The organism is Cellulomonas denverensis (assembly GCF_012396125.1).
Lineage (GTDB): Bacteria > Actinomycetota > Actinomycetes > Actinomycetales > Cellulomonadaceae > Cellulomonas > Cellulomonas denverensis.
On record NZ_JAAXOX010000003.1, the window covers coordinates 169,068 to 225,020 of the forward strand.

General features: G+C 74.3%; 50 protein-coding genes (2 of these 50 running past the window's edge). 28 read left to right on the forward strand and 22 right to left on the reverse strand.

Features of this window, described 5'->3' with window-relative positions; translation table 11 throughout:
- The 3 genes in view from HGA03_RS07575 to HGA03_RS07585 are tightly spaced (each overlapping or abutting the next) and all read right to left on the reverse strand, a layout consistent with a single transcriptional unit that may run on beyond the window.
- Positions 1-688, reverse strand: the 5' portion of a protein-coding gene (locus HGA03_RS07575) for a glycosyltransferase (RefSeq protein WP_168629652.1). It extends 71 nt beyond the left edge of the window; 688 of the gene's 759 nt are visible here — the first part of the coding sequence; it begins with the start codon at positions 686-688; its stop codon lies beyond the left edge, outside the window.
- A complete protein-coding gene (locus HGA03_RS07580) occupies positions 685-1,956 on the reverse strand; it encodes a polysaccharide biosynthesis protein (protein WP_168629653.1) in 1,272 nt (423 codons plus the stop codon). The genes HGA03_RS07575 and HGA03_RS07580 overlap by 4 nt, the downstream gene beginning before the upstream one ends.
- Positions 1,956-2,573 (reverse strand): dTDP-4-dehydrorhamnose 3,5-epimerase family protein, encoded by a 618-nt coding sequence (locus HGA03_RS07585; protein ID WP_168629654.1) that lies wholly within the window; start codon positions 2,571-2,573, stop codon positions 1,956-1,958. The genes HGA03_RS07580 and HGA03_RS07585 overlap by 1 nt, the downstream gene beginning before the upstream one ends.
- Before the next feature lie 99 nt (positions 2,574-2,672).
- Here HGA03_RS07585 and rfbD point away from each other — a divergent pair, with 99 nt between their 5' ends.
- Entirely contained in the window at positions 2,673-3,521 is an 849-nt protein-coding gene (rfbD, locus tag HGA03_RS07590) for a dTDP-4-dehydrorhamnose reductase (RefSeq protein ID WP_168629655.1), read from the forward strand.
- A gap of 54 nt (positions 3,522-3,575) precedes the next feature.
- On the opposite strand, the gene HGA03_RS07595 is transcribed toward rfbD, so the two are convergent.
- The gene (locus HGA03_RS07595) at positions 3,576-4,559 is read right to left on the reverse strand and encodes a lysylphosphatidylglycerol synthase transmembrane domain-containing protein (protein ID WP_168629656.1); all 984 of its coding nucleotides are present in this window, start codon (positions 4,557-4,559) and stop codon (positions 3,576-3,578) included.
- A 56-nt stretch (positions 4,560-4,615) separates the two neighbouring features.
- Here HGA03_RS07595 and HGA03_RS07600 point away from each other — a divergent pair, with 56 nt between their 5' ends.
- From HGA03_RS07600 to HGA03_RS07615, 4 genes are all read left to right on the forward strand, one after another.
- A complete protein-coding gene (locus HGA03_RS07600; RefSeq protein WP_168629657.1) occupies positions 4,616-5,695 on the forward strand; it encodes a glycosyltransferase family 4 protein in 1,080 nt (359 codons plus the stop codon).
- A gap of 93 nt (positions 5,696-5,788) precedes the next feature.
- Positions 5,789-6,991 (forward strand): mannose-6-phosphate isomerase, class I, encoded by a 1,203-nt coding sequence (gene manA / locus HGA03_RS07605; protein ID WP_168629658.1) that lies wholly within the window; start codon positions 5,789-5,791, stop codon positions 6,989-6,991.
- A gap of 41 nt (positions 6,992-7,032) precedes the next feature.
- Positions 7,033-7,905 (forward strand): class I SAM-dependent methyltransferase, encoded by an 873-nt coding sequence (locus HGA03_RS07610; RefSeq protein WP_168629659.1) that lies wholly within the window; start codon positions 7,033-7,035, stop codon positions 7,903-7,905.
- A 50-nt stretch (positions 7,906-7,955) separates the two neighbouring features.
- Positions 7,956-9,995 (forward strand): hypothetical protein, encoded by a 2,040-nt coding sequence (locus HGA03_RS07615; protein WP_168629660.1) that lies wholly within the window; start codon positions 7,956-7,958, stop codon positions 9,993-9,995.
- Here HGA03_RS07615 and HGA03_RS07620 read toward each other — a convergent pair.
- On the reverse strand, positions 9,979-10,689 hold the full coding sequence (locus HGA03_RS07620; RefSeq protein ID WP_168629661.1) for a TIGR03089 family protein: 711 nt from the start codon (positions 10,687-10,689) through the stop codon (positions 9,979-9,981). The genes HGA03_RS07615 and HGA03_RS07620 overlap by 17 nt on opposite strands.
- 289 nt (positions 10,690-10,978) lie before the next feature.
- Here HGA03_RS07620 and HGA03_RS07625 point away from each other — a divergent pair, with 289 nt between their 5' ends.
- Genes HGA03_RS07625 through HGA03_RS07635 form a run of 3 tightly spaced genes read left to right on the forward strand, consistent with a single transcriptional unit; the run spans position 10,979 to position 16,763 of the window.
- Positions 10,979-11,308: a WhiB family transcriptional regulator gene (locus HGA03_RS07625; RefSeq protein ID WP_275407577.1), complete on the forward strand. Its 330-nt coding sequence runs from the start codon at positions 10,979-10,981 to the stop codon at positions 11,306-11,308.
- 36 nt (positions 11,309-11,344) lie between these two features.
- Entirely contained in the window at positions 11,345-15,142 is a 3,798-nt protein-coding gene (locus HGA03_RS07630; protein ID WP_239073503.1) for a glycosyltransferase, read from the forward strand.
- A gap of 1 nt (position 15,143) precedes the next feature.
- Positions 15,144-16,763, forward strand: coding sequence for a DUF5719 family protein (locus HGA03_RS07635; protein ID WP_168629662.1), 1,620 nt, complete (start codon positions 15,144-15,146; stop codon positions 16,761-16,763).
- Positions 16,764-16,790: 27 nt separating this feature from the next.
- Here HGA03_RS07635 and HGA03_RS07640 read toward each other — a convergent pair whose 3' ends face one another.
- Both HGA03_RS07640 and HGA03_RS07645 read right to left on the reverse strand, forming a co-directional pair.
- Entirely contained in the window at positions 16,791-17,657 is an 867-nt protein-coding gene (locus HGA03_RS07640) for a glycosyltransferase family 2 protein (RefSeq protein WP_168629663.1), read from the reverse strand.
- Positions 17,658-17,669: 12 nt separating this feature from the next.
- Positions 17,670-18,134 carry a metallopeptidase family protein gene (locus HGA03_RS07645; RefSeq protein WP_168629664.1) on the reverse strand — a complete coding sequence of 155 codons (465 nt, stop codon included), beginning with the start codon at positions 18,132-18,134 and terminating at the stop codon, positions 17,670-17,672.
- Positions 18,135-18,222: 88 nt separating this feature from the next.
- Between HGA03_RS07645 and HGA03_RS07650 the strand changes: the two genes are divergently transcribed.
- From HGA03_RS07650 to HGA03_RS07670, 5 genes are all read left to right on the forward strand, one after another.
- A complete protein-coding gene (locus HGA03_RS07650) occupies positions 18,223-18,594 on the forward strand; it encodes a DUF3499 domain-containing protein (RefSeq protein ID WP_168629665.1) in 372 nt (123 codons plus the stop codon).
- Positions 18,595-18,598: 4 nt separating this feature from the next.
- The gene (locus HGA03_RS07655) at positions 18,599-18,877 is read left to right on the forward strand and encodes a hypothetical protein (protein WP_168629666.1); all 279 of its coding nucleotides are present in this window, start codon (positions 18,599-18,601) and stop codon (positions 18,875-18,877) included.
- A 20-nt stretch (positions 18,878-18,897) separates the two neighbouring features.
- Positions 18,898-20,361, forward strand: a complete 1,464-nt coding sequence (locus HGA03_RS07660) for a phosphomannomutase/phosphoglucomutase (RefSeq protein ID WP_168629667.1) — start codon at positions 18,898-18,900, stop codon at positions 20,359-20,361.
- Position 20,362: 1 nt separating this feature from the next.
- Entirely contained in the window at positions 20,363-20,563 is a 201-nt protein-coding gene (locus tag HGA03_RS07665) for a Trm112 family protein (RefSeq protein ID WP_168629668.1), read from the forward strand.
- Positions 20,564-20,662: 99 nt separating this feature from the next.
- Positions 20,663-21,592: a cation diffusion facilitator family transporter gene (locus tag HGA03_RS07670; protein ID WP_168629669.1), complete on the forward strand. Its 930-nt coding sequence runs from the start codon at positions 20,663-20,665 to the stop codon at positions 21,590-21,592.
- Positions 21,593-21,647: 55 nt separating this feature from the next.
- On the opposite strand, the gene HGA03_RS07675 is transcribed toward HGA03_RS07670, so the two are convergent.
- From HGA03_RS07675 to HGA03_RS07685, 3 genes are read right to left on the reverse strand one after another with little or no spacing between them, the layout of a single operon-like run.
- Entirely contained in the window at positions 21,648-22,583 is a 936-nt protein-coding gene (locus HGA03_RS07675) for a glycine betaine ABC transporter substrate-binding protein (protein WP_247601968.1), read from the reverse strand.
- A 43-nt stretch (positions 22,584-22,626) separates the two neighbouring features.
- Complete coding sequence (locus HGA03_RS07680; protein WP_168629670.1) at positions 22,627-23,514, reverse strand: ABC transporter permease; 888 nt, start codon at positions 23,512-23,514, stop codon at positions 22,627-22,629.
- On the reverse strand, positions 23,511-24,764 hold the full coding sequence (locus HGA03_RS07685) for a quaternary amine ABC transporter ATP-binding protein (RefSeq protein ID WP_168629671.1): 1,254 nt from the start codon (positions 24,762-24,764) through the stop codon (positions 23,511-23,513). The genes HGA03_RS07680 and HGA03_RS07685 overlap by 4 nt, the downstream gene beginning before the upstream one ends.
- A gap of 571 nt (positions 24,765-25,335) precedes the next feature.
- Between HGA03_RS07685 and HGA03_RS07690 the strand changes: the two genes are divergently transcribed.
- From HGA03_RS07690 to HGA03_RS07705, 4 genes are all read left to right on the forward strand, one after another.
- A complete protein-coding gene (locus HGA03_RS07690) occupies positions 25,336-26,742 on the forward strand; it encodes a sensor histidine kinase (RefSeq protein WP_168629672.1) in 1,407 nt (468 codons plus the stop codon).
- 14 nt (positions 26,743-26,756) lie between these two features.
- The gene (locus HGA03_RS07695) at positions 26,757-27,413 is read left to right on the forward strand and encodes a response regulator transcription factor (RefSeq protein WP_168629961.1); all 657 of its coding nucleotides are present in this window, start codon (positions 26,757-26,759) and stop codon (positions 27,411-27,413) included.
- Positions 27,414-27,563: 150 nt separating this feature from the next.
- Entirely contained in the window at positions 27,564-28,727 is a 1,164-nt protein-coding gene (locus HGA03_RS07700; protein ID WP_168629673.1) for an acyltransferase family protein, read from the forward strand.
- A 52-nt stretch (positions 28,728-28,779) separates the two neighbouring features.
- A complete protein-coding gene (locus HGA03_RS07705) occupies positions 28,780-29,514 on the forward strand; it encodes a hypothetical protein (protein WP_168629674.1) in 735 nt (244 codons plus the stop codon).
- Here HGA03_RS07705 and HGA03_RS07710 read toward each other — a convergent pair.
- A complete protein-coding gene (locus HGA03_RS07710; RefSeq protein ID WP_168629675.1) occupies positions 29,490-30,479 on the reverse strand; it encodes a stage II sporulation protein M in 990 nt (329 codons plus the stop codon). The genes HGA03_RS07705 and HGA03_RS07710 overlap by 25 nt on opposite strands.
- A 43-nt stretch (positions 30,480-30,522) precedes the next feature.
- Between HGA03_RS07710 and HGA03_RS07715 the strand changes: the two genes are divergently transcribed.
- Positions 30,523-31,353, forward strand: coding sequence for an RDD family protein (locus HGA03_RS07715; RefSeq protein WP_168629676.1), 831 nt, complete (start codon positions 30,523-30,525; stop codon positions 31,351-31,353).
- Between the two features lie 2 nt (positions 31,354-31,355).
- On the opposite strand, the gene HGA03_RS07720 is transcribed toward HGA03_RS07715, so the two are convergent.
- Positions 31,356-31,793 carry a MarR family winged helix-turn-helix transcriptional regulator gene (locus HGA03_RS07720; protein WP_168629677.1) on the reverse strand — a complete coding sequence of 146 codons (438 nt, stop codon included), beginning with the start codon at positions 31,791-31,793 and terminating at the stop codon, positions 31,356-31,358.
- Positions 31,794-31,886: 93 nt separating this feature from the next.
- On the opposite strand from HGA03_RS07720, the gene HGA03_RS07725 reads away from it, so the two are divergent.
- Positions 31,887-33,782 carry an ABC transporter ATP-binding protein gene (locus HGA03_RS07725; RefSeq protein WP_168629678.1) on the forward strand — a complete coding sequence of 632 codons (1,896 nt, stop codon included), beginning with the start codon at positions 31,887-31,889 and terminating at the stop codon, positions 33,780-33,782.
- A 198-nt stretch (positions 33,783-33,980) separates the two neighbouring features.
- On the opposite strand, the gene HGA03_RS07730 is transcribed toward HGA03_RS07725, so the two are convergent.
- From HGA03_RS07730 to HGA03_RS07750, 5 genes are read right to left on the reverse strand one after another with little or no spacing between them, the layout of a single operon-like run.
- Positions 33,981-35,267: a DUF58 domain-containing protein gene (locus tag HGA03_RS07730; protein WP_168629679.1), complete on the reverse strand. Its 1,287-nt coding sequence runs from the start codon at positions 35,265-35,267 to the stop codon at positions 33,981-33,983.
- A 1-nt stretch (position 35,268) separates the two neighbouring features.
- Entirely contained in the window at positions 35,269-36,240 is a 972-nt protein-coding gene (locus HGA03_RS07735) for an AAA family ATPase (protein ID WP_168629680.1), read from the reverse strand.
- A complete protein-coding gene (locus tag HGA03_RS07740; RefSeq protein ID WP_168629681.1) occupies positions 36,237-37,421 on the reverse strand; it encodes a DUF4350 domain-containing protein in 1,185 nt (394 codons plus the stop codon). Before HGA03_RS07740 ends, HGA03_RS07735 begins: the two co-directional genes overlap by 4 nt.
- A complete protein-coding gene (locus HGA03_RS07745) occupies positions 37,418-38,035 on the reverse strand; it encodes a DUF4129 domain-containing protein (RefSeq protein ID WP_168629682.1) in 618 nt (205 codons plus the stop codon). Before HGA03_RS07745 ends, HGA03_RS07740 begins: the two co-directional genes overlap by 4 nt.
- Positions 38,036-38,038: 3 nt before the next feature.
- Positions 38,039-39,232, reverse strand: a complete 1,194-nt coding sequence (locus tag HGA03_RS07750; protein ID WP_168629683.1) for a proline-rich domain-containing protein — start codon at positions 39,230-39,232, stop codon at positions 38,039-38,041.
- 120 nt (positions 39,233-39,352) lie between these two features.
- Between HGA03_RS07750 and mtrA the strand changes: the two genes are divergently transcribed.
- The 5 genes from mtrA (at position 39,353) to hpf (ending at position 45,343) form a co-directional block, all read left to right on the forward strand.
- On the forward strand, positions 39,353-40,039 hold the full coding sequence (mtrA, locus tag HGA03_RS07755) for an MtrAB system response regulator MtrA (protein ID WP_168629684.1): 687 nt from the start codon (positions 39,353-39,355) through the stop codon (positions 40,037-40,039).
- Positions 40,040-40,043: 4 nt separating this feature from the next.
- On the forward strand, positions 40,044-41,834 hold the full coding sequence (gene mtrB / locus HGA03_RS07760; RefSeq protein ID WP_168629685.1) for an MtrAB system histidine kinase MtrB: 1,791 nt from the start codon (positions 40,044-40,046) through the stop codon (positions 41,832-41,834).
- Positions 41,831-43,519 carry an LpqB family beta-propeller domain-containing protein gene (locus tag HGA03_RS07765; protein WP_168629686.1) on the forward strand — a complete coding sequence of 563 codons (1,689 nt, stop codon included), beginning with the start codon at positions 41,831-41,833 and terminating at the stop codon, positions 43,517-43,519. The genes mtrB and HGA03_RS07765 overlap by 4 nt, the downstream gene beginning before the upstream one ends.
- Before the next feature lie 89 nt (positions 43,520-43,608).
- Positions 43,609-44,526: a ComF family protein gene (locus tag HGA03_RS07770; protein ID WP_168629687.1), complete on the forward strand. Its 918-nt coding sequence runs from the start codon at positions 43,609-43,611 to the stop codon at positions 44,524-44,526.
- A 166-nt stretch (positions 44,527-44,692) separates the two neighbouring features.
- Entirely contained in the window at positions 44,693-45,343 is a 651-nt protein-coding gene (hpf, locus tag HGA03_RS07775; RefSeq protein ID WP_168629688.1) for a ribosome hibernation-promoting factor, HPF/YfiA family, read from the forward strand.
- Between the two features lie 551 nt (positions 45,344-45,894).
- Here the strand turns inward: hpf and HGA03_RS18830 are convergent.
- On the reverse strand, positions 45,895-46,035 hold the full coding sequence (locus tag HGA03_RS18830; RefSeq protein WP_239073502.1) for a hypothetical protein: 141 nt from the start codon (positions 46,033-46,035) through the stop codon (positions 45,895-45,897).
- A gap of 87 nt (positions 46,036-46,122) precedes the next feature.
- Between HGA03_RS18830 and HGA03_RS07780 the strand changes: the two genes are divergently transcribed.
- Positions 46,123-47,373, forward strand: a complete 1,251-nt coding sequence (locus HGA03_RS07780) for a winged helix-turn-helix domain-containing protein (protein ID WP_239073506.1) — start codon at positions 46,123-46,125, stop codon at positions 47,371-47,373.
- A gap of 135 nt (positions 47,374-47,508) precedes the next feature.
- Positions 47,509-50,319, forward strand: coding sequence for a preprotein translocase subunit SecA (secA, locus tag HGA03_RS07785; RefSeq protein ID WP_168629690.1), 2,811 nt, complete (start codon positions 47,509-47,511; stop codon positions 50,317-50,319).
- Positions 50,320-50,416: 97 nt separating this feature from the next.
- On the opposite strand, the gene HGA03_RS07790 is transcribed toward secA, so the two are convergent.
- Complete coding sequence (locus HGA03_RS07790) at positions 50,417-51,460, reverse strand: Rv3235 family protein (RefSeq protein ID WP_168629691.1); 1,044 nt, start codon at positions 51,458-51,460, stop codon at positions 50,417-50,419.
- Between the two features lie 415 nt (positions 51,461-51,875).
- On the opposite strand from HGA03_RS07790, the gene HGA03_RS07795 reads away from it, so the two are divergent.
- Both HGA03_RS07795 and hisN read left to right on the forward strand, forming a co-directional pair.
- Entirely contained in the window at positions 51,876-52,337 is a 462-nt protein-coding gene (locus HGA03_RS07795; RefSeq protein ID WP_168629692.1) for a DUF6912 family protein, read from the forward strand.
- 39 nt (positions 52,338-52,376) lie between these two features.
- On the forward strand, positions 52,377-53,183 hold the full coding sequence (gene hisN, locus HGA03_RS07800; RefSeq protein ID WP_168629693.1) for a histidinol-phosphatase: 807 nt from the start codon (positions 52,377-52,379) through the stop codon (positions 53,181-53,183).
- A gap of 4 nt (positions 53,184-53,187) precedes the next feature.
- Here hisN and rsgA read toward each other — a convergent pair whose 3' ends face one another.
- The 3 genes in view from rsgA to HGA03_RS07815 are tightly spaced (at most 44 nt apart) and all read right to left on the reverse strand, a layout consistent with a single transcriptional unit that may run on beyond the window.
- A complete protein-coding gene (gene rsgA / locus HGA03_RS07805; RefSeq protein ID WP_168629694.1) occupies positions 53,188-54,228 on the reverse strand; it encodes a ribosome small subunit-dependent GTPase A in 1,041 nt (346 codons plus the stop codon).
- A gap of 5 nt (positions 54,229-54,233) precedes the next feature.
- On the reverse strand, positions 54,234-55,559 hold the full coding sequence (gene aroA, locus HGA03_RS07810) for a 3-phosphoshikimate 1-carboxyvinyltransferase (protein ID WP_168629695.1): 1,326 nt from the start codon (positions 55,557-55,559) through the stop codon (positions 54,234-54,236).
- Positions 55,560-55,603: 44 nt separating this feature from the next.
- Positions 55,604-55,953, reverse strand: the 3' portion of a protein-coding gene (locus HGA03_RS07815; RefSeq protein ID WP_168629696.1) for a DoxX family membrane protein. 148 nt of this gene lie beyond the right edge of the window; only the last 350 of its 498 coding nucleotides appear in the window; its start codon lies beyond the right edge, outside the window; it ends in the stop codon at positions 55,604-55,606.

Here is a 55,953-nt window from a genome sequence, read left to right on the forward strand (position 1 = left end):
GCGACCGCAGCACCATCAGCGGGCCGCGCGGGCGGTCCGGGCTGGCGTTGTCGTCGTGGAACCGGCGGCGCACCGTGCGCATGCCGAGATGCCGCATCCGGCCGTCCAGGTTGCCGTACAACGCGATCCACAGGTCGTGCGACTCGGTCAGCAGCGCGGGGAACGGCAGCACGGTGTCCAGCGCGCTGCGGCGCAGGCCCATCGCGCAGCCGTAGTACGGCATGTTCCCGGCCAGCACGCCGAGCACGTTGCGCAGCCGGTGACCGGAGGACCCCGGGCGCAGGTGCCAGTCGGCCTGGCCGTAGGGGCCACGGATCCGGTCCGGGCCGTCCAGCGTCGCCAGGTTGCTCGCCACCACATCCGCACCGGCCAGCGCCGCGGTCATCGCATCCACTCGGCCGGGCACCCAGACGTCGTCCTGGTCGGCGAGCAGCAGCAGGTCGCCGCGCGCCTCGGTCAGCGCCTGCTCGAAGGTCCGGACGTAACCGAGATTGTGCTCCCGGGCGATCAGCCGGATCCGGGGATCGGCCAGCGCCCGGACCCGGTCGACGGTGTCGTCGGGGGAGGCGTCGTCGACCACCACCACTTCGTCCTGCGGGCCGAGCTGGTCCAGGATCGACCGCAGTTGCTCGGCGACCCACGGGGCGCCCTTGTAGGTGGCCAGGCAGACGCTGATCCGCGGGCTCATCGGACGGCTCCTTCGACGGAGGCGCCCGCACCGGGGCGCAGGGCGGACAGGTGCACGGCGATGCCGACCAGCGGGCCGACCAGGAGGGCAACGGCGGTGCGGGTCGCCAGGTCCCAGGGCAGCAGCAGCACCGCGATCGCCACCGCCACCGCGACCAGCCAGCCCGTGACGAACACCCCGTGCCGGCCGAGCGCCTGGCAGACCGCCCCGGTCAGCGTGACCATCGCCAACCCGGTGGCCGCCAGGGTGAGCAGTCCGAGGGTGAGACCGGCGACCCGGTAGTCGGGTCCCCAGATCGTCCGCATCAACCACGGCCCGACCAGCCACGCCGCTGCCGCGCCGAGCACACCGATCGGCACCACCAGCCGGGCGATCGGCCACAGCGCGGCCGCACCCCGGTCCCGGTTCTGCACGAAGTGACTGACCGCCACGCCCTGGAAGGCGTTCAGCGGGATCATCAGCGGCGCGCGGGTCAACGTCAGCGCCAGCAGCAGCGGATAGGCCGCCTCATAGACCTGGTGGGAGGTGGTCAGAGCCATCAGCACCGGGAACCCGATCACCAGCACCGCACTGGCCCCGGTGGAGACCGCCGCGGACAGCAGCCGGCGGACGAACGCGCCGGCGGGCACGTCCGCGCGCACCGCGACCGCGTCCCGGGCCGACGGCGCCGCCAGCCAGAAACCCACCGCGGTGAACGCGGCCAGCGCCGCACCGAGTTGCCAGCCACCCAGCGAGAACCCGGCCAGCACCGCGCCGAGCACCAGCACCAGCCGGACCGCGGACTCGCCGCCGACCAGCCGGGAGTACAGCGGCCACCGACCCGCCCCGGCCAGTGCCCCGGTCACCGCGGCGTGCACCGCGCAGCCGGCACAGCCCAGCGCCACCACCAGGGCCGGCGACACCCCGTGCTCCTTGAACACGGCCGGGCCCCACCACACGGCGGTGGCGGCCAGCAGGGCCGCGAAGCCCAGCCCGAAGCCCACCCCGGCGATCCCGACCCGCGGTCCGGTGCCGGGCACGCCGGAGGACCGGGTGGCGGTGACCGCGCGGGTGGTCTCGATCGACACCCCGGTCAGCACGCCGAAGCCGGCGAACAGCGCGGACCAGAAGGTCAGGAACGCGGTGGTGTCCGGACCGGACTGGCTCAGGCGCGGGACCGCCAGCACCACCAGGGTGGAGGACACCGCCGCCACCCCCGCGCCGATCGCCACCCGGCGGGCGTCGGCACGACCGATCGTGGCCCCGGGGGCCGGGTTGGTCTCGGTCATCAGCCGCGCAGCGACTCCAGGTAGGACCGCACCTCGTCGTAGCGGGGCAGCAGGCCCTGCTCGGCGGCCTCGGCCAGGGTCGGCGCCGCGGTGTCCTTCTCCGACAGCTGCGGGGTCACCGGGTTGCCGTGCCGGTCGGTGGTCGGCCACTCGATGCCGATCGTCGGGTCCAGCGGGTGGATGCCGTGCTCACGGCCCGGGCTGTAGCCGGTGGAGCACAGGTACATCACGGTGGAGCCGTCCTCCAGCGCGAAGAAGGCGTGGCCCAGGCCCTCGCTCAGGTAGATCGCCCGGCGGTCGACGTCATCCAGCAGCACGCTGTCCCACTGGCCGAAGGTCGGCGACCCGACCCGGATGTCCACCACGATGTCCAGCACCGCACCCTTGGGGCAGGTCACGTACTTGGCCTGGCCCGGGGGCACATCGGCGAAGTGGATCCCGCGCAGCACCCCGGCCGCCGACACCGACAGGTTGGCCTGCTGCAGGTCGAACCGGTGCCCGACGTTCTCCGCGAACGGGCCACCCTGGAACGCCTCGAGGAACACGCCACGGGGGTCGCCGTGCTGGACGGGGGTGATCTCCCAGGCGCCGGGCACGGAGAGCTCGCGGTAGGTCATGCGGGTGGTCCTCTCGGAAGGGGGTCGGATCGCCCCCAGGGTAGTGGCCGAGGTGGGCCAGGTAGGCTGCCGGGCGGTCCGACGACGACAGGAGTGGATGTGCGCTGGTTGGTGACGGGTGGGAACGGCATGCTCGGACAGGACCTGGTGGACCTGCTGCGCGAGCGCGGGCACGAGGTGACAGCGGTCGACCGCGACGAGCTCGACATCACCGACCCGCAGTCCACCGCGGGCGCCGCCGACGGCTACGACGTGGTGGCGAATGTGGCTGCCTTCACCGCGGTGGACGCCGCCGAGGAGCAGGAGCACGCCGCCTTCACCGTGAACGCCGTCGGCCCGCAGCTGCTGGCCCGCGCCGCCCGCGAGGCCGGCGCGCGGATGGTGCAGATCTCCACCGACTACGTCTTCGACGGGCACGCCACCAGCCCGTACGCCGAGGATGCCCCGATGGCCCCGCGCTCCGCCTACGGCCGGACCAAGGGTGCCGGGGAGTGGGCGGTCCGGGCCGAGAACCCCGACCACCTGATCGTGCGCACCGCCTGGCTGTACGGCGCCCGGGGCAAGTGCTTCCCGAAGACCATCGCCCGGATCGCGGCGGAGAAGGGCGGTCTGGACGTGATCGCCGACCAGGTCGGTCAGCCCACCTGGACCGTCGACCTGGCCGACCTGGTCGAGCGCCTGGTCGCCACCGGCGCCCCCTCCGGCACCTACCACGGCACCTCCGGCGGCCAGACCTCCTGGCACGGCTTCGCGCAGGCCGCCGTGGCCACCGCCGGGATGGACCCGCAGATCGTCCGGCCGACCACGTCGGAGGCCTTCGCCAGCGCCGCGCCGCGGCCGGCGTACTCGGTGCTCGGGCACGACGCGCTGACCGCCGCGGGGGTGCAGCCGATCGGGGACTGGGCCGAGCGGTGGGCGGTGGCCGGGGCGGACGTTCTGGCCGGCTGACCCACCTGGCGGCACGGCACCGGATCCCGGTGCCGTGCCGCCAGGCGTTTGTACTCAGACCTGGTCGGCAGTGTCCTGGTCGGCCGCGTCGGCCGCCAGCTCGGGGTGCCGCTTGAGCCGCTGGCGCTCGGCCAGCACCGCGACCCCCGCCCCCAGCGCGTCACCGGCGAGCATCAGTACCCGGCTCACCACGGCCAGCATCAGCGCGTTCTCCCGGGACAGAGCTGATCCGAGGGCGAGCACCAGGGCCGCCTCCCGGGCGCCGGCCCCCGCGGGCAGGATGATGATGACGAAGCCGACCACCCAGGCCAGCGCGTAGGCGCCGGTGGACAGCAGGAAGAGCTGGTGGTCGCCTGGGGCACTGACCCCGGTCGCCAGCAGCCACAGGTGGATGCCGAAGAACAGCCACATTCCCAGGCACCAGGCGGCGGCCTTGCCGATTGACGCGGCGGTCATCGGGTCGGCGGGGCTCCGGCGGGTCAGCTTCAAGGCGAGCGCCACCAGTCGGTTCAAGACGGGGGGCAGCAGGCCGATCACGCCGGCGACCGCGACCAGCAGCAGCCACCAGTAGGTCGCGAAGACGTCGGGAGAAGACACCGACAGGGTCACCCCAGCCACGCACACCCCGACCACCAGGCCGATCACGGTCTGGGTCAGGGCCCCGACCGCGGCCCGGGCCCGGGGCACGCGATAGGCCTTGGACAGTTCGGCCTGGGCGACGATCGGCCAGACCGAACCCGGCACGTACTTGCCGAGCTGACCGAGGAAGTACACCCGAGCCGACGCGCGCACCGGCAGTGGCGATCCCATTCCCTCCAGCACCGCCCTCCAGGAGAGCATCGCGCAGATCAGGCCGGCCATGATGGCGACGACGGCCCCTACCACCGCCCACGGGTTCAGTTCGGATAGGCCGGCCACGAAGCCGTCCCATTCCTGGACCAGGAACACGATCGCGAAGACCGCGACCACCAGCAGAGCGACCACCCGGAGGACGCGGCCGAGCATGGCCCGACCGGTCGGGCGTGGCATGGAGGGCATCGCGCCATCGTACTGGTGGCGGCAGTGGGACCCGCTCTCGCCTAGGGTTACGGGCCGTGAGCACTGCCACCCTGTTCATTACCCGCAAATTCCCGCCCGCCGTCGGCGGGATGGAGACGCTGGCCGCCGACGTCTGGGCGACCCTGGAGGCCGACGGCGGTGATCGGGGCGACCGGTTGATCGCCTATGGCGGAGCCAATCGCTGGATGCCGCTGTGGCTCCCCGGCGCGGTGATCCGGCTGTGGTGGCTGGTGGCCACCCGCCGGGTGCGGCACGTGCTGGTGGGCGACGTGCTGCTGTACCTGTTGCTGCGACCGGTCCTCGCCCTCACCCGGGTGCCGCACGCCGTGATGGCGATGGGCAAGGACGTGGTCTGGACCCCGGCGCCCTACCAGCGTTGGGTGCGGGCGGTGCTGCCAAAGGCGCCTCTGGTGCTGGCGATCAGCTCCGCCACGGCGGACACCGTCCGCTCGGCGGGCGCCAACCCGGAGCGCGTGCAGGTGGTACGTCTCGGGGTGCAGGTGCCTGAACTGCGTGACCGGGCACAGGCGCGGTCCGAACTGCGCGAGCGCTGGGACGTTCCTGCGGATGCGCTCACGTGCCTGACCCTGGGCCGGCTGGTGCGGCGCAAGGGCGTGCCCTGGTTCGTGGACCAGGTGCTGGGCGGCCTGCCGCAGGTGGTGTACCTGGTCGCCGGCTCGGGTCCGGAGGCTGAGGTGATCGCGGAGGCGGTGGCGCGGCACGGCCTGTCCGACCGGGTGCGACTGCTTGGTGCGGTGTCCGACGGCGACCGGGAACTCCTGATGGCAGGGGCCGACGTCTTCGTCCAGCCCAACATCTCGGTGCTGGGGGATATGGAGGGCTTCGGCCTGGTCGCGGTGGAGTCCGCGATGCGGGGCTCGCTGGTGGTCGCGTCCGAGCTGGAGGGCTTGCGCGACGCGGTGGTGGACGGAGAGACCGGGCTGCTGGTGCCCTCCGGTGACGCAGAGGCGTGGACACGGGTGATCGACGGGCTGCGCGCCGATCCGGAGGGGACCGAGCGCCGGGCGGCAGCCTTCGCGGAGCGCACCCGCGAGCTCTACTCCCGGGAGAAGATGGGGGCGGAGCTACGCAGAGTGCTCGGGCTGGGCGAGTGAGCGTCGTCCCGGCGCTGCGACCTGCGGCCCCGTAGCATCGGGAGTTCTGCCGGTCGCGGCCATCCGCGACATGCCGACCCACGAGGACCGTCCGTGTACCGATTGACGCACGCCGTTCAGCACTACGCCTGGGGCTCGCCCACGGCCATCCCGACGTTGCTCGGGATGGAGGTCACCGGCGAGCCGGTCGCCGAGGCCTGGTTCGGCGCCCATCCCAGCGCCCCATCGCACTGCGCGGACTCCGAGGGTGTCGAGGGAAAGAGCCTGCCCGAGGTGATCGCCGAGGGCGGCGCGGCGGTGCTCGGCGAGGACGTCGTGGCACGGTTCGGTGCGGCGTTGCCGTATCTGCTCAAAGTAATCGCGGCGGGGTCGCCGCTCTCGCTCCAGGTGCATCCGCAGTTGGGCGCCGCCCGGGCCGGATTCGACGACGAGGAGACGCGCGGCATTCCGCGCGACGCGCCCCACCGCAACTACCGGGACCGCAACCACAAGCCGGAACTGGTCTACGCCGTCACCACCTTCGAGGCGCTGTGCGGCTTCCGGGCACCGCGACGGGCGGCGGAACTGCTGGCCGGGCTGGACGCGCCGCTGGCCGAGCGGCTGCGCGCCATCCTTGCGGCCCAGCCCACTGCCGCCGGGATCGAGGAGGCCTTCACCTGCCTGCTGCGGCCGGAGACCCGCCCCGGACCCGAGGAGGTTGCCGAGGTGGCCGCCGCCTGTGAGGCCCGGCTGGCCGCCGGGTCACCCTCACCGCGGGCCGACCGGATCGTGCTTCGGTTGCAGCGCGCCTACCCCGGCGATCCGGGTGTGGTCACCTCCCTGCTGCTCAACCCGGTGAACCTGCAGCCCGGCGACGCGATGTTCGTGCCGGCGGGCGGGGTTCACGCGTACCTGGCCGGGACCGGGATCGAGATCATGGCCTCCTCCGACAACGTGCTGCGGGCTGGGCTGACCCCCAAGCACGTCGACGTCGACGAACTGCTGCGCAATGTGGACTACGTCGCCGCGCCGCCGATCCGGATCGCGCCGGAGCGGTTCCACGGCGCCACCCGGGTGTACTACGCGCCGGTGGACGACTTCGAGCTATCGGTCACCAGGGTCGACGGCCGTCGGTGGCATCCGCTGCCGGGCCGCGGACCGCGGATCCTGCTCTGCCTGGACGGCCGGGTCTCGCTGCGGAACGAGGCGGGCGACCGGCTCGATCTGGAGCGAGGACAGGCCGGGTTCGTCCCCGCAGGCGACGGCGGTCTCACCCTCTCTGGCACCGGGACCGCGATCCAGGCGGATGTGCCCTGAGGGGGGACAAATCGGGACCACCTGCCCGTAGTGTGTCCGCCATGGGTACACCTGGGGCGAGTGGCCTGTCCGATCACGACGGCAGCGACGGTGGCAAGGACGGCACCACCGAGCGGATCACGGTGGGTGAGTATCAGTCGTCGGAGGCCGACTACCTGATCTACGTGTTGCACGCGGCGACCTACGATTTCGCCCTGCCCTACGTGACGGGCAAGGAGGTCCTCGACTTCGGCTGCGGCACCGGCTACGGCACGGCGGCGCTCGCGGAGGGCGCCACCCGGGTCGTGGGCGTGGACATTGCCCGCGAGGCGGTCGACCACGCGAGCGCGCGCTATCGGCGCGACAACCTGAGCTTCCGGCGGATCGGGCCGGTGCAGACCGACGACCTGCCGTTCGACGAGGACGCTTTCGATGTCGTGGTGTCCTTCCAGGTGATCGAGCACGTCGACGACGTCGATCGGTACCTGTCGGAGATCCGCCGGGTGCTGCGTCCGGGCGGGGTATTCCTGTGCGTCACCCCGGACCGTGGGCTGCGCCTGTTCCCCGGACAGCGTCCCTGGAACGAGTTCCACGTCACCGAGTACAGCCCTGCGCAGTTGGAGGCCGTGCTGCGCCGGGCCTTCCCCCGGGTCGACCTGCTCGGCATGACCGCTGGACCCCGGGTGCTGGGTGCCGAGCTGCGGCGGTACCGGCGTTCGCGGCTGCTCACCTACCCGGTGACGTTCCCCGGGATCCCGGATCGGTGGAGACTGGCGGGCGTGCGGCTCATCAAGCGACTCCTCGGCGGCCGTGCGGCGGGTAGTTCCGCCTCCGCAGGCCTGGGCCCACGTGACTTCGGCTTCGGCCCGCAGGACATCGAGGTCTCGGCCGATGCGCGGCCGAGCGTGAACATCGTCGCCGTGGTCGGAGGCTGACCCACCTGGACCGACCCGCGCCCATCCCCGCCGCCGTCCTGGCCCGGCGGGTGCTGCTCGGTGTTCCCGAGCGCTCGGTCCTGATCCTGTTCGGTCTGGGCCTCGCCGGGGTGATTGCGGCCCTGGCCGGGGCCTTCCGCCCGGTGGTGGTCCTGCCGATCGCCGCACTGCTGATCGCCGTGTCCTGGCGCGCGGTGCCTCCGCTGCCGAGCGCCGGACGCCGACCTGCCGCCGCGGTGGCAGTGCTGCTCGGGTTGGTCGCGGTCTGGCTCTGGGCCGGGTCGCGCGCGGTCGCCGAGTACGTGGTGGTGAACCGCGATCCGGGCTTCCTGACCCTGCGGGCGCTGTGGATGTCCGGCCATCCCTCGGCGCTGATCCCGGTGGGGGCTGCAGAGGGGGCGGCGGTGTCCGGCGCCGCGGCGGGCACCGAGGCGTTCGCGTTGTCCGGCGGCCTGCTGCACGCCCAGGGCAACACCATGCTGCCGAGTGTGCTGGCGGTCGGCGGGTGGTGGGGCGGGGACCGGATGGTGCTCGGCGGCAACCTGGTGATCGGTGCGGTCGCCCTGCTGGGGTGTTACGCGCTGGCCCGCCGCCTGATCGGACCGTGGTGGGCGCTGCTGCCGGTGGTCGCCCTGGGTGTCAGCCTGCCGTTCCTCGCCTTCGCCCGGGCGGCGTACACCGAGCCGCTGACCCTGGCGCTGCTGACCGGCGGGCTGGCGATCGCGGTCGGCGGCTGGAGGCAGGGGCCCATCCCCGGTGTGCGGGGGATCGCCGCGCATCTGCTCGCCGGGGCGATGGTGGGTGGGGTGGCCGCAGCCCGGATCGACGGTGGCGTGTCTGTCTCCGGCTTCGTGCTCGGGGTGACCGGGGCGGCCTGGCTGGACGGCGCCTTCGATCCTGGGGCGCGCCGTCGCGCGTTCGCTGGGATCGCCGGTGCGGTAGTGGTGGGCGCGATCGGGGTGCTCGATGCCGCGGTACTCAGCCCGGCGTACCTGGCGACGCACCGGACCCAGCTCGGGCTGCTCGGGGTGGCGACGATGCTGGTGGTGGTGCTCTGCGCGGCCCTGCTGAAGGTTCCCCGGGACGCCGCACACCGCTTGCTCCGACATCGCCGCGCCCTGGCTGTGGTGCTCCCGGGCGCGGTGCTGGCGGTCGGGGTGCTGCTGGCCACCCGGCCCTGGTGGTACACCGCGCACCGGATCGACCCGTCGTCGGGGGCCGCGCTGGCCGTGCAAGGGCTCCAGATGGCGGCTGAGGTGCCGGTGGACGGGACGCGGTCCTATGACGAGCAGACCCTGACCTGGGTCGCCTGGTACCTCGGCGTCCCGGCGGTGGTGCTGGGCGTGCTGGGCTGGGCACTGCTGACCCGCTGGGCGGTCCGCCGTCGGGACGCCGGGGCGGCGGTGGGTGTGGTGACGCTGATGGTGGCGGCCGTCTTCCCGCTGGTGATGGTGAACATCACCCCGGATCAACTCTGGGCGGTGCGGCGTCTGGTGCCGGGGACCTTCCCCGCGGTGCTGATCGGTGCGGCCACGGCGCTGGCGGCGCTGGCCGGGCCGGTGCGGACCCCATGGCGGGGGAGGGTCGGCCGCTGGGCGGCAGAGCCCCGCCCACGGCGGGTGCTGGCCGGGTTGGGGGTGGCGTCGATGGTGGCCCTGCCGTTGTCGGTCTGGTCGCCGGCCGCGAATACTGTCGAGCTCTCCGGCCGCCTCACCCAGGCCGAGGCCGTCTGCGCCGCCCTGGACGACCTGGGGGCCGAACGGGTGATCTGGGTGCACTCCAGCCCGTTCCGCTACCTGGCCACCCTCCGGGTGATCTGCGACGTGGAGGTGGTCGAGTTCGTGCAGCCGCCGACCGCGGAGCAGCTGGCCGCGGTGCGGGAGGCGTGGGGCGGCGGGACGGTGGCGGCGGCGAGCTTCGACGCCGAGGACCTGCCGTGGCTGCAGCAACCGTCGGTGGCGGTGGGCCGGACCGAGAGCACCACGCTGGGCCGGGAGCTGATCCGGCCGCCGTACCGGGTGGACACCACGGTCAGCGAGGTGTGGCTGGGGACGGTGCAGCCGGACGGGCGGGTCACTCCGCTGGGCTGAGCCGGTGCCCGATCCGCTCGGTGGCCACGATCCGCTCGACCTGGCCGGGGTCGTGGTCGGCGGTCACCAGCACCAGCGAGCCGTCCCGGAGCAGCACGCCCAGGGCGGTGAGCAGGAAGCGGTGCGGGTCGGTGCCGGCGGTGACCGGCAGCAGCACCCGGGCGCCGGTGGGCACGTCGGCGGCGGCGTCGGCAGCGGTGGCCAGATCGCCGTGGGTCAGACCGGGCAGGGCGGGGTCGCCGGCGGCGGGGTCGGGGGCCCAGCCGATCTGGTCGCCGTAGGTCATCACGGCCTGGGCGGCGTCGATCACCCCGGCGGCCAGGGGCGGCCCGGGCCAGCGCAGTGCCAGGGCGGGTAGCGCGACGGCGACGAGATCGACGGCGGGGCCGGCCTGGTCGGGGCGGTCGGTGATCCGGACGTCGGGGATCGGGTCGTCGCTGACCGCGGCTCCACAGCGCCAGGCGGCCAGGGCCCAGACCACGGTGCGCCAGTGCGGCGGCAGGGCGATCGACACCACCGAGCCGGGGCCGGTGTCGAACTCCTCGACCATCAGGTTGACGGTCTTGGTGACCCAGTTGTCCAGGACGGCACCGGACAGCTCGATCCGCTCGCCCTGCGGTCCGTACCAGGTGAGCCGGGGCCGGCCCGGGTCGCGGTGCAGTCCGGCGAGCAGGGTGCTGACGGTGGTGGCCATGCTGGTCAGCCTAGGTGGCGCGGGCGGTGGCCGGTGATGGCGGGCAACCTCAGGCACTTGCGGAGACCGGGTGAAGGGAGCGTGGGCGGCCCGGGCGCGCCCAATCGGACAATCCACGCAGTCGACCGCAATAGCACGGCTCGGCTTGACGGATGGGAACGACACCCGTGTAATTTCAGTCAACACGCGGCGAGTCGCAGCTGTGCGTCCCCCCAGGGAACGGACGGCGCGCCATCGCCCAGGGGGCACCACCGATAGCACTTCACCACGATCGAGCGCGGAGGCACACATGTGGAATCTGCTCGACGACGACGGGGGCTTCCCGTCCGACGCGCTCACCTCTCCGTCGTCCGAGGGCGCAGCGGTCCTGCCGCTGTTCGGCAGCCCCGACGACGACGGACTGATGGGCTGGCAGGAGCGGGCGCTGTGCGCCCAGACCGACCCGGAGGCCTTCTTCCCGGAGAAGGGCGGGTCCACCCGGGAGGCCAAGAAGGTCTGCCAGAGCTGCGAGGTCAAGGCCGAGTGCCTGGAGTACGCACTGGAGAACGACGAGCGCTTCGGGATCTGGGGCGGGCTGTCCGAACGCGAGCGCCGCAAGCTCAAGCGGCGTGTGGTCTGACGACCCGGGGCCCTCGGGCCGCATGATGGCCTGAGGATGCCCGAACAGACTCCCTCCACCGGCTCGGTACCGGCCGCCACCCTCGAGGTGACCGCGGTCCTGGTCACCCGCGGCCGTACCCCCTTCCTCCCGGCCACGTTGCGTGCGCTGGCCGCCCAGACCCGTGCCCCCGGCCGGGTGGTGGTGGTCGAGGTCGACGACGAACCCGATCCCCGGCTGCCCGCCACCCTGGACGCCGCCGGGGTGCGCGCCACCCTGCTGCACGACCCGCGCGCCACCACCTTCGGCGCCGCGGTCCGCACCGCCGCGGGCTCCGGCACCGAGGGGTGGCTGTGGCTGCTGCACGACGACAGCGCCCCCGACCCGACCGCCCTGGCCGAGTTGGTCCGCGCGGTGGAGGCCGCCCCGTCGGTGACCATCGCCGGACCCAAGCAGCGCACCTGGACCCGTCCGGTACGGCTGCTGGAGGTCGGGGTGCGCACCTCCCGCTCCGGCCACCGGGCCCGCGACGTCGAACCCGGTGAGGTGGACCAGGGCCAGCACGACGGCCGGGACGACGTGCTGGCGGTGGGCACCGCCGGGATGCTGATCCGCCGGGATGTCTGGACCGAGTTGAACGGGCCGGACCCGGTGCTCGGGCCGTTCGGCGACGGGCTGGACCTGTGCCGGCGCGCCCGGCTGGCCGGTCACCGCGTGGTCGTGGTGCCCGGTGCGGTGGTGCGGCACGCCCAGGCCTCGCTGCACGGGCTGCGCGGCGCGGATGCCGGCCCGGACGCCTTCGTCGATCTGGATGCCGACGGGGAGCCGGACGGTGCCGACCCCCGCCGTTCCTACGCCGCCCGCCGGACCGCGCTGCTGCACCAGCGGCTGACCGGTGTCCCGCTGCTCGCGGTGCCGTTCGTGGCGCTGCTGGCCTGCCTGACAGCGGTGCTGCGGATGCTGGTCCGGATCGCCGGGAAGGAACCCGGTCTGGCCGCGGCCGAGATCACCGCCACGCTGCGTGCCCTCGGCCGCCCGGGCGCGGTGATCCGCGCCCGTCGCCAGGCCCGCCGTACCCGGCGGCTGCCCCGGGGCGCGATCCGGCCGCTGCAGGCCGACCTGCGCACGGTGTGGCGGCAGTGGCGCGACCGCCGTCTGACCCGCGCCGAGGCCCGCCGGGTCCGCCGGGCGCCGTCCGAACTGGAACTGCGCGAGCTGGCCGCACTGGCCCGCCGCCGACGGGTCACGCTGGCGGTGGGCGTGGTCGCGCTGCTCGCCGTGACCGGCCTCGCCCTCGGCCGCCAGCTGATCGCCGTGCTGGGCGGTGCCGGGCTGAACGGCGGCGACCTGATGCCGGCCGGTTCCGGACTGTCCGATCTGTGGCAGACCGTGTCGACCGGCTGGGTGCCCGCCGACCTCGGCGACCGCGGCCCGGCGGACGCCCTGCTGACCGCCCTGATGCCGTTGACCGCGCTGGCCGGCGGGAGCCTGGATACCGGGTTGGCCGTGCTGGTGCTGGGCTCGGTGCTGCTGGCCGGGCTGGGCGCCTGGTTCGCCGCCGGTGCCGCCACCCGCTCGGTCGGGGTCCGGCTGTGGGCGGCGATCGCCTGGGCCGCGCTGCCCAGCCTGCTGCTCGCCGCGGGGGAGGGCCGGGTCGGTGCGCTGCTGGTGCACCTGGCACTGCCCTGGTTCCTGCTCGGCCTGGCCCGGGCGGCCGGTGTGCAACAGGTGGACCGGGTGGCCTCCGGCCTGGACACCGTGGACCGCGATCCGGTGCAGGCCGGGCCCGACGTGGCCGCGGAGGACTGGCCGGACCCGGAGGCGTGGGCGCGGTCCGGGTTCCGGGAGATGCGCCGGGGTGGTCGGCGGCGCCGCAAGGGGACCGACGCTGTCGGGGACGCCAACGGCGAGGGGCACGCCACGTCCGAGGCTGCGGCCGCTGAGGGGAGCGCTGCCTCCGAGGGGCACGCCGCCGGGGATCGCAACCACGGCGGGGCCGCGGACGCCTCCGGTCCCTCCGCGACGCCCGGCGACGAAACCCCCGGCCACGAGCCCACCGACCCCGGCCACGAGCCCACCGACCCCGGCCACGAGCCCGCGACCCCCGCCGCCCCGCCCCGCCCCGCCGCGGCGCCGACCCCGGCCCTGGCCCCGGTGACCACCTCGATCACGCTGCCCGCCCTGGACCACCCGGGGGACCCCGATCTGCAGCCGGGCACCGCCCCGGCCGAGGACCCCACCCCCACCGGCTCGATCGCCGCCGCGGCGGGCGCCTCCCTGGCGCTGGCACTGGTGGTGGCCGGCGCCCCGGTGCTGCTGCTGCCCGCCCTGGTGCTGCTGGTGGTCGCCGCCTGCTGCGCGCCGAAGGGCCGCCGTCGCCGGCTGGTGCTGGCCGGGCTGCCCGCCGTGGTGCTGCTCGGCCCGACGCTGGCCGAGGCCGCCTCCCGTGGCGCGGAGGGCTGGCGGCTGCTGGTCGCCGACCCGGGGTCGCCGCAGGCCACCGCGCCGGTGGACGCGGTGCTCCAGCTCCTGGGCGTCCCGGCCGACGTGAGCGGGCTGGTGCCCGGTCCGGTGGCGGAACTGCTCGGCACCGATCTGGCCGCCTGGTGGCCCGCGCTGGGGGGCGCCGGGATCCTGCTGCCCGCCCTGGTGGCGCTGTGCCGCGGCCGCGAGGTGGCCCGCGGGGTCCGGCTCGGCTGGCTGATGGCGGCCCTGGGGTTGGCGGTGGCCGCGCTCTCCGGCCGGGTGGTGGTCGGCCAGCAGGGCGGGACGGCGGTGACCGGCTGGACCGGCACCGGGCTGTCCTTCGCCTATGCCGGGCTGCTCGCCGCCGCGGTGCTCGGCACCCGGGGCGTGCAGCGGGTGCTGGCCGGATCGAACTTCGGCTGGCGCCAGGTGACCGCCGGTGTGGTGACCCTGGTGGCGGTGCTGCTGCCGGTGGCCGGCTGGGCGGGGTGGGCCTGGCAGAGCCACCAGCAGGAGGTCGGGGCGCTGGACACCCTGGACCGGTCGGTGGTGCCCGCGATCGGGCGGCAGACCCAGCAGGGCCCGGACGCCCCGCGGGTGCTGGCCCTGACCGTGGACGCGGACGGCATCACCGGCTGGCAGCTGCTCCGCGGCGACGGACCGCGGCTGGTCGAGGAGTCGGCCGTGGTGCGCACCCGTGGCCTGACCGGCGAGCTGGCCGACCCCGGGACCGCCGAGGACGACCCGGCCACCGCCGAGCTGGTGGACCTGGTGGCCCGGCTGTCGGTGGGCTCGGGGGAGGACGTCTCCGCCGAGCTGGCCGCGCTGGCGGTGGCGGATGTGCTGGTGCCCACGGTGAGCGAGGACGACACCTCGGTGCGCGGCCAGCAGCGGACGGCCCTGATCGGCCGCCTGGACGCCACCCCCGGCCTGGAACGGATCACCGAGGTCTCCGCGGGCGTGATCTGGCGGGTGCAGCCGACCGCCGCCGGTGGTGACGTCGACCAGGTGGTGACCGCCTGGGCCCGGCTGCTGCCCGACGCCTCCGCCGCCTCCGACGCCCAGGGGCTGTCCGGCTCCGGCGCGGTGGCCGTGGCGGCCCAGGGCACCACGGTGGACACCACGATCCCGGCCGGTGACTCCGGTCGCCTGCTGGTGCTGGCCGAGCGCGCCGACTCCGGGTGGCGGGCCACCCTGGACGGACGCCCGCTGCGCAGCGTGACCGAGGGCTGGCGGCAGACCTTCGAGGTGGGCGCCGCGGGTGGCCACCTGGTGGTGAGCTACCAGCCGGCCGACCGCACGCCCTGGCTGATCGCCCAGGCGGTGGTCGGGGTGCTGGCCCTGCTGCTGGCGGTGCCGGTGCGCCGCCGCCGGGCCGGGAGGAGATGAGATGACCGAGCCGACCACGCCCGAGCCCCGTCGCGGGCGCGCCGCCCGGTGGCTGAGCGGGCTGCTGGTGCTGGCGCTGGCCGGTGGGGCCACCGCGCTGGGGGTCGTCCTGCCCCGCACCGACGTCGCCGCCTCCGGTGCCACCGAGGTGGACGTCCCGGCGGGCACCACCAGCCTGGTGTGCCCGGGGCCGCTGACCCTGCCCGAGGAGTCGGGCGCGGGCGGGTCGGACTTCCAGCGGGTCCCGGTGGACCCGGTGGTCCGGACCTCCCTGCTGGACACCGCGGGCGGCAGCTCGGTCACCGCCACCGTGCTGGACGGCGACACCACCTCGCTGTCCGGGGGGTCTGCGCTGGTGGACGACCCGGCGGCGCCGGTGCTGGTGACCGCTCCGGCCCAGGACGGTGAGCCGGCCCGGGTGGCGGGCAGCACCAGTGCGGTGGTCACCGACGGCGACCTGCGCGGACTCGCCGCGGGCAGCTGCACCACCGCCGCCTCGGACGTCTGGCTGGTGGGCGGCAGCACGGCCCTGGAGAGCACCGCCGATCTGGTGCTGGTCAACCCCGGCGTGACGGCGGCGCAGGTGACGCTGACCATGTGGGGCCCGGCCGGTCAGGTCGACCTGGCGAACTCCACCGACGTCCTGGTCGCCCCGCAGTCCAGCCGCACCGTGGTGCTGCCCGGCGTGGCGGCGGAGGAGCGCCGGATCGTGGTGCACGCCCAGGCCTCGGGCGGCCAGATCTCCGCGTACCTGCAGGACTCGCTGCTCGACGGGCTGACCCCGCGCGGCACCGATCTGGTCACCGCCGGCGCGGCCCCAGCGCAGCGGCAGGTGGTGCCGGGGCTCGAACTCGCCGAGACCGGCGCCGAGGACGCGGACACCGCCCAGCTCCGGCTGGTGGCGCCCGGGGACGAGGACGCGACCGTCTCGGTGACGATGGTCGGGCCGGACGGCGAGGTACCGCTCACCGGGGCCCAGGACCTGCAGCTGCCCGCCGGGGTGGTCACCGACGTGTCGCTGGGCGGTCTGCCGGCCGGGTCGTACACCGCGGTGGTCACCAGCGACGTGCCGGTGGTCGCCGGGGCGATGCAGGCCCGGGAGGGCAAGCCGGGCGAGCAGGACTCCGTGCCCAGGATGGACCGGAGCTGGGCCGCATCCACCGGTACCGGTGGCGGACTGGTCGCGGTGCCGGCCGGATCGCGGGGCCGGGTGCTGCTGTCCGTGCTGGACGCCGAGGGCGCGGCGGTGACCGATCCGGCCGACGAGCCCACCGCCACCCCGACCCAGGGGCAACGACCGGACGAGGACGCGGACACCCCCACCGGGCCGACCGTCGACCTGCCGATCCGGATCTACGGCGAGTCCGGCCTGCTGGACGAGCGGGAGGTCACCGTCGAGGTCGGCAGCACCACCCGGCTGGACCTGGCCGCTCTGGACCTGGACGAGGACGTCCTGGCGGTGGAGGTGGTGCAGCCGGACGGGGTCGAGCTGGCCTGGGCGCTGTTCGCCTACCGGCAGCAGAGCGACGGCACCCTGCTGTCGGTGGTCTCCCCGCTGCTGGACCGGGACACCGCCTCCACGGTGCTGATCCGCCCCGAGGACCGGGCCGGCCTGGACTGAGCCGGTCCGGCGGGCACGGCGACCGGCTCAGCGTGCGGCGCGCAGTTCCAGCTTCTCCCGCAGCCCGAGCCCGGCGCTGATCGCGACCCGGACCGGCCACTGGTACCAGCGGTGGTACCGGCGGTGCAGGTACTGCTTGGCGCTGGCGTGATGGGCGGAGATCATCCGGGACGGGCGCGCCTTCCAGGACACGCCACCGACGTGCACCACCTCGGCCTGCGGCACGTAGACATTCGCCCACCCGGCACGGCCGAGCCGTTCGCCCAGGTCCACGTCCTCGAAGAACATGAAGTAGTCGGCGTCGAACCCGCCGACCGCCTCGAAGGCCTCCCGGCGCAGCAGCAGGCAGGCGCCGGACAGCCAGCCCGCGGCGCGCTCGGTCCCGACCGACTCCTGGCGCCGGTGGTAGGCCCGGGTCCACGGGTTGCCCGGCCACACCTTGCCCAGCACCGCATGCCCGGCGCCCTGGGTGAGCGAAGGCAGCTCCCGGGCGGAGGGGTAGACCGTGCCGTCCTCGTTCAGCAGGGCGGGGCCGAGCGACCCGGCGCCCGGCAGCCGCCGGCCCGCGGCGAGCAGGGTGTCCAGGGCGCCGGCGTGCCAGATCACGTCCGGGTTCGCCACCACCAGCCAGTCCTGATCGGCGCCCGCGGCACCGGCATTCGCGCCGCCGCCGTAGCCGAGGTTCTGGCCGGTGCGGACCACCCGGGCACCGGCGCTGGCCGCGACCCGGTCGGTCACCTCCGGGTCGGTGCCGTTGTCCACGATCACCAGCTCCACCGGGCCGGTGGCGGCCGTGGCCAGGCTGTCGACGAAGGTCTCCAGCTCCTGCCCCGGGTTGAAGACGATGGTCACCACGCGCACGGCGGGGGGCGGGGCGGCAGGGGAGGAGGTCATGGCCGGGACAGATTACCGTCCGTCCCCGAGCTGGGGGTCGATCTCCTCCGGCGCGCGGCCGAGCAGGTGGGCGACCTGGTCCACCACCACCTCGTGCACCAGCTCGGCCAGGTCGTCGCTGCCCTCGGCCCGGGTCTCCACCGGCCGCCGGTAGACCACGATCCGGGGCGGCAGACCGGGCTCGCTCGGGAAGCACCGGCCCAGGGGCACCCCGCCGTGCTCCCAGGGCGCGGGATCGGCCGGCGGGACGTCCTCCACCGCGAACTCGACCCCGTCCAGCTGACGGCCCCAGCGCAGTTCCAGCCGTTCCACCGAGCCGAGCACCAGGTCGTCGAAGCGTTCGCCCCGGGTCCGGGCGGCGGGCAGCCCGGCCGGCAGCAACGGCCCGCGCAGACCCCGGCCCCGGCGGTCGCGGCGGCGCACCGGTCCGGCCTGGCGGGGCTGGGAGAAGTCGGGCAGGAAGCGGCGAGGGGCCATCCGGGCACTCTAGCTCCGGGGCCACGACCGGGTGACAGCAGGCGGGTCCTGCCACGGGCCGGGCGACCGGAGAGGTACGGTCTCCCTCGTGAGATCCGTCCGTCAGTGCTCCCGCACCGCGTGCGGTCGTCCGGCGGTGGCCACCCTCACCTATGTGTACGCCGACTCGACGGCCGTGCTCGGCCCGTTGGCGACCACGGCCGAGCCGCACTCCTACGACCTGTGCGCCGAGCACGCCTCCCGGCTGACCGCCCCGCGCGGGTGGGACGTGGTGCGCCTGGCCCCGGAGTTCATCGAGACCGGCCCGAGCCACGACGACCTGGTCGCGCTGGCCGAGGCGGTGCGCGAGGCCGGGCGCCCGGCGCGGGCCGCGGTGCCCGAGGGGCTGCCGCCCGCCGAGCACCTGACCGAGGAACGGCGCCGCGGCCACCTGCGCGTGCTCCGCGGCGACGAGGACTGAGCCGATGGCACAGGGGGCAGGAACCGGACGACGGCGGCAGGCGGCACCGGCCGAGCCACTGGGCTCGCTCACCCGCCCGGACCAGGAGATCACGCCGGGCACGGAGCACTGCGTGTCCTGCGGATCGGAGCAGCTCACCCGGCTGCGGCTGACCCTGGCGGACGGCACCGAGGTCACCTTCGTCTCCTGTCACGCCTGCGAGCACCGCGCCTGGATCCCGGTGGACGGCGACGGCACCCCGCTGACCCGCGATGAGGTCGTCCAGCGTTCGTCCCGCCGCTGACCGTCGCTAGAGTGGCGGGCGTGTCCCAGACCCATGCAGACCTGCCCGACCTGACCGGCCTGATCAAGGCCTACGACGTGCGTGGCACCGTGCCCGACCAGCTCAACTCCGGCGTCGCCTGCGCGATCGGCGCCGCCTTCGCCGAGGTGGTGGTGCTCCCCGAGGCAGCCGCCGGTGACCGGCCCCGGGTGGTGATCGGCAACGACATGCGTCCCTCCGGCCCGGAGCTGGTGGGCGCCTTCGCCGAGGGCCTGGCCGCCCGCGGGGTGGACGTGATCCGGATCGGCCTGTGCTCCACCGACGGGCTGTACTTCGCCTCCGGCTCGCTGGGCATCCCGGGCGCGATGTTCACCGCCTCGCACAACCCGGCCGAGTACAACGGCATCAAGCTGTGCCGCGCCGGAGCCCGCCCGGTCGGGCAGGACACCGGCCTGGCCGCCGTGCGCGACCTGGCCTCCCGCTACCTGGGTGAGGGCCTGCCCGCCCCGGTCGCCGAGCCCGGATCGATCACCGACCGGGAGATGCTCGCCGACTACGCGGCCTTCCTGCGCGGGCTGGTCGACCTGTCCGGCATCCGCCCGCTGAAGGTGGTCGTGGATGCCGGCAACGGGATGGGTGGCTACACCGCCCCGGCCGTGCTGGGCACCGGCGCCGGGCTGCCGGAGCTGCCGCTGGAGGTGGTGCCGCTGTACTTCGAGCTGGACGGCACCTTCCCCAACCACGAGGCGAACCCGCTGGAGCCGAAGAACCTGGTCGACCTGCAGCGGGCCGTGGTCGAGCACGGCGCCGACATCGGCCTGGCCTTCGACGGCGACGCGGACCGCTGCTTCGTGGTGGACGAGAACGGCGACCCGGTCTCGCCCTCGGCGATCACCGCCCTGGTCGGCCTGCGCGAGATCGCCAAGGAGCAGGCTGCCGGCCGCCCGCAGCCGGTGATCATTCACAACCTGATCACCTCCCAGGTGGTGCCGGACCTGGTCCGGGCCGCCGGCGCCACCCCGGTGCGCACCCGGGTCGGCCACTCGTTCATCAAGGCGCAGATGGCCGAGTCCCAGGCGGTGTTCGGCGGGGAGCACTCCGCGCACTACTACTTCCGGGACTTCTTCTTCGCCGACACCGGCATGCTCGCGGCGCTGCACGTGCTGGCCGCCCTCGGTGGGCAGCCGCACCCGCTGTCCGCGCTGGCCGAGCAGTACCAGCCCTACGTCGCCTCCGGTGAGATCAACTCCCGGGTCGAGGACGTGGCCGCCGCCCGCGACCGGGTGATCCGGGCCTACGTGACCGAGCAGGGCGCCGGCCCGGTGACCACCGACGAGCTGGACGGCCTGACCGTCTCGCACTGGGACGGCCACCCGCAGTGGTGGTTCAACCTGCGCGCGTCGAACACCGAGCCGCTGCTGCGCCTGAACGTCGAGGCCGCGGACCAGGACATCATGGAGAAGGTGCGCGACGACGTGCTCGCGCTGGTCCGGCAGGAGAGCTGACATGAGCACCGAGAACACCACCGGCACCGCCGCCTGGGTCCGTGACCTGCTGCGTTGCCCGGTCACCGGCGCCACCCTGGTCGACGGCGTCGGCCCCGGCGGACAGCCCGAGCTGGTCTCCACCGACCCGGAGCGCCCGCTGGCCTACCCGGTGCGGGACGGCATCCCGGTGCTGCTGGCCGCGGAGGCGCGCGCCCTCTGATCCAGCACCACCCAGACGTGGGGCCCCGGGCGGTTGCCCGGGGCCCCACGTCGTCTAGCATCGCCTCCGGTTCGAGCGGACGATGCGGGAGGACGCCTGATGGCACACGGTGGGGGCAACAAGGCGATCATCGCCGCACTGTCCGCCAATCTCGGGATCGCGGTGACCAAGTTCATCGCGTTCCTGCTGACCAGCTCCAGCTCGATGCTGGCCGAGTCGGTGCACTCGGTCGCCGACTCCGGCAACCAGGTGCTGCTGCTGGTCGGCGGCAAGCGGGCCCGGCGGGCGGCGGACGAGGAGCACCCGTTCGGCTACGGCCGGGCGCGGTACCTGTACGCCTTCGTGGTGTCGATCGTGCTGTTCAGCCTCGGTGGCCTGTTCGCGCTGTACGAGGCGTGGCACAAGTTCGCCGACCCGCACCCGATCGAGTCCTGGCACTGGGTGCCGCTGGTGGTGCTGGTGGCCGCGATCGCGATGGAGGGGTTCTCCTTCCGGACCGCGATCAAGGAGGCGAACCACACCCGCGGCGGGCAGTCCTGGTGGCAGTACATCCGCACCGCCAAGGCCCCGGAGCTACCGGTGGTGCTGCTGGAGGACTTCGGCGCGCTGCTCGGCCTGGTGTTCGCCCTGTTCGGGGTCGGGATGACCCTGGGCACCCACGACGGGCGCTGGGACGCGGTGGGCTCGGCGGCGATCGGCCTGCTGCTGGTCGCGATTGCGATCGTGCTGGCGATCGAGACCAAGTCGCTGCTGCTCGGCGAGTCCGCGAGCCGCCGGGACGTCGAGGCGATCAAGGCCGCGCTGGTCGGGGAGGGCGTGCCCTCGGTGATCCACCTGCGCACCCTGCACCTGGGCCCGGAGGAGTTGCTGGTCGCCGCCAAGATCGAGGTGACCGCGGACGAGTCCGCCGCCGAGGTGGCCCACGCCATCGATGCCGCGGAGCAGCGGGTGCGGGCGGCGGTGCCGATCGCCCGGGTGATCTACCTGGAGCCGGACCTGCGGCAGGCGGTCGACGCGGCGGGCTCCTGACCTGAACGGCCCCGGTGGATCGCTCCACCGGGGCCGTTCACGTACCGGCGCAGGGTCAGACCCCGGCCTTGTCCTTCAGCTCGGTGACGAACTCCGGGTTCGCGTCCAGCCAGGTGCGGGCCGACGCGGCCGGGTCGGAGCCGCCGTCCTCGTTGAACATCTGGTTCTCCAGCGAGAACAGCTGCTCGTCGGTGAGGGTGAAGCTCGCGATCATCGCGCTCAGCGTCGGGTAGTCCTCGGCGAAGCCGGTGCGGCCGACGGAGTGGATCTCCTCCGCCTCGCCCATCGCGCCCTCGGGGTCCTCGAGGTCCTTGATCGGGTACTCGTCGTAGGCCCAGTGCGGACGCCACAGGGTGACGGCGATGTTCTCACCGGCGGCAGTGGCACCCTTCAGCTCGGCGAGCATCGCCGGGGTGGAGGAGATGACGTACTCCAGGTCCTCCAGGCCGTAGGTGGGGATCGCCTCGTCCTGGGTGATCCGGGTCAGCCCGGCACCGGCCTCGATGCCGACCAGCCGGTTGTCGAACAGTTCGGCGTTGTCGGCCAGCTCGGCCAGCGAGTCGATCGGCGCGTCCTCGTTCACCGCGATGGTGAGCTTGGCGTCGTCGTACCAGGTGCCCAGGTCCTCCAGCTCGTCGCCGTACTGCTCCCAGTAGTCGGCGTGGGTGGTGGGCAGCCACATGTCGAAGTTCACGTCGAAGTCGCCGCCGGTGACCCCGGTGTAGACCACGCCCGGGTCGGCCTCCTCGGCGGTGACGTCGTAGCCCTCGTCCTCCAGCATGGCGGCGAACAGGTGCGAGACGGCGATGCCCTCGTCCCAGCCGGAGTGGATGCCGATCGCGACGCTGGGCAGGTCGCCGTTGTCCAGCCGGTCGGCGTCGGAGTCACCGGAGCCGGAGGAACAGGCGGTCAGGGCCAGCGTGGCGCTCAGGGCGGTGGCGGCGAACAGGGTGGTGCGGGTGCGCATGTCGTCCTTTCCGTGGGGCAGCATCGGGCCGCCCCGTGGTGGGGGAGGTCGGGAAGTAGTGGGGGCCTCAGCGCGAGGCGGAGGCGGCGGCGACCGCTTGGGCCACCTTGGACTTGGTGCCGAAGGCGCTGGTGACCCGGTCCAGGAACATCGCCAGGATCACCACGGCCAGGCCGGCCTCGAAGCCGAGCGAGATGTTCACCCGCTGCAGGGCGGAAACCACGTCGCCACCGAGTCCGGCGGCGCCGACCATGCCGGAGATGACCACCATCGACAGCGCGAGCATGATCACCTGGTTCACCCCGGCCATGATGGTCGGCAGGGCCAGCGGCAACTGGATCTGGCGCAGGATGCGGCCCTCCGAGGAGCCGAAGGCGTGTCCGGCCTCGACCACCTCGCGGTCGACCTGGCGCAGCCCGAGCTCGGTGAACCGGACGCCCGGGGCCATCGCGAAGATGACGGTGGCGACGATGCCCGGCACGACGCCGACCCGGAAGATCACCACGGTGGGGATCAGGTACACGAAGGCCGGCATGGTCTGCATGAAGTCCAGCACCGGTCGCAGGATGCGGGACACCCGGTCGTTGCGGGCGGCCCAGATCCCGAGCGGGATGGCGATCACCAGGGCGACCGCACTGGCCAGGATCACCAGGGCGAGCGAGTCCATCGCGTTCGTCCACTGGTTGACCATGGCGATCACCAGGAAGCCGACCAGGGTGCCGACCGCGAGCTTCCACCCCTTGGCGAACAGCGCGATCAGGGCCAGGGCGATCACGATCACCCAGAACGGCGGCGCGCTGAGCACGGTGTCCAGACCGTCGTAGGCACCGGTCAGGACGGTCCGGATCACCTTGAACAGCCCGGAGAAGGTGGTGGTGATCCAGTCGACGGCGGCATCGACCCACTCGCCCAGCGGCAGCCGGGGGAGCCAGTCGGCGATGGTGGCGGAGCTCATGCGCGCACCTCCTCGACCTCGGGGGCGGCCGGGGCGACGGCATCGACCACCGGGGTGCCCTCGGGCGGGGTGCCGTTCTCGGCCGGGACCATCGCCTCCAGCAGGGTCACCCGGGGGATGACGCCGACCAGACGGCCCTGGTCGTCGGTGACCGGCACCGGCAGCGGGGACTCGGCGGCGGGGGCAAAGACGTCGGCCAGCGGGGTGTCCGCGGAGACCGAGGACAGGCTGGTGTCCACCCGGCCGACCAGGGTCTCGGCGCCGGCCCGGGTGGCCTGCACCGCGTCCTCGTCCCGGATGATGCCCTGCAACCGGCGGGCCCGGTCCACCACGTAGGCGGCGGCGACCTGCTGCTCGCGCATGGTGCGCAGCGCGAGCCGCGGACCGGCGGTCAGGCTGGCGACCGCGGCGGGGCGGCGCATCACGGAGGCGGCGGTCAGCACCCGGGTCCGGTCCACGTCGGCGACGAACTGCGCCACGTAGTCGTCGGCCGGGTCGGACAGGATCTGCTCGCTGGTGCCGACCTGGACGATCCGGCCGTCGCGCATCACCGCGATCCGGTCGCCCAGGTACATCGCCTCGTTCAGGTCGTGGGTGATGAAGACGATCGTCTTGCCGAGCTTCTGCTGCAGCTCCAGCAGCTGGTCCTGCATCTCGCGGCGGATCAGCGGGTCCAGCGCGGAGAACGCCTCGTCCATCAGCAGGATGTCGGTGTCGGCGGCCAGCGCACGGGCCAGGCCGACCCGCTGGCGCATCCCGCCGGACAGCTCGTGCGGCAGGTGGTCGGCCCACTGGTTCAGCCCGACCATGCCGAGCGCCTCCCGGGCCCGGGCGTTGCGCTCGTCCTTGGCCATGCCCTGCAGCGCGAGCGGGTAGGCGGCGTTGTCGAGCACCGTGCGGTGCGGCAGCAGGGCGAAGTGCTGGAACACCATCGACACCTTGCGCTGGCGGATCTCGCGCAGCTGGGCCGCGCTGACCGCGCTCAGGTCGTCGTCCCCAAGCAGCACCCGGCCGGCGGTCGGCTTCCACAGGCCGTTCAGCATCCGGATCAGGGTCGACTTGCCCGAGCCGGACAGGCCCATCACCACGAAGGTCTCCCCGGAGGCGATCTCGAGGTTCGCGTCGATCACCGCCGCGGTGCCCCACTGCTTGACGTCCTCCCGCCCGGCACCCTCGCGCAGGCGGCGCACCGCCTGCTCCGGCCGCCGGCCGAAGACCTTGTACACGCCTTCGACGCGCAGTCCTGTCACTCATCCACCTCGTCACGTCAGTGACACGCGCACCGGGGGCCACGGTGCTCCGGGTGGAGCACGACGGACCCGCGCCGGCGATCGCGTGTCGGCGGTCGGCAACCCCCTGCGGGCGGCCCCGGGCGCTGGGCGCCGGACCGGCCCTCCGAACGCGGATCGGCCCTCGCATCGCTGCCCCGGACGGGGCGCCGCGAGGGCCGAGTGTTGGCGTTCCATGCCGACCATCTCGTTGATCTGGTCGCCGCCCACCCTTCACCACATTCGCGCAGACGGCGAATGCGAAACGGGCGATTCGATGCCGGGGGACCCCGACTTTACTCAGGTAAAGTCGTGATGACCTGCGACTTTACCTATTCTTGGATCGTTACCGTTTCGTGACACATCAGGGCGTGCCGACCCGGCCCGGCCCGCCCCACGGCGGTGGTGGGGGTCACAGGCGGCACGGCGCAGGCCCGGAAGGTCCACCCGAACGGGGGATAACCCCACCTTGCCGCACCGGGTGCCCGGGTGTCCTATCGAATGCCGGGCGCGGGACGATGGAGGCCGCGAACCAGTCAGCAAGGAGCCCGCCATGTCCAGCCAGCCCGTCACCCCGGAGCCCGGGACGAGCGCCGTCCCCGCGCACGCCGCCGAACCCGACCCTGCCGCCCCGGAGCCCGGTGTCGCGGCGCCCGTCGCCACCCCGGCGCAGCCGGCCTCCGACTGGACCCGGCTGCCCGGGCGCACCTGGCGCGAGCTCGGCTACCTGTGGGTGATGCTCCTGCTCAGCACGGTGGTCTTCGCGTACCTGATCACCGTGGTCTCGCTGACTGCCACGGTGGTGGTCACGGTGGTCGGCCTCTACGCACCGGCGGCGATGATCCTCGGCGCCCGCGGCTTCGGCGGGGCGTTCCGCGGGATGGCCCGCAGCATGCTCGGCATCGACGTGCCCGCGCCGCCGCCGATGCGTGAGGTGCACGGCTTCTGGCGCCGCCTGATCGCCTGGTGGACCGACCCGGCCGGCTGGCGGGCACTGCTGTTCGGGCTGGTGGCCTGGCCGGTGTCGATGGCGGGCGCGATCATGTCGTTCACGCTGCTGGCCATCGGGCTCGGCGGGATCACGCACTGGGCCTGGTACCGCTTCCTGCCGGCGCAGCTCGGCGCCGACGGCCAGATGCACCGCGGCGCGTCCTTCGGCGACAACTACTTCATCGACACCACCCCGCGGCAGTGGCTGCTGATCTCGGCCGGGGTGCTCGCCCTGGTGATCTGGTGGTACCTGACCCGCGCCTTCGGGCACCTGTTCCGGGCGCTGAGCCGGGGACTGCTCGGACCCACCGCCGGCAGCCTGCGGGTGGCGCACCTGGAGCGGACCCGGTCCGCCGCGGTCCAGGACGCCGACGCCCGGCTGCGGCGGATCGAGCGCGACCTGCACGACGGCACCCAGGCCCGGCTGGTCGCGGTGGCGATGCAGATCGGCGACGTGAAGGACCGCCTGGAGGACGGCCCGGACCCGGAGTCCGCCGCCCTGCTCGGTGCCGCGCACAGCGGGCTGAAGGACACCCTGGCCGAGCTGCGCGAGATCGCCCGCGGCATCCACCCGCCGGCGCTGGACGACGGCCTGGCGGTGGCGCTGACCACGCTGGCCGCCCGGTGCCCGATGAGCGTGGCGGTGCGCACCGACCTGCGCCGGGAACCCGACCCGGAGATCCAGACCATCGCCTACTACGCGGTGGCCGAGCTGCTCAGCAATGCGGTCAAGCACTCCGGCGCGGACCGGGCCTCGGTGGAGGTCGGCGGCGGGCGGCGCCGGCTGCTGATCCGGGTGACCGACAACGGGCACGGCGGCGCGGTCCCCGGCCTGCCGGGCGCCTCGGGTGGCACCGGGTTGTCCGGGATCGGCGACCGGGCGGCCGCGGTGGACGGCCGGGTGGAGATCGACAGCCCCGCCGGTGGGCCTACGGTGATCACCGTGGACCTGCCGGTGAGTGCCCGATGAGTTCGACGACCCCGCTGACGGTGGTGATCGCCGAGGACTCGGCGGTGCTGCGCGACGGACTGGTGTCCCTGCTGACCCGGCGGGGGCACCAGGTCCTGGCCGCCCGCCCGGACGCCGACGCCCTGCTGGCCGAGCTGCCCACCCTGCCGCAGCGCCCGGATGTCGCCGTGCTGGACGTGCGGATGCCGCCGACCTTCACCGACGAGGGCCTGCGGGCGGCGCTGGCGATCCGCCGGGACCACCCGGGGGTCGGCGTGCTGCTGTTCTCCCAGTACGTCGAGACCAGCTACGCCACCGAGCTGTTCGGCGCGGACGCCCGCGGCACCGGCTACCTGCTCAAGGACCGGGTGGCCGAGGTACGGGACTTCCTGGACGCCCTGGAGCGGATCGCCGCCGGCCAGACCGTCCTGGACCCGGAGGTGGTCGGCCAGCTGATGGGCGCGGCGCGGGTCGACCCCGGGCTGTCCCGGCTGACCGCCCGGGAGGTCGAGGTGCTGGCGATGATGGCCGAGGGCCGGTCGAACTCCGCGATCGCCGAACGGCTGTACCTGTCCGCCGGCGCGGTGGAGAAGCACGTGACCTCGATCTTCGGCAAGCTCGACCTGGCGCCGGACGCCGGGGACAACCGCCGGGTGCTGGCCGTGCTGCGCTACCTCGACCTGGGGATCTGACCCCACGGGGGATAACCCCACCCGAACCCGGGAGAAGCCCGCCGGATGCCCGGCGGGCTTCTTCATGTTCCGGGCCGGCGCGGACGAACAGGCTGGTCACGTACCCGATCGCCGGGTTCCCGCGACCCGCGGCACCCCACCTGGAGCGCCATGTCCGCCGTCACGCTCACCGCCCCGCCGCGGGACCGGTCGAACACCCTCACCCTGACCCGGCCGACCCGTCCGGCCGGTCCTGCCACGGCCCGCGACCCCTACGCCGACGGCATCCGCGCCGTCGGGATCCTGGCCGTCGTGGCCCTGCACTGGCTGATGGTCGAGGCGAGCTGGGACGGGCACCAGCTCGTGATCGGCAACGCGCTCGGCCACGGCTGGGGCTGGCTGCTCACCTGGGCGCAGCCGCTGCCGGTGCTGTTCTTCGCCGCCGGGGTGGCCGCCGCCCACGGCTGGCGCAAGGCGGCCGGTGCCCGCAGCTTCGTCACCAGCCGGGTGCTGGCCATGCTGCCCGCGGTGGCCACCTTCGGGCTGGTCTGGGCCGGGCTGGTGGCGGTGCTGCCCGAACTCGGCCTGCCCTCCGCGGTGGTGCACCAGGTGGCCCGGATCGCCCCGCAGCCGCTGTGGTTCCTGGGCGTGCAGGTGGTGCTGCTGGCGCTGACCCCGGTGCTGGTCCGGGCCGGCCGGCGCTGGGGCTGGCGGGTGCCGGTGGCGGTGGGGGCGGCGGCGCTCGCGGTCGACCTGCTGCGGTTCGGCGCCGGGATCGGCCAGGTGTCGATGGCCAACCTGGTGCTGGTGTGGGCGGTGCCCTACCTGATCGGCTTGCTGGACGCGGACGCCCGCCTGGCCGGTCGCCCCACCGCGCCCCGCCGCTGGGCCCTGGTCGCGGCGGCCGGACTGCTGGCGACCGTGGCGCTGATCGCCGCCGGGCCGTACCCGGTGTCGCTGATCGGGATGCCCGGCGACGCGGTGTCCAATCTGGCCCCGCCGACCGCCCCGGTGCTGACCTTCGCGATCGCCCAGGTGGCGCTCGCGCTGGCACTGCGCCCGCTGTTGGCGGACCGGGCGGCGCGCTCGGCGCTGGTGCGCTGGACCAATGCCCGGTCGATGGGGCTGTACCTGTGGCACCTGACCGCGATGTTCGCGCTGACCGGGCTGCTGATCTTCGGCCTGGGCATCGCGGTACCGGAGCCGTGGACCGCGCAGTGGTGGCTCACCCGGCCGCTGGTCGCCGTGGCCGCCTGGGTACTGCTGCTGATGTTCCTGCGCCTGGACCGGGCGCTGCGCCCGGTGGTGACCCGTGCGATCGACGCCTGGCGCTGACCGGCGACGCAGGTCCCAGGCGTTTCCCAGGAACGGGTGGTCGGCTGGTCGGGTGCTGCACGAGAGACTCGATCCCCGCACCGCCGGCGACGACGACGGCCGTCCGGACACCGGCTGGACGGTGACCCGGGCCGGTCTGCTGGACGTGAACCCGATCGCCCGCCTGATGCAGGCGCACCGCCCGTTCATCGACCTGGACGGCGACGGGCTGCCGGACCCGCTGCCGGACGAGGAACAGGCCGCCCCGGCCACCCGGATGATCCTGAGCCTGGGCGGGTTGGAGCACGGCGAGGTGTGGTGCGCCCGGGACGGCGGCGACGGGCCGGAGGTGGCGGCGGCCGCGGTGTGGATGCCGCCGGACGCCAGCGGCCTGGCAGTGAACCTGCACCGGATGATGGCCCGGGAGCTGGGCGTGCCGGCCGATCCGGCACCGCACGACCCGGGCCTGGCGCCGCTGCCGTCGATCCTGACCGCGACCTCGGAGCTGATCGCGGTGCTGCGCGGGTCCAGCGCACAGCGGGTGCTGATCATGCTCGCCGACGACCGGGAGGGCCCGGACCGGCTGGGCCTGCTCGCCCAACTGCTCGCCCCGGTGATCGCCACCGAGCTGGCCGCGGGCCGGGAGGCGTTCGCGGTGACGCTCGACCCGGGCCAGGTGACCGACCTGACCGCACTCGGCTTCCGGCCGGTGCTCACCGCCGGGCTGGGCGCCGCCGAACTCTGGCTGGGCGCGGTGCACCCGGCGCTCAAGCCGCCGCTGGATCAGCCCGCCACGGCGACGGTGTAGCCCGCCTCGTCCTCGCTGAGGTCGCCGGTCTCGCCCGCCCGCACCGCTCGGCGGCCGAGCACGATCGTGTAGGCCCAGAACCCGGCCAGCGCCACCGCGCCGATCAGGATCTTCAGCCAGGCCGGCAGCGAGGACCCGGTGACGAAGCCCTCGATCATCCCGGAGACGAACAGCGCCAGCACCAGGCCGATCGCCACGGTGATCAGCGCGCGGCCCTCCTCGGCCAGCGCCCGGGCCCGGGGGCGCCCGCCGGGGACGATCCAGGCCCAGCACAGCTTCAGACCGGCCGCTCCCGCGACGAACACGCTGGTCAGCTCCAACATCCCGTGCGGCAGGATCAGGCTGAAGAACACGCCCAGGCTGTCGTGGGTCGCCATCAGGCCGGCCACCGCGCCGATATTGAGCGCGTTGCTGAGCAGGATGTAGGCCGGTCCCACGCCGGTGATCCCGATCCCGATGCACAGCGCCGCGATCCAGGCGTTGTTGGTCCACACCACCCCGGCGAACCCGGCGCCGGGCTGGTAGTACTCGGCGAAGGCGTTCTGCACGTACTCCTGCTGCTGCTCCGGGGTCATCATCGCGTCCAGCACCCCGGGCTCGGTGGCCACCCACCAGGCGCTCACCGCGGCCAGTGCCACGCAGACCACGGTCACCGCGACCGTCCACCACCGGATCCGGTACAGCGCGGCCGGCAGGGCGATCATCAGGAACCGGGTGATGTCCCGCCAGGCCGGTTCGTGCCGGCCGGCGATGGTGGCGCGGGCCCGGGCCAGCGACTGCGACAGCCGGGTCACGGTGTCCGGGTCCGGGGCGGCGGAGCGCACGGTGGACAGGTCGGTGGCCGCCGACTGGTAGAGCCGGATCAGCTCATCGGTCTCCGCCCCCGACAGCCGCGACCGCCGCGCGAGCTGGTCCATCCGGTCCCAGGTGGGCCGGCGCACGGCGAGGAAGGCGTCGATGTCCACGCTGGATACCCTAGGGCCCGGCCCGGGACCGCAGGAGGTACGAATGGCGTTCGACATGCGCGACGGCGTGGTGATCGGCGAGGGCGTGCTGCTGGAGAACCAGCCGACCTCCTTCGTCACCCGGGCGCTCGGCGCGATGATCGACGTCGCCGTGACCGTGCTGGTGTTCCTGGCGGTGATGTTCGCCCTGGCGGTGGCCGGCGGCGGCATCGGGCCGGACGCGGCGCAGATCCTGGCGGTGGTGCTGCTGGTGCTGGCCTTCGTGGTCGTCCCCACCACGGTCGAGACGCTGACCCGGGGCCGGTCGCTGGGCAAGCTCGCGGTGGGCATCCGGATCGTGCGGGACGACGGCGGGCCGGTGCGGTTCCGGCAGGCCCTGGTCCGGGCGCTGGTCGGAGTGCTCGAGCTGTGGCTGACCATGGGGTCGGTGGCGCTGATCACCTCGATCGTGAACCCGCGGGGCAAGCGGCTGGGCGACCTGCTGGCCGGGACCTATGCGATCCGGGTCCGGGGCAAGGTGACCGCCCGGGCGGTGGTGCCGATGCCGCCGCGGCTGGCCGGCTGGGCGGCCGGGGCGGATGTCGGCCGGCTGCCGGACGGGCTGGCGTTGTCGGTGCGGCAGTTCCTGGTCCGGGCGCCGGGGCTGCATCCGGCCTCCCGGCGCGATCTGGGCGGGCGGCTGGCCGACGAGGCACTGCGCCATGTCGCGCCGCCCCCGCCGCCGGGGGTCGGGCCGGAGGAGTTCCTGGCCGCCGTGGTGGCCGCCCGCCGGGACCGGGACTACCGGGTGCTGGTCCGCGCCGGGGCGGGGGAGCAGCGGGACGGCAACCGGTTGCGCCGGCTGCCGTTCGGGATCGACGACCCGGAGAACTGAGCTCAGTCGTCGGCGATCCGGTGCAGCAGCCGGAACAGCTCGGTCCGCTCGTCCTCGGTGAGCCGGGACAGCAGCTCGTCCGCCCGGCGCCGGCGCTCGGCGTCCGCGGTGGCGAGCACCTGGCGGCCCTGATCGGTGAGTGCCACCAGGGTGGCCCGGCGGTCGGTGGGATCGGGGCGCCGCTCGACCAGCCCGGCGTCCTCCAGGTCGTCCACCAGTGAGGTGATCGAGCGCGGGACCACGTCCAGCCAGCCGGCGAGGGTGGCCTGGCGCTGGGGTTCGCCGGCCCGGGCCAGTACCCGCAGCATCCGGTGCCGGGCCGGGGTCAGCTCCACCGGGGCGAGCTGGTCGCGCACCTCACGGCGCATCCGGCGCAGCGTGGTCCGCAGCAGCCAGAACAGCTCGTCGGCGGGCAGGGGGTCGTGATCGTGCTCACGCATGGGAACAGAATAGCGAGTCCTCAACATTGAGAGGTAGGCTCACTAATAGTTCACCGAGCCCGACCCACCCGTGCCACGAACGAAAGGCACTCCATGACGATGCACTCCTCCGGACGCGGCGCCGGTTCGCCCGCGATGTACCGCTCCTTCCGGCTCGACCCCTCGGTCACCCAGCGCAAGCTCAGCCGGGACGTGCTGCGCCGCATCCTCACCTTCGCCCGGCCCTACCGCGGCACCATCGCGATCTTCCTCGCGCTGGTCGCCGTGGACGCCGGGATCGGCGCCGCCACCCCGCTGCTGTTCCAGCGGATCATCGACCGCGGCATCACGCCCGGCCGCACGAACGTCGTGATCGGCCTGGCCGCGGTGGTCGCGGTGCTGGCGATCGTCTCCGCCGGCCTCGCGCTCGCCTCCCGCTGGCTGTCCGCCCGGATCGGCGAGGGGCTGATCCTCGACCTGCGCACCCAGGTCTTCGACCAAGTGCAGCGGATGCCGCTGGCCTTCTTCTCCCGCACCCAGACCGGCGCCCTGGTGCAGCGGCTGAACGGCGACGTGCTCGGGGCGCAGCAGGCCTTCACCTCCACGCTGTCCAACGTGGTGTCCAACCTGCTCACCGTGATCCTGGTGATCGCCGCGATGCTCTCGCTGTCCTGGCAGATCACCCTGGTCTCCCTGGTGCTGCTGCCGGTGTTCGTGCTGCCGGTGCGCGCGATGGGCCGCCGGCTGGCCGCGGTCACCCAGGAGAGCTACCAGCTGAACGCGGTGATGGGGCAGACCATGACCGAGCGGTTCAACGTGGCCGGCGCCCAGTTGGTCAAGCTCTACGGCCGCGCCGACGACGAGACCCGGGTGTTCTCCGAGCGGGCTGCCCGGGTCCGGGACATCGGGATCACCAGCGCGCTGTACTCGGCGGTGTTCCGGATCGGCCTGACCCTGATCGCCGCGGTGGCCGTGGCGATCGTCTACGGCCTGGGCGGCGTGCTGGCGATCCGCGGCTCGCTCACCGTCGGGGTGGTCGTCGCGCTGACCAGCTACCTGACCCGGCTCTACGGCCCGATCACGGCGCTGTCCAACGTCCAGGTCGACATCATGACCACCCTGGTCAGCTTCGAGCGGGTGATCGAGGTGCTCGACCTCAAGCCCACGGTCGCGGACAAGCCGGACGCCCGCCCGCTCGGCGACATCGCCGCCACCGCCACCGTCGAGCTGGACCACGTCGACTTCCACTACCCGGCCGCGTCCGAGGTCTCGCTCGCCTCGCTGGAATCGGTCGCCCGGTTGCAGACCGAACTGCCGGGCCAGACCCTGCACGACGTCAGCTTCACCGTCCCGCACGGGCACCTGGTGGCGCTGGTCGGCCCCTCCGGCGCGGGCAAGACCACCGTCACCCAGCTGGTGTCCCGGATGTACGACGTCACCGGCGGTGCGGTGCGGGTGGCCGGCCAGGACGTCCGGGACGTCACCGGCGACAGCCTGCGGGACGCGATCGGCGTGGTCAGCCAGGACGCGCACATGTTCCACGACACCATCCGGGCCAACCTGGAGTACGCCAAGCCCGGGGCCACCGACGCGGAGCTGGAGCAGGCGCTGCGCCGGGCCCAGATCTGGGACCTGGTCAGCCGGCTGCCCGACGGCGTGGACACGGTGGTGGGGGACCGCGGCTACCGGCTGTCCGGCGGTGAGCGGCAGCGGCTGGCCATCGCGCGGCTGCTGCTCAAGGCCCCACCGATCGTGATCCTGGACGAGGCGACCGCCCACCTGGACTCCGAGTCCGAGGCCGCGGTGCAGCGGGCACTGTCCGAGGCGCTGGTCGGCCGGACCGCCCTGGTGATCGCCCACCGGCTGTCCACCGTCCGCGACGCCGACAGCATCGTGGTGCTGGACCAGGGCCGGGTCGTCGAGCAGGGCACCCACCCCGACCTGCTCGCCGCCGGCGGGCTGTACGCCGAGCTCTACCGCACCCAGTACGCCGCCGCCGCCCAGGCCTGACCCGCTCCGGCCCCGCTCCGGCCCCGCTCTGCCCGGCTCCAGTCCCGCCCCGGCCCCGCGCCGGCGGCCGAGTTCGGCACAACCGCCGCGAAGTCGTCAGCCCCGCTGACGACCTGGGCGCAGGTGCACCGAACTCGGCGCCGGGCCCGGGCGCTGGGTGCCGGGTGACTGCCGGGCCCGGGCCCGGGCGCCGGGGGACTACAGCCGGCCGGCGGCCTTGAGGGCCAGGTACGTGTCGGCCAGCCGGGGGGCCAGGTCGTCCGGCAGCGCGTCGACCACCTCGACCCCGCGGCCGCGCAGCAGGGCGGCGACCGCCGAGCGTTCCAGCTCGGTGCGCTCGGCGGCGGCCGCGGCCATCAGGTCGCCGCGGTCGGCGCGCAGGTGTTCCACCTCCGGGTCGCGCACCCCGGCCAGCACCACCTGGTGCCGGGCGGTGAGCTGGTCGACCACGCCGAGCAGCCCGGCCTCCACCGCGGCCGGTTCGAGCGCGGACAGCAGCACCACCAGCCCGCGCCGGCTCAGCCGCTCGGTGACCTGGCCGACCACCCCCGGCCAGTCGGTCTCCACCAGCGCGGGCTCCACCCCGGCCAGTGCCTCGGCCATCGCGGGCATCAGCCGGGCCCCGGCCGCCCCCGCCACCCGCGCGCGCAGCACCCGGTCGTAGGCGACCAGCTCCACCCGGTCCCCGGCCCGGCCGGCCAGGGCGGCGAGCAGCAGCGCCGCCTCGATCTGGGCGTCCAGTCGCGGGGCGTCACCCACCCGGGCGGCCGAGGTCCGGGAGGTGTCCAGCACCAGCAGCACCCGCCGGTCGCGCTCCGGCCGCCAGGTCCGCACCACCACGTCCGCGCGGCGCGCACTGGCCCGCCAGTCGATCGAGCGCACGTCATCGCCGACCACGTACTCCCGCAGCGAGTCGAACTCGGTTCCCTGCCCGCGCACCTGCACCGCGGCCCGGCCGTCCATCTCGCGCAGCCGGGCCAGCCGGCTGGGCAGGTGGCGCCGGGAGGCGAACTCCGGCAGCACCCGCAGTTCCCCGGGCACGGTCAGCGACACCTGGCGACCGGCCAGCCCGAGCGGCCCGGCGGTGCGGATCGTCACCCGGTCGGCGGGCAGCGTGCCCCGCCGGGTGGGCTGCAGGGCCGTGCGCACCCGGGTGGACTCGCCGGGCGGCAGCGACACCAGGTGCCGGTTGGCCTCCGCCCCGGCGGACGGTGGCCAGGCGTCGCGGACCAGGGCGCGCAGCCGTCGCCGGCCGGTGTGGGTGAGCAGCAACCGGGACTGGCTGTCCTGGTGCAGCCGCACGCTGCCGGTGGGGGCCTCCCGGCGCACCGCGACCAGCCGGGGCGAGGCCGCCAGCGCCGCGTCCAGCACGCACAGCGCCAGCACCAGCAGCCCCCAGGCCAGCACGGTGCCCGGCGCCGGGAACAGCAGCACCGGCACCACGCCCACCGCGGTGAGCACCACCGCGCGCCAGGTCAGCGCCATCTCAGCGCGGCACCGGCACCGAGGCGAGCACGCTGTCCAGCACCGACTCGGCGGTGACGCCCTCCAGCTCGGCCTCCGGGCGCAGCTGCACCCGGTGCCGCAGGGTTGGGTGGGCCAGCGCCTTCACGTCGTCCGGGGTGACGAAGCCGCGTCCGGACAGCCAGGCCCAGGCCCGGGCGGTGGCCAGCAGCGCGGTGGCGCCACGCGGGGAGACCCCCAGCGACAGCGACGGCGACTGCCGGGTCGCCCGCACCACGTCCACCAGGTAGCCCAGCACCTCGGGGGCCACCTGCACCCGGGCCACCTCGGCCCGTGCCCGGTCCAGCAGTGCCGCGTCGGCCACCGGGCGGACCCCGGCGGCGGTCAGGTCGCGCGGGTCGAAGCCGGCCGCATGCCGGGCCAGCACCTCGATCTCCTCCGCGCGCTGCGGCAGCGGCAGGGTCAGCTTCAGCAGGAACCGGTCCAGCTGGGCCTCGGGCAGCGGGTAGGTGCCCTCGTACTCGACCGGGTTCTGGGTGGCGATCACCACGAACGGCTCCGGCAGCGGCCGCGGGGTGCCGTCCACCGACACCTGCCGCTCCTCCATCGCCTCCAGCAGGGCGGCCTGGGTCTTGGGCGGGGTGCGGTTGATCTCGTCCGCCAGCATCAGGTTGGTGAACACCGGGCCCGCGCGGAAGGAGAACTCGGCGGTGCGCGCGTCGTAGACCAGCGAGCCGGTGATGTCGCCGGGCATCAGATCCGGGGTGAACTGCACCCGGGTGGTGTCCAGGGCCAGCGCGGTGGACAGGGTGCGCACCAGCAGGGTCTTGGCCACGCCGGGCACACCCTCCAACAGCACGTGGCCGCGGCAGAGCAGGGCGATCACCAGGCCGGTGACGGCGGCGTCCTGGCCGACCACGGCGCGGCCGACCTCGGCGCGCAGGGCGGTCAGCGACTCCCGCAGGTCGGGGGTGGGGGTGGGCAGTTCGCTCACGGGTGGTGAACCTCGCTCTCCATCTCGTCCAGCTGGTGGGCCAGGGCACGCAGGCCCGGTTCGTCGGTGGGCGGCGGCCCGTAGAGCAGCGCGCCGATGGTGGGTTCGTCCCGGCCGGTGGCGCGGGCGATCGCGGCGATCAGCGCGGCGGGGGCGGCGGACTGCGGCAGGCCCAGCCGCCGCGCACACCGGTCGGCGGCCCCGGCGCGCAGGGCGGCGGCGGCATGACCGTAGGAGCGACCGCGGCGGTAGAGCCGCGCGCGGCCCCGGGTGGTCTCGGCGGCCCGGACCACCACCGGCAGCCGCTCGGCGACCACCGGGCCGAGCCGGCGACCGCGCCACAGGGCCAGCGTCAGCAGCACCAGCAGCGCCAGCCAGCCGAGCGGCACCGCCTGGGGTGGCAGCAACTGGCTCAGCCCGCCGGCCCCGGGCTCACCGAGGTCGCCGGAGTCGGTCGCCGACGGGACGTACCAGACCAGGTGGTCGTGCCGGCCGAGCACCCGCAGGGCCAGCGCCGCATTGCCCTCGTCGGTGACCCGGGCGTTGCTGAACAGCAGGGGGTCGCCGATCAGGTCCACCCGGCGCCCGCCGGTCTCCAGCGTGCCGTAGGCATAGGCCCCCGACCCGACCGGGAAGCACAGCGTCACCCCGCGGTCGCCGGTGACGCCGTCCACCTCCGCGGCGGTCCGCACCGCACCGGCCGCCCGGGCATCCGGATCGCCGCACTGCGCGGTACGCCGGGCCGCGTCGCCGGCGGACCAGTAGCCGAAGCCGGCCCGGCCCTCGGTCACCGCGGCGGCCAGCGTGTGCGCGTCCAGCAGCACCAGGTCCGCCGCGGACCCGGCCAGTGCCGACACCTGATCGGTGTCCAGGTAGTCGTCCGAGGTGACCAGCAGGGTGCGGCCCTCCCCGGCCGCCCGCAGCGCCTCGGCGGTGGTCCGGACGTACTCGACCTGCACCCCCTGGTCGCCCAGCACCTCGGCCACCGCCCGCGCTCCGTCGTCGCCCGGGTTGTCCGGGGCGAGCGGGGTGCCGGAGGTGCGCGGCTCGGGCAGCAGCGCCGCCAGCCCGGCCAGCAGCACCACCCCGGCGGCCACCAGCACCCAGCGCCAGCGCCGCCAGCGGGAGGCCGCCCGGCCCGCGGCGGTGGTGCCGTCGCCGATCACGGTGGTGGCGCTCATCGCAGACTCACCCGGGCCCGGTCCACCGCGCGGTCCAGCTCGCGCAGCGCGGCATCGTCCTCGGGGCGGGCGTCGTGGTGGCCGTAGACCACCCCGTCGAACAGCTCGCTCGCCCGGTACAGGCCCTCGGCGTGCTCGGGCAGCCGCAGCGCCGCCGCCTGCGCGGCCTCCCGGGCGGTCCGGCCCGGACGCTCGTCCAGCACTGCCCGGTCCTCCAATGCGCGCACCAACGCCCGGAAGCGCTCGGCCACGGCGGTCGCCCAGTCACCGGCAGCGGCGGCGGCGTTCGCGGCCGCGCGCAGGTCCTCGGCGTCCCGGATGTCGTCGTCGGCCAGCACCCGGGCCGAGCGCTGCGCCCGCGGACCGCCCCGCCGGACCGGCCCGGCCACCCAGAACGCCACCAGGGCGATCAGGGCGACCAGCAGCAGGATCAGCAGCAGCCACCACGGCCCGCCCGCGCCACCGACCGGCACCGAGCCGAACAGGTCGGACAGCCAGTCCCAGAACCGTTGCAGCAGGCTCTCGCGCTCCTGGTACACCGGGTCGGCGAGCTCACGCTCCAGCCACTGCCGGGCCTGGTCGGCGTCGGGGACGACAGGGACGTCGAGGCGCACGGCTCAGCCCTGGGCCGCCGCCCGGGCCAGCTCGACGTCCAGCCCCTCGGTGCGCATCCGCGCGTCGATGTAGGCCAGGGCGTAGGCGCCGGCGGCGAACACCGTCGTCAGCGTCGTGGCGATCACGTCGCCCACCGAGGTGATCGCCACCGCGGTGAAGCCGGTCAGCGTCTGGTCCTGGGTGATCAGCATCGCGATCAGCTGGACCGGCGTGGCGATGATCCCGGCCACGATCATGCTGGCGATCGTCACCAGCACGTACAGCCCGGTCAGCCGCCAGAACCCGCCACGGGTCAGCCGCCAGCCGCGCACCACGGTGGCCCAGAACGCGCCGCCCTCCAGCATCAGCCCGGCCGGCACCAGCAGGGTGCGCACCCCGAACCACAGCGCGGCCGCCAGGAACAGCAGCCCGCCCAGCAGCCCGAGCAGCACCGCCCCGGCAGCGCTGGACTGCCCGACCAGCACGACCAGTCCGATCAGCGCCGCGCCCCCCAGCACGGCGACCAGCACGGTGAGCGCCGCGAAGCCGACCACCCGGGCCAGCCGCCCGCCCTGGCCGCGGAACACCTCTCCGGGGCTGACGACCCGGCCGAGCACGGACTGGCTGACCGAGCGGATCAGCACACCGGTGATGATCTGGGTGAACACCAGCGACACCGGCAGCGAGAACACGGTGGCGTAGACCGGGCCGATCAGGGACGCGATGTCGTCGGCCCCCGCGGTGCCCAGGTCGGAGTAGACGTCGCGGATCAGGTCGGTGGTGAACGGCGAGGTGTACCAGGTGATCACCGCGGAGATCAGCACCGAGATCGCCACCCCCACCACGGTGACGCCGAACATCACCTTGGGGTTGTGCCGCACCGCCCGGAACGCGCCGTCGATGATCTCCCACACGCTCAGCGGCCGCAGCGGCACGATGCCGGGCTGGGCGGCCATCGGCCGGAACTGCTGCACCGGCGGTGCCGTCGGCGGGTGCTGGCCCGGCGGCGTCGGGCCCGGCTGTGCACCGGGCTGCCGGTAACCGAGCGGCTGGTCCGCGCCCCACCCCGGTGCCGCGCCCCAGCCCTGGCCCGGCGGCGCCGGCGGGGGAGTGCTGCCACCGGGCGGCTGCCAGCCGGCGGGCGCGTACTGGCCGTAGCGAGGCTCGGGCCGGTCCGCGCCGGAGTCGGGCTGGTCCTGCTCCGACGGGGTGGTCATCGGTGCTCCTGGGTCTCGGCGTCACGACTGGGCGACATCGTGCCACGCCGGGGCGGGCATGCAGGTGATCGCCCGGGGGTGCTGCGACCCGTCCGGTGCGGTGAATGCCATGATGTCGGGATGAAGGGACGCGTTCTGGTGGTCGACGACGACACGGCACTGGCCGAGATGATCGGCATCGTGCTGCGGTCGGAGGGGTTCGAACCGGTCTTCTGCGCCGACGGCGACGAGGCCCTGGAGGCATTCCGGAGCAGCCAGCCCGACCTGGTGCTGCTCGATCTGATGCTGCCCGGCCGGGACGGCACCGAGGTGTGCCGGCTGATCCGCGCCGAGTCCGGGGTGCCGATCGTCATGCTCACCGCGAAGGCCGACACGGTGGACGTGGTGCTCGGGCTGGAGTCCGGGGCGGACGACTACATCTCCAAGCCGTTCAAGCCGAAGGAGCTGATCGCCCGGGTCCGCGCCCGGATGCGCCGCTCCGAGGAGCCCGCCCCCGAACACCTGCGGATCGGCGACCTGTCCATCGACGTCACCGGCCACCGGGTCACCCGGGACGGGGTGGTCATCTCGCTCACCCCGCTGGAGTTCGACCTGCTGGTCGCCCTGGCGCGCAAGCCCTGGCAGGTGTTCACCCGTGAGGTGCTGCTGGAGCAGGTCTGGGGCTACCGGCACGCCGCGGACACCCGGCTGGTGAACGTCCACGTCCAGCGGCTGCGGTCCAAGATCGAGGCCGACCCGGAGCGCCCGGAGATCGTCGTGACCGTGCGCGGCGTCGGGTACAAGGCGGGGCCGACCCCGGCCTCATGAACCGATGAACCGCCTGGCCCGCACCTGGCGCCTGGTCACCGTCCGCGCCGCCCGGCGACTGCGGCACCTGACCCGGGCCTGGCGCGGCTCCCTGCAGCTGCGGGTGCTCACCCTCACCCTCACCGGCGGCCTGGTCGCCCTCGCCGTGCTCGGCGGCTACCTGTCGGTGTCGGTGCGCGACGGGCTGTTCACCCAGCGGGTCGATCAGGTGCTGGCGGAGAGTGCCCGGGCGGCCGCCCAGGCGCAGGAGACCTTCGACGCCTCCACCGCCACCACCGCCCCGGAGGTGCAGCAGCTGCTGAACGACACCGTGCGCGGGCTGCGGGCCGGCGGCTCCGGTGAGCGTGAGGTGTCGGTGCTGCGCACCAGCGGCCAGCAGCAGCCGATCCTGGTGACCGGCGCGTCCACCGACGCCACGATGGTGGCCCTGGTGTCCGCCGAACTGCGCAACGACACCGCCGAGGGCGACGGCCAGCGCTGGCAGTCGGTGGGCTGGCCGACCGACAGCGGGGTCGAGCCCGCCGTCATGGTCGGGCAGATCGTCACCGTCCCGGCCGCCGGCACCTACGAGCTGTATCTGCTCTACAGCCTGCAGGCCGAACAGGAGCAGCTCAGCTTCCTGCAGGGCGTGCTGGCGATCGGCGCCGGCGTGCTGGTCGCGATCCTGGTCGCGATGACCTGGTTCGTCACCCGGCAGGCGGTGCGCCCGGTGCAGCAGGCAGCCGAGACCGCCGAACAGATCGCCGACGGCGACCTCACCCGGCGGATGGCGGTGCGCGGCGAGGACGAGATGGCCCGGCTCGGCCGCTCGTTCAACGCGATGACCGACACCCTGCAGGACCAGATCCTGCGGATGGAACACCTGTCCGCGATGCAGCGCCGGTTCGTCTCCGACGTCTCGCACGAGCTGCGCACCCCGCTGACCACGGTGCGGATGGCCGGCTCGATGATCTACGACGCGCGCGAGGACCTGGACCCGGTGCTGCGCCGCTCCGCCGAACTGATGCAGACCCAGCTCGACCGGTTCGAGGACCTGCTCGCCGACCTGCTGGAGATCAGCCGCTTCGACGCCGGCGCCGCGATGCTGGACGTCGAGGCCCGGGACGTGCGGGACGTGGTCGCGGCGGCGGTGGACCAGGCGGTGCCGCTGGCCGAGCGCAAGGGTTCGTGGCTGAGCGTGTTGGAGCCGGAGTCGCCGTGCGTGGCCGACATCGACCCCCGCCGGGTGGAACGGGTGCTGCGCAACCTGCTGGTCAATGCGATCGAGCACGCCGAGGGCACCGACATCCGGGTCACCGTCGCCGCCGACGCCCGGGCGGTGGCGGTCACGGTCCGCGACCACGGCGTGGGCATGACCCGGGACGAGGCGGATCACGTCTTCGACCGGTTCTGGCGCGCCGACCCCGCCCGGGCCCGGACCACCGGCGGCACCGGCCTGGGCCTGGCGATCTCGCTGGAGGACGCGCACCTGCACGGCGGCTGGCTGGAGGCGTGGGGCCATCCGGGTCACGGCGCCCAGTTCCGCCTCACCCTGCCGCTGCGGGCCGGGATCACCCTGACCGGGTCGCCGCTGCCCTTGCAGCCGGAGGACGACCCGGTCGACGATGCTCCCGCGGACGACGGTGCCACCCGGGACGGCTCGGACCCGGCCGCGCTGCCGGACCTGCCCGCGGTCACCGGGTCGATGGAGATCGTCGAACGCGCCCGTGCCGCCCAGGCGCTGCGGGACGCCCAGATCCGCGCCGAGGCGGCCGCCGAACGCGCCGCCCACCACCAGGACGGAGCCGAGTCGTGACCCGACGGATCAGCCTGCTGCTCGTGCTGCTGCTGACGCTCGCGGGCTGCGCCGCCATGCCCACCTCCGGGCCGGTCGGCACCGGTGTGGTCGGCGACACCGAGCAGGAGTCGGTGGAGCCGCTGGGCGACCCGCCGCCGCAGGACGGCACCCCGGAGGACATCGTGCGCGGCTTCCTCGGGGCCAGCGCGGCGGGCTTCTCCCGCAGCTCCGGCGGCGAGAACGACGACTTCCGCAACGCCCGCGAGTACCTGTCCGGCGAGACCCGGCGGTCGTGGACGCCCCGGGAGCGGGTGGTGGTCTACCCGACCGCCTCCAGCCCGCAGCTGCGGCTGGACGGGTCCCAGGTGCAGGTCACGGTGAAGGTCGCCGCCCGGATCGACGCCGACGGGCGCTACGCCCAGGCCGGTCCCAGCGCCGAGGAGACCCTGGTGTTCGGCATGGTGCAGGACTCCGAGGGCCAGTGGCGGATCTCCGCCCTCGACGACGGCGTCGTGCTCTCCGAACCCAACTTCGAGGCGATCTACCGCTCGTCCACGCTGTACTTCCTTTCCCAGGACGGGACGTTCCTGGTGCCGGAGACCCGCTGGTTCCCGCTGCGCAACCTGGCCACCTCCATCGTCCGCGCCCTGCTGGCCGGGCCCTCGCCCTGGCTGCGCGATGCGGTCCGCACCGCCATCCCCGAGGGCGCCAGCCTGCAACCGGACGCGGTGTCCGTGGACTCCGACGGCGTCGCGACGGTCAGCCTGGCGGCCGGCGGACTGCCCACCGAACCCGGCGACCGCAGCCTGATGCAGGCCCAGCTGGAGGCCTCGCTCAAGGTGGCCCGGGTCCGCACCGTCGAGGTCTCCGCCGACGGGGTCGCGATGGACCCGGACCCCATCACGCTGGACCGCGGGCAGGACCCCGGTGGTGCGCTGGAGGCCGTGCAGGGCGGCGACACCCTGGTCCAGCTCAGTCACGGCGAGTTCGTCCCGGTCGACGGGGTGGACTCGCTGGCCGGCCTCGACCTGCGCTCACCCGCCCGACAGCCCGGCGGGGACCTGCGGGTCGGACTGTCCGGCGCGAACAAGCTGATCACCCTGCCGGCCGGCGACCAGGACCAGCGCACCCTGCTCAGCTCCGGCTCCGCGCTGGTCGCGCCCTCGGTCGACCGGATCGGCTGGGCCTGGACCGCCGAGGAGGGCGGCGACGCGCTGATCGCCGTCGACAGCGGTGGCGACGACGTCCGGATCGAGGCGGACTGGCTGGTCGACCGGGAGATCCGCTCGCTCCGGGTGGCCCGGGACGCCAGCCGGCTGGCCGTGGTCTCCGACGGCCCGGACGGTGTCCGGATCGACGTGGTCGCCGTGGTCCGGGACGACTCCGGCACCCCGCAGTCGGTCGGACCCGCCCAGCGGGTCGGCGCCTCCCTGATCGACGCCAGCCGGGTGGTCTGGGTGGACGAGTCCTCGCTCGGTGTCCTCGGCATCTCCGGCTCGGTGACCACGGAGGTCTACCACCTGGTCCCGCTGGCCGGTGCCAGTGAGGCCCGTGGCGCGATCGCCGACCCGGTGGACATCGCGGGCGGCAAGGGCGACAGCGTCGTCTACCTGAGCAACGACGACGACCAGATCTACTCCCGGTCCGGGCCCAGCTGGGTCGCCGTGGCCGACGACGTGCGGTACCCGTCCTTCGCCGGGTGACCTGTCCACAGCCCCGCTGAGGTGGGCGTGGTCCCCAGGCCGGGTTCGGCGGGCTGCCGCGGGCTGGTGCGGCGGCGGATCGTGGCCGGATGCGCACAGAGCAGATGCCGGGCGGGGAGCCGTCCTGCGCGACCAGCCGGGACGTCCCGCGCAGGACCGGGCCGGTGGCCGACCTGCTCGACCTGCTGCTGCCCGCCACCTGCGCCTCCTGCGAGCTGCCCGGCCCGGTGCTGTGCGCGGACTGCGCCGCCGGTTGGCTACCGGCCCCGCGGCGGTGCGAGGAGGAAGCCGGCCGCCTGGACCGCCTGGACGGCCACGGCCCGCTCCCGGTCTGGACCCAGGCGATCTACCAGGGCGCGGTCCGCCGCACCGTCCTGGCGTGGAAGGACCGGGGGCGGATGGAGCTCACCGGCTGGCTGGCCCGGCGCACCGGCAACGCCGCAGCCGCGGTGGCGGGGGAGTTGGCCGCGCTGGCGGCGGCTGTGCCCGCGGCGCGTGCTGTGCACGCGGGGCGCGGGGTGCCCGCCGTGCCGGCCGCGCCCGCCTTGGGCACCGTGCCGGCTGTGCCAGCCCGGCCGCTTCTGGTCGTCCCGGCCCCGCCCTCTGCCGCCGGCCGCCGCAAGCGGGGCGAGGACCTGCTCCGCCCGGTCGCCGCCGCGGTCGCCGCTGCCCTGACCGCGTGCGGGCTCCCGGCCCGCGCGGCGCCCTGTCTGCGCACCGCCCGCGGGCACCGCGATCAGGTGGGCCGTGGCCGCCGCGGACGGGGCCTGGCGCTCGACGGCGGCGTGGCGTTGCACCGGTCCGCCGGACGGGATCCGGCGTTCGCCACCGGCGGTCATCCGGTGCTGCTGATCGACGACGTGCTCACCACCGGCGCCACCCTCGCCGCCTGCCGCGAGATCCTCGATCGCGCCGGTCAGCGCGTCGTGGCGGCGCTGACCCTCGCGGCGACACCGGCACCTACTCACAGCGTGCACAAAGTGGAACCGAGAGCCGCTCCGGGATAGCGTGGTGTCTCGGACATCGACCGGCGTAGCGGTCGGCGATGTGGGTTCTCCGCGGTGCGCCGCGCGAGGAGGTGATGCCGGTACCAGCCCCCACAAGGGGCACGTTCCCGAGCAGGTCACCGGGCGGGTCCAGGCCCGTCCCCCGGAACTCCGAGGAGGAGTCCCCATGGAGATCATCGTCGCAGGCCGTCACACCGACATTCCCGAGCGCTTCCGCGAGCACGTCACCGACAAGCTCAGCAAGCTCGAGACCCTGGCCCCCCGGGCGCAGCGGATCGACGTCGAGGTGACGCACGAGCCGAACCCCCGGCAAGCCGCCGCCGCAGAGAAGGTGGAGCTGACCGTGATCGGCAAGGGGCCCGTGATCCGGGCCGAGGCATGCGCCGACGACCGGTACGGGGCTCTCGACCTCGCGATCGACAAGCTCGCCGAACGGCTCCGCCGGGCCAGGGACCGGACCAAGAACCACCGGCGGAACCGGGTGGAGCCGCCGCTGCCCGACACCGCCGACCTGACCCCGCAGCCGGAGCCGGAGCCGGAGGAGGTCGTCCGCACCGCCGACGGCGCGGTCGAGATCCAGCTCGGCGACTCCCCGGTGGTCATCCGGGAGAAGACGCACGCCGCCCGGCCGATGACGGTCGACGACGCGCTGTACGAGATGGAACTGGTCGGGCACGACTTCTTCCTGTTCGTCGACGCCGACACCGGGCAGCCGTCGGTGGCCTACCGCCGCCGGGGCTGGAGCTACGGCGTGATCAAGCTCGACGTGGACGGCGCCGTCGCCCCCACGGGTGAGCCGGTCGCGACCACCGCCTGATCCCACCGCCGCGCCCCAGGAGGCCGGTGGTCCGGTGCCGACTCCGGCACCCGGACCACCGGCCTCGCCCATGCGTGCCGCACCCCGTCCACCCCGGACCCGCCGGTCCCCATCCTGGCCCCAGTCCACGCCGGCCCCACCCGACCCCGGTTTCCAGGCCCCGTCCGTCCCGAACCGGCGCGCTCCGGCGCCGAGTTCGTGGCATCCGCGCCTAGGTCGTGAGCCCCGCGCACGACCTCGGCGCCGGACCCCCGCAGTCACGTCCCCCGCCCCAGTGACGCCCGGTGCCAGCTCACGCCGACCGCCCGGTCGTCTCCGCCGTCCGCTCACGACCGCCCGCGCACGCCGGGTGCACGGGCCGATCCTCATCCCTCATCCCGGCTCCCGGCTCCCGGCTCCCGGCTGCCCCGGACTCCCGGCCCTTCCGCCCTCCACCGGCGCACTCCGGCGCCGAGTTCGTGGCATCCGCTCCGACGTCGTGAGCCCCGCGCACGACCTCGGCGCCGGACCCCCGCAGTCACGCCCGCCGCCCCATGACGCCCGGTGCCAGCTCACGCCCGCTGCCCGACCTGCGCAGTCACGCCCGCCGCCCCGCTCACGCCCACCGCCCCGCGCACGCCCGGTACCCGGGCCGACCCCCAGGGCCGTTCCCGCTGCGGGGTCGCCGGGTGGATGTCGGAGCTGGCGGGCACGATGTCCCGGTGACCTCGACCACCGGCGCTCCGTCCCGCACCCGGGCCCGCACCCAGTCCGGCACCTCCCGTGGCCCGCTACGCCCGGTGGAGAGCCTGAGCCTGTCGCAGGCCCGGCGGATCGCGCTGCGCGCCCAGGGCCTGGACCGGCCCCGGCGGTCGCGCACCGGACCGGTGACCATGCGGCACTTCCAGCAGGTGATCGACCGGCTGGGCCTGCTGCAGATCGATTCGGTGAACGTGCTCGCCCGGGCGCACCTGATGCCGGTGTTCTCCCGGCTCGGGCCCTATGACACCGCCCTGATCGACCGGGCGTCCGGCCGGGCACCGCGCCGGCTGGTGGAGACCTGGGCGCACGAGGCGTCCTACGTGCCGCCGGAGACCTACGCGCTGCTCGGCTGGCGGCGCCGGGCGTACCAGCAGTACGCCTGGGGGTCGATCCGGGACGTGCCGTTGCGGCACTCGCCGCTGGTCGGGGAGATTCTGGCGATGATCGCCGCCGAGGGGCCGATGACCGCCCGGGAGGTGCACCTGCGGGTCGAGGGCGAGGGGCCGCGGGAACGGGACCAGTGGGGGTGGAACTGGACCGCCGCCAAACACGTCCTGGAGTACCTGTTCTTCACCGGGCAGGTGACCGCCGCCCGGCGCAACGCCCAGTTCGAGCGCTGCTACGACCTCACCGAGCGGGTGCTGCCGCCACAGGTGCTCGCGGCGCCGGAGCCGGAGGACGCCGAGGCGATCCGGCGGCTGGTGGCGATCGCGGCCCGTGCGCACGGGGTGGCGACCGAGCGCTGTCTGCTGGACTACTTCCGGATCAAGGGCGCCGACGGTCATCGCGCGGTCACCGAGCTGGTGGAAGCGGGTGAGCTGGTCCCGGTCGCCGTCGAGGGCTGGGACCGGCCGGTGCTGCTGCACGCCGAGGCCGAGCTGCCCCGCCGGGCCACCGGTCGCGCGCTGCTGAGCCCGTTCGACCCGCTGGTCTTCGAGCGTCGCCGGCTGGAGGAACTGTTCGGCCTGCGCTACCGGATCGAGATCTACGTCCCGGAGGCCAAGCGGGTGCACGGGTACTACGTGCTGCCCTTCCTGCACGGCGAGCGCCCGGCCGCCCTGGTCGACCTCAAGGCGGACCGGTCGGCCGGCGTCCTGCGGGTGCTGGCCGCCCATCCCACGCCGCCCGGGTCCGGCCGCGGCACGCCAGACGCCGGGGAGCTGGTCGCCGATCTCGCCGCCGAACTCGCCCTGATGGCGTCGTGGCTGGGCCTGGACCGGGTCGAGGTCGCCGAGCCCGCACGCGGTGACCTGGCCCCGCGGCTGGCGGCCATGCTCCCGCGACGCTGAGAGCGAACACACTCTCCGGGGCCGGTTGGGTTGCTGCTGGCCGAGGGCCCTCACCTACGATGGTGCGGGCTCGTCCGCGTCGGTCGGGCCGCACGGACGTCCCGGCACTGCAGGCACGGGGCGCGGAATCCGGGAGTGCTAGTGGCGATCCTCGATAAGGTCCTCCGACTCGGTGAGGGCCGCGTCCTCAAGAAGCTGTCGGGCATCGCCCAGCAGGTCAACGCCCTGGAGGACAGCTTCACCTCGCTCTCCGACGCCGAACTGCGCGAGGAGACCGACCGGTTCAAGGACCGCCTGTCGGACGGGGAGACCCTGGACGACCTGCTGCCCGAGGCGTTCGCCGTGGTGCGCGAGGCCTCCCGCCGGACGCTGGGCCAGCGGCACTTCGACGTGCAGCTGATGGGCGGGGCCGCCCTGCACCTGGGCAACATCGCCGAGATGAAGACCGGTGAGGGCAAGACCCTGGTCGCCACCGCACCGGCCTACCTCAACGCGCTGACCGGCAAGGGCGTGCACGTCGTCACGGTCAACGACTACCTGGCGAACTACCAGGCCGAGCTGATGGGCCGGGTGTACCGCTTCCTCGGCCTGACCACCGGCGTGGTGCTGACCGGGCAGAACCCGGCCGAGCGCCGGGTGCAGTACGCCGCGGACATCACCTACGGCACCAACAACGAGTTCGGCTTCGACTTCCTGCGCGACAACATGGCGTGGAGCGTGGACGAGCTGGTCCAGCGCGGGCACCACTTCGCGATCGTGGACGAGGTCGACTCGATCCTGATCGACGAGGCCCGGACCCCGCTGATCATCTCCGGCCCGGCCTCCGGCGACGCGAACCGCTGGTACGCCGAGTTCGCCAAGGCCGTCCGCCGCCTGCAGCCGGACCGCGACTACGAGGTGGACGAGAAGAAGCGCACCGTCGGTGTCCTGGAGCCGGGCATCGAGCGGATCGAGGACTACCTCGGGATCGACAACCTCTACGAGTCGCTGAACACCCCGCTGATCGGGTTCCTGAACAACGCGATCAAGGCCAAGGAGCTGTTCAAGCGGGACAAGGACTACATCGTCGACAAGGGCGAGGTCCTGATCGTCGACGAGCACACCGGCCGTGTGCTGCCCGGCCGCCGCTACAACGAGGGCATGCACCAGGCGATCGAGGCCAAGGAGGGCGTGGCGATCAAGGCCGAGAACCAGACCCTCGCCACGATCACCCTGCAGAACTACTTCCGGCTGTACGACAAGCTGTCCGGGATGACCGGTACCGCCGAGACCGAGGCGGCCGAGTTCCAGGGCACCTACAAGCTCGGCGTGGTCCCGATCCCGACCAACCGGGACATGCAGCGCGTCGACCAGGCCGACCTGGTGTACAAGACCGAGGACGGCAAGTTCGACGCCGTGGTCGCCGACATCGTCGAGCGGCACGCCGCCGGCCAGCCGGTGCTGGTCGGCACCACCTCGGTGGAGAAGAGCGAGCTGCTGTCCCGCAAGCTGCGCAAGGCCGGCGTCCCGCACGAGGTGCTGAACGCCAAGCAGCACGCCCGTGAGGCCTCGATCGTCGCGCAGGCCGGCCGCAAGGGCGCGGTCACGGTCGCCACCAACATGGCCGGCCGTGGCACGGACATCATGCTCGGCGGCAACGCCGAGTTCATGGCGGTCGCCGCGATGGCCGAGAAGGGCCTGGACGCCGCCGAGAACCCGGAGGAGTACGAGGCAGCCTGGCCGGCGGTGCTGGAGGCCGCCAAGGAGTCGGTGGCCGCGGAGCACGACGAGGTCAAGGAGCTCGGCGGTCTGTACGTGCTGGGCACCGAGCGGCACGAGTCCCGCCGGATCGACAACCAGCTGCGCGGTCGGTCCGGCCGTCAGGGCGACCCGGGCGAGTCCCGGTTCTACCTGTCGCTGCAGGACGACCTGATGCGGCTGTTCAACTCCGGCATGGCCGAGTCGATGATGACCCGCGCCGGTTTCCCGGACGACCTGCCGCTGGAGTCGAAGATCGTCACCCGCGGGATCCGCTCCGCGCAGTCGCAGGTGGAGTCCCGCAACTTCGAGATCCGCAAGAACGTGCTCAAGTACGACGACGTGCTGTCCCGGCAGCGCGAGGTCATCTACGAGCAGCGCCGCCGCGTCCTGGAGGGCGAGGACCTGCAGGAGCAGGTGCAGCACTTCATCGAGGACGTGATCACCGACTACGTCACCGACGCGACCGGCGAGGGCCACCCCGAGGACTGGGACCTGGAGGCGCTGTGGGCGGCGTTGAAGGCGGTCTACCCGGTGTCGATCGAGGTGGACGAGGTCGTCGAGTCGGTGGGCGGCATCGGCCGGCTCACCACCGAGACCCTGACCGCGGAGCTGCTGTCCGACGCCCGGATCGCCTACGACGAGCGCGAGGCCCAGCTCGGCGAGCAGAACATGCGCCAGCTCGAGCGCCGGGTGATCCTCTCCGTGCTGGACCGCAAGTGGCGTGAGCACCTGTACGAGATGGACTACCTCAAGGAGGGCATCGGCCTGCGGGCGATGGCCCAGCGTGACCCGCTGGTCGAGTACCAGCGCGAGGGGTACCAGCTGTTCCAGGCGATGACCGACGGGATCAAGGACGAGGCGGTCGGCTTCCTGTTCAACCTGGAGGTCAAGGTCGCCGAGCCCGGCGCCGAGGGTGCGGACGCCGCGCCCGCGGTGGGTGCCCAGGCGGCGCTCGACGCCCCCAAGCTGGTCGCCAAGGGCATCGACGGCCCGGAGCGCCGGGTGCCGCTGCAGTACTCGGCGCCCAGTGTCGACGGCGACTCCGGTGCCACGGTCACCGGTGGCGGCCGCCGCGCAGCCGGGGGACCGGCGGTCCGTGCCACCCAGGCGGAGGGCTCTGCGCCCACCGGTGGCGCCCCCGCCGCCGACGCCGGCAACCGGGAGGCCCGCCGCAAGGCCGCCAAGCAGCAGCGCCGCCGCGGCTGACCACGCACGTCCACGACGGCCGGTGTCCCACCCGGGGCGCCGGCCGTCGTCGCGTCCGGTCACGCGGTCAGCCCGCCACGGTCCAGCCCGGCACCGGTCAGCCCACCACCAGCGCCTCGGCCCGCCACACGCCGCGGACCTCCACCAACCGGATCGCCACCGCCCGGAACCGTCCCGCGTGCTGCAGCACCACCGACGACTCCACGATCCGGTCGTCGATCCGCATCGCCCGCACCCGCTGCACCACCGGCCGCGGCCGGCCGGCCACGGTCCGGGCGAGCAGCGGCTCCGGGCCCGGCCCCGCATCACCCAATCGCCGGCGCTGCTCCAGCGCGTCGTAGATCGCCGGGCTCACCCACCGGGACAGCTGCGCCAGCGGCCGGCTGCCGCCGATCACCTCCAGCGCCGCGGTCGCCAGCATGCAGCAGGTCAGCCGCGGGTCCATCCGGCTGGGCGGCCCGCCCTCGCCGCGCAGGACACCCAGCGGCTCCGGCTGCCGTGGCAGCCGGTGCCGGTAGACCGGCATCGCCCCGCCGCCCAGCCGCTCCACCCGTGGCGTCAGCTCGGCCCCCGGCTCCGGCCGCACCACCCGGGGCGCCCGCGGCGGCGGGGTACGCCGTGGCTCGACCCGGATCATCGGCAGCTCCGACCGGGCCGCAGGCGGAGGAACCCGGGGCAGGCGGAGCTCGATGGTGACCGGCGGCGCCGGCGCACCACCGGCCCGCGGGGTCGGGAGGCCCGGTGCCGCGGGGGAGTCCTCGGCGCCCGGGTCGGCGGCCGCGGTCCTGGCCGTCACGGGGGCGTCGGATCCGCTCTCGCCCGGGGCGTCAGGGTCGCTGAGGTCCGGGTTGGCGTCCACGTCGTCGCAGCCCTCGTGGTCGGGCCCGCCGCCGGGCCCGTGCGCGTCGTCGCGGGGGCGCTCCGGCTGCGACCGGTCGCCACCCGGTTCGTCGGCAGGTCGCTCGCCGCGGGTTCCACTGCCGACGGACGTGGACGCGCGCTCGCCGTCCGGCTTCGGCTCGGGCTGCTCGCCCGCCGGTTCATCGCCGCGAGCGTCGTGGCACACCACCACGTCAGTCTCCGGTGCCCCCACCGTCCGGCCCCGGTTCCCCTGGCCGGACGCCCCCACTGCATGCTTCATGATGACTTCCTCTCGGTTCGTGATCCGTGCTGTCGTGTCTGCGGAGGGCCCGGCCGGTCCCGTCGCACCGTTCGCTCGGGCGTCCCGGGCCCCCGCGTGCTCCTGTGCCCCGCGGTCGGTCCATCGCGCGCGCACCAGCCACGCTGAGCCTGCGCGCGCCACCCACGCGCGGCCCGCGTGCCCCACCCACGCCCGGCCGGCATCCGGCCCTCTGCCGCCCCTGTCACCGACATCCCCACCCCCTGTCCCCGCGCGCCGGCGGGGACAGGGGTTCTACCGCTGGTCAGCCCGGTTGCGTCGCTCGGCGGACCGGACATGAGGGGAGCCCGGGAGTCAGCTGAGTGAGTGGTGCCGCATATCGGCGGTTTCGGCGGGGTGGCGACGGAGGCGTTGAGTGCACGGCAGACTGTGCGCTGTGCGCCTCTACCTTCCTGCCACCCTGGACGATCTCCGCGACGGCGTCCTCCACCTCGACGTGCCCCGCCGGGCCCACGCGGTCACCCCTGCGCTGACCGCGCTGCTGCCGGACGAGGACGAGGAGGGGGTCGAGTTCGCCGCGCAGCTGATGGCGGCGGACGACGCGCTGGTGCTGCTCGCCGGGACCCCGTCGGCGCCGCCGCTGCGGCTGGTGGTGACGGTGGAGGTCGCCGACGATCTGGTCGACGACGCTCCGGCGGGCGAGGACGAGCCGGTCAGCCTGGTGACGCTCACCGGCGCCCCGGCCGCGGACGAGGTGGTCTGCGTGCACGTGGACGAACCCGAGGCGGCGGTGCAGGTCGCCCGGGCGCTGGACGGCGACGACGCGGCGCTGGAGGACCTGGCCGAGCGCGATCTGCTCTGGTACGACGTGACCGAACTGGGCCGTATCCCGCGCTGAGCGGCCCTCGCGCCACCGGGGCCCAGGTAGGTTGACCGCATGACCCGGTACGACGACGACCTCCGCCTCGCCCACGTGATCGCCGATCAGGTGGACGCGCTGACCATGTCGCGGTTCAAGGCGCAGGATCTGGTGGTCGAGACCAAGCCGGATCTGACCCCGGTGTCCGATGCGGACCGCGCAGCCGAGGAGCTGGTCCGCTCGCAGCTGTCCCGGACCCGTCCGCGGGACGCGGTGCACGGCGAGGAACTGCCGGACACCGGGCACGGCCCCCGGGTGTGGGTGGTGGACCCGATCGACGGGACCAAGAACTTCGTGCGCGGCGTGCCGGTGTGGGCGACGCTGATCTCGCTGATGGACGGCGACCGGGTGGTGGTGGGGCTGGTCAGTGCCCCGGCGCTGAACCGGCGGTGGTGGGCGGCCACCGGGTCGGGTGCCTGGACCGGGCGGTCACTGGCCTCGGCGTCCCGGATGCAGGTGTCCCAGGTGCGGCGGCTGCAGGATGCCTCGCTGTCCTACTCCAGCCTGACCGGGTGGGAGGAGACCGGCCGGCTGGACGGCTTCCTCGGCCTGACCCGGCAGGTGTGGCGGACCCGGGCCTACGGCGACTTCTGGTCGCACGTGCTGGTGGCGGAGGGGGCGGTCGACCTGTCCTGCGAGCCGGAGCTGGCGCTGCACGACATGGCGGCGCTGGTGCCGATCGTGACCGAGGCCGGCGGGCGGTTCACCTCGATCTCCGGCCAGGACGGACCGTTCGGCGGGTCGGCGCTGGTGTCGAACGGCCACCTGCACAATGCCGCCCTGCAGTTGATCGACCCGCTGGACCCGGAGCCGCACCCGGTGTGACCGGTCAGGCGTCGGCGGTGCGGCTGACCAGCAGCCGGCGGAACGAGTCGACCCGGTCCGCCCGGGACCGGCGCAGCTCGGTGCCCTCCCCGGCCTCGGCGACCCAGTCGTCCAGCGCGCAGTCCGGGCTGTCGGCCAGGTGGGTGCAGCCGCGCGGGCACTCGGCGGCGACCTCGGCCAGGTCGGCGAACGCCCCGATCAACCGGTCGGGATCGACGTGGGCCAGCCCGAACGACCGGACACCGGGGGTGTCGATCACCCAGGTGCCGGGTGCCGCGCCGGGCACCCGGAGCGCCACCGCGCTGGTGGAGGTGTGCCGGCCGCGGCCGGTGACGTCGTTGACCCGCCCGGTGGCACGCTGCGCATCCGGGACCAGGGCGTTGACCAGGGTGGACTTGCCGACCCCGGAGTGCCCGACCAGCACCGAGGTGCGGCCGTCGAGGGCGGCGGTCAGCTCGTCCAGGCCGTCGATCCGCCCGTCGTCGACCCGGGTGACCACCACCCGGACCCCGATCGGCTCGTACAGCTCGCGCAGCGGCGCCGGGTCGGCCAGGTCGGCCTTGGTGAGCGCCAGCAGGGCGTCCATCCCGGCGTCGTAGGCAGCGACCACACAGCGGTCGATCATCCGGGTGCGCGGTTCGGGGTCGGCCAGGGCGGTGACGATCACCAGCTGGTCGGCATTGGCGACGATCACCCGCTCGTAGGGGTCGGTGTCGTCGGCGGTGCGGCGCAGCACGGTGCTGCGCTCGACGATCCGGACGATCCGGGACAGCGAGCCCTCGGCGCCGGAGGTGTCGCCGACCAGGTCCACCCGGTCGCCGGGCACCACCCGCTCCCGGCCCAGTTCGCGGGCCTTCATCGCGATCGCGGGCCGCTCGCCGGGGCCGTCCGGGTCGACCAGCACGGTGTAGCGGCCACGGTCGACGCCGGTGACCAGGGCGCGGTCGGCGTCGGCGTGCTCGGGCCGGGTCTTGGTGCGGGGCCGTGATCCGCGCCGGCTCGGCCGGACCCGGATGTCGCGCTCGTCGAAGTCGCGGCGGGGCATCGCGGTCAGCTCCGGACCAGCATGGCGTCCCACAGCCCGGTGAAGTCCGGGATCGTCTTGCTGGTGGTGGCGATGTCCTCGACCTGCACGCCGGGCACCACCAGCCCGATCAGTGCGCCGAAGGTCGCCATCCGGTGGTCGGCGTAGGACCGCACCACGGCGGCGTACAGCGGTGCCGGGTCGATGATCAGCCCGTCCGCGGTCTCCTGCGCCCGACCGCCCAGCCGGGTGATCTCGGTACGCAGTGCGGCCAGCCGGTCGGTCTCGTGCCCGCGCAGGTGGGCGATGCCGCGCAGCACGGTCCGGCCCTCGGCCAGCGCGGCGACGGCGGCGATGGTGGGGGCGATCTCCCCGGCGGCGCTCAGGTCCAGGTCCAGGCCCACCGGGCGGCCGTTGCCGGTCACGCTCAGCACGTCGCCGTCCAGGACGCAGGTGGCGCCCATCCGCTCCAGGATGCCGGGCAGCAGGCCACCGGGCTGGGTGGTGCGGGCCGGCCAGCCGGGCACCCGCACGGTGCCGCCGGCGACCACTGCGGCGCACAGGAAGGGTGCGGCATTGGACAGGTCGGGCTCGACCCGGACGTCCCGGGCGGCGATCGGCCCGGGGGAGACCCGCCAGGTGCCGGGCCGGCTGTCGTCGACCTCCACCCCGGCGTCCCGGAGCGTGGCCACCGTCATCTCGATGTGCGGCAGGCTGGGCAGCGTGGCACCCACGTGCCGGACGGTCAGCCCGGCCGGGAACCGCGCGCCGGCCAGCAGCAGCCCCGACACGAACTGCGAGGACCCGGAGGCATCCACCTCGACCTCGCCGCCCCGGACCCGCTCGCCGCCGCGCACCCGGAACGGCAGGAACCCGGGCTCACCCTCCTCGACCACCTCGGCACCCAGATCGCGCAGCGCGGTCAGCACCGGCCCCATCGGCCGCACCCGGGCGCCCGGATCGCCGTCGAAGCGCACCGGCTCCTCGGCCAGCGCGGCGACCGGCGGCAGGAACCGCATCACCGTGCCGGCCAGCCCGCAGTCGATGTCGGTGCCGCCGCGGACCGGGCCGGGGGTGACCAGCCAGTCGCCGGGACGCTCCGGGTCGTCCGCCACCCCGATACCGAGCCCGCGCAGCGCCTGCGCCATCAGCAGGCTGTCCCGCGACCGCAGCGGCGACCGCAGCCGCCCCGGGCCGTCGGCCAGCGCGGCGAGCACCAGGTAGCGGTTGGTCAGCGACTTGGAACCGGGGACCTCCACGGTGGCGTCCAGCGGGCGGTCGGCCTGCGGGGCGGACCACAACGGCAGCGTGCCGTCGTAGCCGTGGGACGCGAGGGTGTCGGTGCCGGTCATGGGTCCCAGGCTATCGGCCGGTGCCGCGCGCCCGGCGGCCGGTCTCAGTCGCGGCGCAGCGCCTCGCGGGCCTGCTCGGTGGTGCGGGCGGCGGCCCGGACCGCCTTGGCGTGCTCGACCCGCCACCGGACGCTCGGCTTGCCGTGGGTGTCGGCAGCCACGATCAGCGCCCCGCCGGTCAGGGCCAGCGGACGCAGCAGCCGCTGACGGCGCTCCCGCTTCGGCCCGCGGTGCTGCTTGTCCACGGCCAGCTCGGCCAGTGCCAGCGGCAGGGTCAGCAGGGCGAGGGCGGCGCCGGCCAACCGCGGGACCTTGCCGATCGCCAGCAGTCCACCGGCCACCGCGGTGGCGGCGCCGTGCGCCCGGACCACCGTCTTCAGCGTGTCGTCGTCCA

Coding starts and splice junctions, on each gene's coding strand:
- HGA03_RS07580 (WP_168629653.1), bottom strand. CDS start 1,956: ATGACCGAGACCAACCCGGCCCCCGGGGCCACGATCGGTCGTGCCGAC.
- HGA03_RS07585 (WP_168629654.1), bottom strand. CDS start 2,573: ATGACCTACCGCGAGCTCTCCGTGCCCGGCGCCTGGGAGATCACCCCC.
- HGA03_RS07595 (WP_168629656.1), bottom strand. CDS start 4,559: ATGCCCTCCATGCCACGCCCGACCGGTCGGGCCATGCTCGGCCGCGTC.
- HGA03_RS07610 (WP_168629659.1), top strand. CDS start 7,033: ATGGGTACACCTGGGGCGAGTGGCCTGTCCGATCACGACGGCAGCGAC.
- HGA03_RS07620 (WP_168629661.1), bottom strand. CDS start 10,689: ATGGCCACCACCGTCAGCACCCTGCTCGCCGGACTGCACCGCGACCCG.
- HGA03_RS07625 (WP_275407577.1), top strand. CDS start 10,979: ATGTGGAATCTGCTCGACGACGACGGGGGCTTCCCGTCCGACGCGCTC.
- HGA03_RS07630 (WP_239073503.1), top strand. CDS start 11,345: ATGCCCGAACAGACTCCCTCCACCGGCTCGGTACCGGCCGCCACCCTC.
- HGA03_RS07635 (WP_168629662.1), top strand. CDS start 15,144: ATGACCGAGCCGACCACGCCCGAGCCCCGTCGCGGGCGCGCCGCCCGG.
- HGA03_RS07640 (WP_168629663.1), bottom strand. CDS start 17,657: ATGACCTCCTCCCCTGCCGCCCCGCCCCCCGCCGTGCGCGTGGTGACC.
- HGA03_RS07645 (WP_168629664.1), bottom strand. CDS start 18,134: ATGGCCCCTCGCCGCTTCCTGCCCGACTTCTCCCAGCCCCGCCAGGCC.
- HGA03_RS07655 (WP_168629666.1), top strand. CDS start 18,599: ATGGCACAGGGGGCAGGAACCGGACGACGGCGGCAGGCGGCACCGGCC.
- HGA03_RS07665 (WP_168629668.1), top strand. CDS start 20,363: ATGAGCACCGAGAACACCACCGGCACCGCCGCCTGGGTCCGTGACCTG.
- HGA03_RS07670 (WP_168629669.1), top strand. CDS start 20,663: ATGGCACACGGTGGGGGCAACAAGGCGATCATCGCCGCACTGTCCGCC.
- HGA03_RS07675 (WP_247601968.1), bottom strand. CDS start 22,583: ATGCTGCCCCACGGAAAGGACGACATGCGCACCCGCACCACCCTGTTC.
- HGA03_RS07680 (WP_168629670.1), bottom strand. CDS start 23,514: ATGAGCTCCGCCACCATCGCCGACTGGCTCCCCCGGCTGCCGCTGGGC.
- HGA03_RS07690 (WP_168629672.1), top strand. CDS start 25,336: ATGTCCAGCCAGCCCGTCACCCCGGAGCCCGGGACGAGCGCCGTCCCC.
- HGA03_RS07700 (WP_168629673.1), top strand. CDS start 27,564: ATGTCCGCCGTCACGCTCACCGCCCCGCCGCGGGACCGGTCGAACACC.
- HGA03_RS07715 (WP_168629676.1), top strand. CDS start 30,523: ATGGCGTTCGACATGCGCGACGGCGTGGTGATCGGCGAGGGCGTGCTG.
- HGA03_RS07720 (WP_168629677.1), bottom strand. CDS start 31,793: ATGCGTGAGCACGATCACGACCCCCTGCCCGCCGACGAGCTGTTCTGG.
- HGA03_RS07725 (WP_168629678.1), top strand. CDS start 31,887: ATGACGATGCACTCCTCCGGACGCGGCGCCGGTTCGCCCGCGATGTAC.
- HGA03_RS07730 (WP_168629679.1), bottom strand. CDS start 35,267: ATGGCGCTGACCTGGCGCGCGGTGGTGCTCACCGCGGTGGGCGTGGTG.
- HGA03_RS07740 (WP_168629681.1), bottom strand. CDS start 37,421: ATGAGCGCCACCACCGTGATCGGCGACGGCACCACCGCCGCGGGCCGG.
- HGA03_RS07750 (WP_168629683.1), bottom strand. CDS start 39,232: ATGACCACCCCGTCGGAGCAGGACCAGCCCGACTCCGGCGCGGACCGG.
- mtrA (WP_168629684.1), top strand. CDS start 39,353: ATGAAGGGACGCGTTCTGGTGGTCGACGACGACACGGCACTGGCCGAG.
- mtrB (WP_168629685.1), top strand. CDS start 40,044: ATGAACCGCCTGGCCCGCACCTGGCGCCTGGTCACCGTCCGCGCCGCC.
- HGA03_RS07770 (WP_168629687.1), top strand. CDS start 43,609: ATGCGCACAGAGCAGATGCCGGGCGGGGAGCCGTCCTGCGCGACCAGC.
- hpf (WP_168629688.1), top strand. CDS start 44,693: ATGGAGATCATCGTCGCAGGCCGTCACACCGACATTCCCGAGCGCTTC.
- HGA03_RS07790 (WP_168629691.1), bottom strand. CDS start 51,460: ATGAAGCATGCAGTGGGGGCGTCCGGCCAGGGGAACCGGGGCCGGACG.
- hisN (WP_168629693.1), top strand. CDS start 52,377: ATGACCCGGTACGACGACGACCTCCGCCTCGCCCACGTGATCGCCGAT.
- rsgA (WP_168629694.1), bottom strand. CDS start 54,228: ATGCCCCGCCGCGACTTCGACGAGCGCGACATCCGGGTCCGGCCGAGC.
- aroA (WP_168629695.1), bottom strand. CDS start 55,559: ATGACCGGCACCGACACCCTCGCGTCCCACGGCTACGACGGCACGCTG.